The sequence below is a fragment of the Streptomyces sp. NPDC058796 genome, assembly GCF_042745235.1.
Taxonomy (GTDB): Bacteria; Actinomycetota; Actinomycetes; order Streptomycetales; family Streptomycetaceae; genus Streptomyces.
Map to the genome: position 1 here is coordinate 228,359 of NZ_JBHYOP010000012.1, position 54,125 is coordinate 282,483.

Consider the following 54,125-nt stretch of genomic DNA (forward strand, 5'->3'; position numbering starts at 1 on the left):
GCGCTGCGCGCCCTGCTCGCCCGCATCGCCGCCGAGGCGGGCGCCCGCCCCGCGCTCGACGGACTCCCGGCCGGCGTCGAGGCCGTACGCCGCGGCGACCTGCTCTTCCTCCTTCGCCACGGCCGCGACCCGGTCACCGTGGACGTCCCGGGCACCCACCGCGACCTGCTGACCGACACGACCGTCACCGACCGCGTCACCCTCGGCCGCTACGGCGTGGCGGTCCTCACGGAGCCGGCCTCATGACCGGTACGCCGGTGCACGGCACCTGGGAGCCCGAGCCCGCCGCCCGCTGGGAGGACGCCTTCCTGACCGGCAACGGCCACCACGGCGCCCTCGTGTTCGGCGACCCGAACGCCGACCGGATTGTCGTCACCCACCACACCCTCGTCCGCCCGAACGGCGACGACGAGCACCGCCGCCCGCCCCGGCTCGCCGCCGCACTCCCCGACCTCCAGGACCGCCTCCTGGCCGGGGACACGACCGCCGCCGAGGGCTTCACCGACGGCCGCCCGCTGCAATGGGTACGCCCCTTCCACCCGGCCTTCCAGCTCCGCCTGAACAGACCGCCCGGCGACGCCCACACCGCCTACCGCCGCTCCGTCGACTTCACCACCGGCGAGACGACCGCCACCTGCTCCACCTGGACCAGCCGCGTCTTCGTCTCCCGCGCCGACGACGTGATCGTCCAGCACATCACCGCCCCGCACCTCACCCTGGACCTCTCCCTGGACCCCCGCCTCCCCGGCGCCCCCGCCGGGCTGGGCGTCGGCCACGGCGCCGTCCTCACCCCCGAGGGCGCCCAGCTCAGCCTGCGCGCCCGCTACCCGGGCGCCGGCGGCCTGGCGTACACCGGCGTCACCCTGGTCGCCGTCACCGGCGGCACCACGAAGCTGGTCCCGCCCGGCGTACTCGTCGAGGGCGCCACGGAGGTACTGCTCCTGACCCGGGTGCGCCGCCACACCGGCGAGCTGGACGTGGTCACCGAGGGCCGCGCCCTGCGCGACCTGCGGGAGGGGACGTCGTACGACGGCCTCCTCGACCGCCACCTCGCCCTGCACCGCACCGCCTACGGCCGCGTCACCCTCGACCTCGCCGCCGACCCCGCCGAACGCGCCCTGCCGGGCTCCGCGCTGCTCGACCGCCCTCACGGCGGCGCCCTCCTGGAGCGGCTCTTCGCCGCCGGCCGCTACCACCTCCTGTCGGCCAGCGGCCTGCTCCCGCCCCGCCTGACCGGCCTGTGGACCGGCGACTGGAACACCGCTTGGTCCGGAGCGTTCACCACCAACGCCAACCTCAACCTCCAGACCGCCTCCGCCGCGTCCGCCGCCCTGCCCGAGGTCACCGAGGCCCACGCCGCGCTCGTCCACCGGCAGCTCCCGGACTGGCGGGACAACGCCCGCGCGATCTTCGGCACCCGCGGTGTCGTCGCCCCCTCCCACACGGACGGCGAGTCGGGCCACACCTGCCACTTCAGCCGCGAGTACCCGCTGCACCTGTGGACGGCGGGCGCGGACTGGCTGCTCAAACCCCTCGTCGACCACGACGAGATACGCGGCGTCCACGACCCCCGCACCACCGCGGCGCTCGCCGAAGCCGCGCTCTTCTACGAGGACTTCCTCACCCGGACCGACGACGGCGGCCACGTGCTCGTGGTCCCGTCCTACTCACCCGAGAACCGTCCCGCCAACGCCAGTTGGGGCACCGTCAACGCGGCCATGGACCTCTCCGCCGCCCGGCACGCCCTGCTCACCGCCGCCGACCGCCACCCCGAGCACGCCGGCCGCTGGCGCGCCCTCGCCGGCCGCCTCCCCCCGCACCGGACCAACGCCGACGGAGCCCTGGCGGAATGGGCGAGCCCGGGCCTGGAGGACACCTACGACCACCGCCACCTCAGCCACCTCTACGGCGTCTGGCCGCTCGACGAGATCAATCCGTACGACACCCCGGCCCTCGCCGAGGCCGCGCACCGGGCTCTCGAACTGCGCGGCGCCGAGAACGACTCCGCCCACGGCCACCTCCACCACGCCCTGATCGCGGCCCGCCTCCGGGACGCCGAACGGGTCGCCCACGCCCTCGGCCGGGTACTCGACGGCGACTTCTTCCACGTCTCCCTGATGAGCGCGCACTACCCCCACCGCGACGTCTACAACGCGGACGCCGCGCACGCCCTCCCGGCCGTGCTCATCGAGATGCTCCTGCAGTCCACCCCGGACCGGCTGGTCCTGCTCCCCGCCCTCCCGGGCTTCTGCCCGCAGGGCGAGATCAAGGGCATACGCACGCGGTTCGGGGCGGCCCTCGACCTCACCTGGACGCGCGACGGCGACGCGACGGCCGTGCTGCGCCCCGCCCGCACGCACCGCGTCGAACTCCGGACCCCCTCCGGCAGCGAGCCGCTCGACCTCGTCGCCGGAGAGGACCGCGTCATCAGCGTCAAGGCGCGGTAGCAGCACCGCAACTCCCCCCACCCATGGAAGGAACCCCATGGCACCACGCACCCGCACCCTGACCGCCCTGCTGGCACCCGCCCTGGCCCTCGGCGCCACCGTCGGCCTCGCCTCGGCCCCCGCCCAGGCCGCCGTCTGGAACTCCTGCGACCAGTGGGGCAACACGAACCTGAACGGCTACACCCTCTACAACAACATCTGGGGCTCCGGCGCCGGCAGCCAGTGCGTCTGGGCCAACTCCGGCACCAACTGGGGCGTCTGGGCCGACCACCCGGGCACCGGCGGCATCAAGTCCTACCCGAACGCCAAGAAGGTGATCAACAAGCCGATCACCTCCCTCACCTCGCTGAGCAGCAGCTACGACGTCACGGTCCCGTCGTCCGGCGCGTACAACACGTCGTACGACATCTGGGACACGGACTACGACTACGAGATCATGCTCTGGGTCAACTACAACGGAGCCGTCGGCCCGCTCGGCAGCCCGCAGGGGACCGTCGCCCTCGGCGGCCACACCTGGGACGTCTACAAGGGCGACAACGGTGCCAACGAGGTCTTCTCGTTCCTGCGCACCTCGGACTCGAACTCCGGCACCGTCGACATCCTGCCGGTCCTGAAGTGGATCAAGGACACCAAGGGCTGGATGGGCAACGAGACCATCGGGGACGTCCAGTTCGGCTACGAGATCACCTCGTCGCCCGGCGGCCTGGACTTCCGCACCAACAGCATGTCCGTCAGCGGCGGCTGACACGGTGCCGGGGCCGGCCGTGCCGTCAGGCGCGGTCGGCCCCGGCCCGGTGGCCCTAGTGAGCCACCGGCAGATCCGCCCCGTCCCGCAGGAACAGCGGGATGCGATCCAGCGGCGCGTCCACCGTCACGGCCGCTCCGCCCTCGTACGTCTCACCCGTCCACGCGTCCGTCCAGCGCGCGCCCGCCGGAAGATAGGCCGTGCGCACCGTGGCACCGGCCGTCAGCACCGGCGCGACCAGCAGGTCCCGGCCGAGGAGGTAGGCGTCGTCGACGTCCCAGGCCGCCTGGTCCCCGGGGAACTCCAGGAACAGCGGCCGCATCACCGGCAGCCCCTCCTCGTGCGCCTCGCGCATCACGTCGAGCACGTACGGCTTCAGCCGCTCGCGCAGCCGCAGGTACTTCTCCAGGACCGGGTACGCCTCATCGCCGTACGACCACACCTCGTTCGGGCCGCCGGTCATGTCCGGGCCCAGCGGCATGCCGGGGTCGCGGAAGCCGTGCAGGCGCATCAGCGGGGACAGCGCGCCGAACTGGAACCAGCGGACGAGCACTTCGCGGTAGGCCGGGTCGTCCGGGTCGCCGCCGTGGAAGCCGCCGATGTCCGTGTTCCACCAGGGGATGCCGGAGAGCGCGGTGTTGAGGCCGGCCGCGATCTGGCGGCGCAGGGTCGCGAAGTCGGTGCCGATGTCGCCGGACCACAGGGCGGCGCCGTGGCGCTGACTGCCCGCCCAGGCCGAGCGGTTGAGGGTGATCACCTCGTCCACGCCGGAGGACCGCAGACCCTCGTCGAAGGCGCGGGAGTTCTCGGCGGGGTACAGGTTGCCGACCTCGAGCCCCGGGCCCGCCCAGTACCGCAGGTTCTCCGGGAAGCCCGGCTTCAGCTCGGGCTCGCAGGCGTCCAGCCAGAAGGCGGTGATGCCGTAGGGGTCGAGGTAGTTCTCCTTGATCCTCGACCACACGAAATCACGGGCCTCGGGGTTGGTGGCGTCGTAGAAGGCGACCTGGACCGTCGACGCGACCTCCTTGTCCGGCCAGTCGGCGTGCGCCATCGGGCCGTACTGGGTGCCGATGAAGTACCCGCGCTGCTCCATGACCGGATGGTTCTCGGAGAGCGGTGACACCGACGGCCAGACGCTCACCACCAGCTTGATGCCCAGCTCGTCCAGCTCACGGACCATGGCCGCCGGGTCCGGCCACTCGGCCGGGTCGAACTTCCACTCGCCCAGGTGCGTCCAGTGGAAGAAGTCGCAGACGATCGCGTCGATCGGCAGCCCGCGCCGCTTGTACTCCCGGGCCACCGCGAGGAGTTCGTCCTGCGTGCGGTAGCGCAGCTTGCACTGCCAGAAGCCCGCCGCCCACGCCGGCAGCATCGGCGTACGGCCGGTCACCGCGCTGTAGCGGCGCTGGGTGTCGGCCGGGGTGCCGGCGGTGATCCAGTAGTCGATCTGGCGGGCGGAGTCGGCGACCCACCGGGTGCCGTTGCAGGCCAGCTCCACGCGGCCGATCGCCGGGTTGTTCCACAGCAGGGTGTAGCCGCGGCTCGAGGTGAGGACCGGTACGGACACCTCGGCGTTGCGCTGGACCAGGTCCACGACCAGGCCCTTCTGGTCGAGGCGGCCGTGCTGGTGCTGACCGAGGCCGTACAGCTTCTCGTCGTCGTAGGCGGCGAACCGCTGCTCCAGCCGGTGGTACCCGTTGCCGACGGCCGTGTAGAGGCGCGGGCCGGGCCACCAGAAGTGGGCGCGCTCCTCGGCCAGCAGCTCACCGCCGTCGGCGGTCCGCACGAAACGCACCAGTCCCTCGGCGTCGACCTCCACGGTCAGCGCGCCGACGACGAGCGTGCCGGACCCGTCCTCGATCTTGGCGGTGCTCCCGGCCGCCGGAGCGTCCGGCAGCAGGGCGCCCGGGAGGTCCTCCAGCACGGGGCCGCCGAGCCGGGCCCGCACCCGGACCGCGTCCGGCCCCCACGGCTCGATCCGCACGGTTTCCTGACGGCCGCTCCACTCCAGCGCCCCGTCCCGCTCGCGGAGCGTGCCGACGGTGGGGGAGGACTGGGCGAGGCTGACCTTGGGCGGTGTCTGGGCAGGCTGGGTCACGAGGCATGCTCCTGGGGAGTTCCTGCGGGTGGAAGAGGCCCTGCGTGAGAAGGAGGGAGGCGCTACGACCGGACGGGCGCCGGTCCGGAGCTGGCCCGCACCGTCAGCTCCGGCGCGAGCAGCACGACCTCGTCGCTGCCGTGCCCGTCGAGCTTGGCGATCAGCTGCTCCACGGCGTGCCGGCCCATCTCCTGCGCGGGCAGGGCGACGGACGTGAGCCGTACCGAGGCCTGGGTGGCGACCTGCTCCGGGCAGACCGCGACCACCGACACGTCCTCGGGCACCGCCCGGCCCTGCTGACGCAACAGGGCGAGCAGCGGCTCGACCGCCGACTCGTTCTGGACGACGAACCCGGTCGTGTCCGGCCGCTCGTCGAAGACGCGGGCCAGGGTGGCGGCCATCGCGTCGTACCCGCCCTCGCAGGGCCGGTGCAGCAGCCGCAGCTCCAGCTCGCGTGCCCGGGAGCGCAGCCCGTCCAGTGTGCGCTCGGCGAAGCCGGTGTGCCGCTCGTAGACGGCGGGGGCCTCGCCGATGACGGCGATGTCGCGGTGCCCCAGCTTCGCCAGGTGCTCCACGCACAGCGCGCCGGTCGCCCGGAAGTCGAGGTCCACACAGGTCAGCCCGGTGGTGTCGGCGGGCAGCCCGATCAGCACGGACGGCTGGTCGGTGCCCCGCAGCAGGGGCAGCCGCTCGTCGTCGAGTTCGACGTCCATCAGGATCATCGCGTCGGCGAGCCCGCTGCCGGTGACGCGGCGCACCGCGTCGGGGCCCTCCTCACCGGTGAGCAGCAGGATGTCGTACCCGTGGGTGCGCGCGGTGGTCGCGACCGCGATGGCGATCTCCATCATCACCGGCACGTACATGTCCGTGCGCAGGGGGATCATCAGCGCGATGATGTTCGACCTGCTGCTGGCCAGGGCGCGGGCGCCGGCGTTCGGGTGGTAGCCGAGCTTCCGGATGCTCTCCTCGACCCGCTGGCGGGTGGTGGTGGAGATGGACCGCTTGCCGCTGAGGACATAGCTCACCGTGCTCGCCGAGACTCCGGCGTGCTGGGCGACCTCGGCGAGGGTGACCATCCAGCTCTCCAAGTTTGTGAAGCGCTTCGACAGCGCGCGGGGTGGACAACTGCGGGTGAGGGTGGATCGACAGTAACCCTACTGAAGGTGGGTGTCCATAGGCCGTCGAAGCGCTTCGACACCTTCTTCTCTCCCCGTCCCCTCCTCGGACGTGTCGGCCGAACGGCCGCACGAAGGGTGGTGGGCCCGTCCGGGATCGGGTACATACGATCGGGTAGCACCGACTAGTAACGTACGTCCGCAAGTTCGCGTACCACGAACTGTGTCGATCTTCGCGGGCGTACCGTCCCCCGATGCCGATTCGCGGCGAGGTGAGCCTCATGTCCGCCCCCACCACCCCCTCCTCCCGACCCACCGTCACCGAACGTGAGGCCCGCCAGGTCGCGGAGGCGGCCCGCGAACAGGACTGGCGCAAGCCCAGCTTCGCCAAGGAGCTCTTCCTCGGCCGCTTCCGTCTCGACCTCATCCACCCCCACCCGCTCCCCGCCGGCGAGGACGTCCAGCGCGGCGAGGAGTTCCTCGCCAAGCTGCGCGACTTCTGCGAGACGAAGATCGACGGGGCCGTGATCGAGCGCGACGCCCGCATCCCGGACGACGTGATCACCGGCCTCAAGGAGCTGGGCGCCCTCGGCATGAAGATCGACACCAAGTACGGCGGTCTCGGTCTGACCCAGGTCTACTACAACAAGGCCCTCGCCCTGGTCGGATCCGCGAACCCGGCGATCGGCGCGCTGCTCTCCGCCCACCAGTCGATCGGTGTGCCGCAGCCGCTGAAGATGTTCGGCACGCAGGAGCAGAAGGACGCGTTCCTGCCGCGCTGCGCCCGCACCGACATCTCGGCCTTCCTGCTCACCGAACCGGACGTCGGCTCCGACCCGGCGCGGCTGGCGACCACGGCGGTCCGGGACGGCGACGACTACGTCCTGGACGGCGTGAAACTGTGGACCACCAACGGCGTCGTCGCCGACCTGCTCGTCGTCATGGCCCGCGTCCCCGAGCCCGAGGGCGCCGCAGGCGGTCAAGGCGGTGGCATCACCGCCTTCGTCGTGGAAGCCGCCTCCGAAGGCATCACGGTCGAGAACCGCAACGCCTTCATGGGTCTGCGCGGCCTGGAGAACGGCGTCACCCGCTTCCACCGGGTCCGGGTGCCCGCCGCCAACCGCATCGGTCCGGAGGGTGCCGGCCTCAAGATCGCCCTCACCACCCTCAACACCGGCCGCCTCTCCCTCCCCGCCATGTGCGTCGGCGCCGGCAAGTGGTGTCTCAAGATCGCCCGCGAGTGGTCTGCGGTGCGCGAGCAGTGGGGCAGGCCGGTCGCGCTGCACGAGGCCGTCGGCTCCAAGATCTCGTTCATCGCGGCGACGACCTTCGCCCTCGAAGCCGTCCTCGACCTCTCCTCCCAGATGGCGGACGAGGACCGCAACGACATCCGCATCGAGGCCGCCCTCGCCAAGCTCTACGGCTCGGAGATGGCCTGCCTGATGGCCGACGAGCTGGTCCAGATCCGCGGCGGCCGCGGCTTCGAGACCGCGGCCTCCCTCGAAGCCCGCGGCGAGCGCGCGGTCCCCGCCGAGCAGCTCCTGCGCGACCTGCGGATCAACCGCATCTTCGAGGGCTCCACCGAGATCATGCACCTGCTGATCGCGCGCGAGGCCGTCGACGCCCACCTCTCGGTCGCCGGGGACCTGATCGACCCCGACAAGACCCTCTCCGACAAGGCGAAGGCGGGCGCGCAGGCCGGCGTCTTCTACGCCAAGTGGCTGCCGAAGCTCGTCGCCGGACCGGGACAGCTCCCGCGCTCCTACGCCGACTTCCACCCGTCCGGCCACCGCGACCTCTCCGGACACCTGCGCTACGTCGAACGCACCGCCCGCAAGCTCGCCCGCTCCACCTTCTACGCCATGTCCCGCTGGCAGGGCCGGATGGAGACCAAGCAGGGCTTCCTGGGCCGTGTCGTCGACATCGGCGCGGAACTCTTCGCGATGAGCGCCGCCTGCGTCCGCGCCGAGCACCTGCGCGCCGAGGGCGAGCACGGCCGCGAGGCCTACCAGCTCGCCGACGCCTTCTGCCGCCAGGCCCGCATCCGCGTCGAGGAACTCTTCGGCCGGCTGTGGACCAACACCGACGACCTCGACCGCAAGGTCGTCAAGGGCGTGCTGGGCGGTGCCTACGAGTGGCTGGAACAGGGAGTCGTCGACCCGTCGGGCGACGGCCCGTGGATCGCGGACGCCGCGCCGGGCGCCAGCACCAAGGAGAACGTCCGCCGCGCCATCGGCTGAGCCCGCCCGGGGCGGACGGTATGGGGCGCGTCCCGTCGGCGGCGCCCTTCCGGCCGCCCCGCCGTGACCGGGCGCGCTGCTCGCCGGTGCCATCCCCGTGCCGGACCCCGGGACGCGCTCCGGCTCCGCCGTCCCGTCCGGATCCGGCCACGGCCCCACCGGCCCTGCCGGTACCCGGCCCCGGCGCCCCCGTCGACGCGGGCGGGCATGGTCCGCCCTGCCCCGGGGCCTCACGACACCCGACCGAGGGACGCGCTGTCCTCCCGGAGGGCCGTTGCGGCCACAATGGGGGGATGAGCGACAGTCCAGCCCCCCTCGCCGACCCCCACCTCGTCTACGACCCGGTGGCGGGCGACGGCCCGAAGGACGTGGTGATCCTCGGGTCCACCGGGTCGATCGGGACCCAGGCCATCGACCTCGTGCTGCGCAACCCGGACCGCTTCCGGGTCACCGCCCTGTCCGCCAACGGCGGCCGGGTCGCCCTCCTCGCCGAGCAGGCGTACCGGCTGAAGGCGCGGACCGTCGCCGTGGCCCGCGAGGACGTCGTGCCGGCGCTGCGGGAAGCCCTGCGGGCGCGGTACGGCGGTGGGGAGCCGCTCCCCGAGATCCTCGCGGGACCGGACGCGGCCACCCAGGTCGCCGCCTCCGACTGCCACACCGTCCTCAACGGCATCACCGGCTCCATCGGACTCGCTCCGACCCTGGCCGCCCTGGAGGCGGGCCGCACCCTCGCGCTCGCCAACAAGGAATCGCTCATCGTGGGCGGCCCGCTGGTCAAGGCCCTCGCCAAGCCGGGGCAGATCATCCCGGTCGACTCCGAGCACGCCGCCCTCTTCCAGGCGCTCGCCGCCGGTACTCGCGCCGACGTCCGCAAGCTGGTCGTCACCGCCTCCGGCGGGCCCTTCCGGGGGCGTACGAGGGAGCAGCTCGCGAGTGTCACCGTCGAGGACGCCCTCGCCCACCCCACCTGGGCCATGGGCCCGGTGATCACGATCAACTCCGCCACCCTCGTCAACAAGGGCCTGGAGGTGATCGAGGCGCACCTCCTCTACGACATTCCCTTCGACCGCATTGAGGTGGTCGTGCACCCGCAGTCGTATGTCCACTCGATGGTCGAGTACACGGACGGATCGACAATGGCCCACGCCACGCCCCCCGACATGGGCGGGCCCATCGCCGTGGGCCTCGGCTGGCCCGAGCGGGTCCCCGACGCCGCGCCCGCCTTCGACTGGAGCAAGGCCTCGACCTGGGAGTTCTTCCCGCTCGACAACGAGGCCTTCCCGTCGGTGAACCTGGCCCGGCACGTCGGGCAGCTCGCGGGCACGGCCCCGGCGGTGTTCAATGCGGCCAACGAGGAGTGCGTCGAGGCGTTCCGCTCCGGCGCGCTGCCGTACCTCGGGATCATGGAGACCGTCACGCGGGTGGTCGAGGAACACGGCACCCCCCGTGCGGGAACCTCGCTGACCGTCCCGGACGTCCTCGAAGCGGAGACCTGGGCACGCACCCGGGCCCGGCAACTGGCGGCACAGACGGCGGAGGCCCGTGCATGACGACCCTGATGTTCATCCTCGGCATAGTCGTCTTCGCGGTCGGCCTGCTGTTCTCCATCGCGTGGCACGAGCTGGGGCACCTCTCCACCGCCAAGATGTTCGGCATCCGCGTGCCGCAGTACATGGTCGGCTTCGGGCCGACGCTCTTCTCGCGGAAGAAGGGCGAGACCGAGTACGGCGTCAAAGCGATCCCGTTCGGCGGCTACATCCGCATGATCGGCATGTTCCCGCCCGGCGCCGACGGCCGCCTGGAGGCCCGCTCCACCTCGCCCTGGCGCGGCATGATCGAGGACGCCCGCTCGGCCGCCTTCGAGGAACTCCGGCCGGGTGACGAGAAGCGTCTGTTCTACACGCGCAAGCCGTGGAAGCGCGTCATCGTCATGTTCGCCGGGCCGTTCATGAACCTCATCCTCGCGGTCGTGCTCTTCCTCACCGTCCTGATGGGCTTCGGCATCTCCCAGCAGACCACCACCGTCGGATCGGTCTCCCAGTGCGTCATCTCGCAGAGCGAGAACCGCGACGACTGCACCAAGTCCGACCCGGCCTCCCCGGCCGCCGCGGCCGGCCTGCGCGCGGGCGACAAGATCGTCGCCTTCGACGGCGTACGGACCGACGACTGGGACCGTCTGTCCAACATGATCCGCGCCAACCCCGGCGAGAAGGTGCCGGTCGTGGTCGAGCGGGACGGCCGGGAGGTCACCCTCCAGGCGACCATCGCCACCAACCAGGTCGCCAAGAAGGACGCCAACGGCCAGATCGTCGAGGGCGAGTACGTCACCGCCGGCTTCCTCGGCTTCAGCGCCGCCACCGGCGTGGTGAAACAGGACTTCGGCCAGTCCGTGACCTGGATGGGCGACCGCGTCGGCGACGCCGTCGACTCCCTGGCCGCGCTGCCCTCGAAGATCCCCGCCCTGTGGGACGCGGCCTTCGGCGACGGGCCCCGCGAGGCCGACTCCCCGATGGGCGTCGTCGGCGCCGCCCGCGTCGGCGGCGAGATCGCCACCCTGGACATCCCGCCCACCCAGCAGCTGGCGATGTTCGTCATGCTGGTGGCCGGCTTCAACCTCTCCCTGTTCCTCTTCAACATGCTCCCGCTGCTGCCGCTCGACGGCGGCCACATCGCGGGCGCGCTGTGGGAGTCGCTGCGCCGGAACGCGGCCAAGGTGCTGCGCCGCCCGGACCCGGGACCGTTCGACGTGGCGAAGCTGATGCCGGTGGCCTACGTGGTCGCGGGCATCTTCGTCTGCTTCACGCTGCTCGTCCTGGTGGCGGACGTCGTCAATCCGGTCCGGATCAGCTGATGTCCGTACGAACCGGACTACACCTATGGTCCGACGAGAAGCCCGATCCGGAGAGCATGTCCCTCTGGACCGGGCTTCACTCCGGCCGTACGGCAGATGGACGCCAAAGGGTGCATCTCCCGTACGCCGTGTGCCGGACGTTCATGTCCGTGCCGTAATCTCGAATGCCGGAGCCCGCCGCTGACGGGACCGGACCTTGATCCACGACTTGGGGTTGCACAGCAGATGACTGCGATTTCTCTCGGCATGCCGGACGTTCCGACCAGGCTCGCGGAGCGCCGCAAGAGCCGGCAGATCCAGGTCGGGACCGTGGCGGTGGGCGGCGACGCCCCCGTGTCCGTGCAGTCCATGACCACCACCCGCACGTCCGACATCGGCGCCACCCTCCAGCAGATCGCCGAGCTGACGGCGTCCGGCTGCCAGATCGTGCGCGTGGCCTGCCCCACCCAGGACGACGCCGACGCCCTCCCGGTGATCGCGAAGAAGTCGCAGATCCCGGTGATCGCCGACATCCACTTCCAGCCCAAGTACGTGTTCGCCGCGATCGAGGCGGGCTGCGCGGCGGTCCGCGTGAACCCGGGCAACATCAAGAAGTTCGACGACCAGGTCAAGGAGATCGCCAAGGCGGCCAAGGACCACGGCACGCCGATCCGCATCGGTGTGAACGCCGGCTCCCTGGACCGCCGCCTGCTCCAGAAGTACGGCAAGGCCACCCCCGAGGCCCTCGCCGAGTCGGCCCTCTGGGAAGCCTCGCTCTTCGAGGAGCACGACTTCCGCGACATCAAGATCTCCGTCAAGCACAACGACCCGGTCGTCATGGTCGAGGCCTACCGCCAGCTCGCCGCCCAGTGCGACTACCCCCTCCACCTCGGCGTCACCGAGGCCGGACCCGCCTTCCAGGGCACCATCAAGTCGGCCGTCGCCTTCGGGGCGCTGCTCTCCCAGGGCATCGGCGACACCATCCGCGTCTCCCTCTCCGCCCCGCCGGTCGAGGAGATCAAGGTCGGCATCCAGATCCTGGAATCGCTGAACCTGCGCCAGCGCGGCCTGGAGATCGTCTCCTGCCCGTCCTGCGGCCGCGCCCAGGTCGACGTCTACAAGCTCGCCGAGGAGGTCACCGCAGGCCTGACCGGCATGGACGTCCCGCTGCGCGTCGCCGTCATGGGCTGCGTCGTCAACGGCCCCGGCGAGGCCCGCGAGGCCGACCTCGGCGTCGCCTCCGGCAACGGCAAGGGCCAGATCTTCGTCAAGGGCGAGGTCATCAAGACCGTCCCCGAGTCCAAGATCGTGGAGACCCTCATCGAGGAGGCCATGAAGATCGCCGAGCAGATGGAGGCCGACGGCGTGACCTCCGGCGAGCCCTCGGTCTCCGTCGCGGGCTGATCCACCTCCGCCTCTGCCGCGTCGCCCCGGGGGGCGGCGCGGCATATTCGCGGCAGGTACAGTGCGGAGACCAGCAGATCTCAGGGTGAGGCCCCCGCACGTGTTGACGCAGACCACCTCCCGCGTGCTCGAACCGAGCGACCTGGACGCCGCGCTCGCCGTCCTCGACCGCGAGCCGGTCGCCAACGCCTTCGTGACCGCCCGCGTGCAGATCGCCGGCCTCGACCCGTGGCGCCTCGGCGGCGAGATGTGGGGCTGGTACGAGCACGGCATGCTCACGTCCCTGTGCTACGCGGGCGCCAACCTCGTCCCCATCTGCGCCACCCCGCGCGCTGTGCGCGCCTTCGCCGACCGCGCCCGCCGGGCCGGCCGCCGCTGCTCCTCCATCGTCGGCCCCGCCGACACCACCGCCCAGCTCTGGCGACTCCTCGAACCGGGCTGGGGCCCCGCCCGCGAGGTCCGCACCCGCCAGCCCCTCATGGTCACCGACCACCTCCCCGCCGACATCGCCCCCGACCCCTACGTCCGCCGCGTCCGCAAGGACGAGATGGAGCGGATCATGCCGGCCTGCGTGGCGATGTTCACCGAAGAGGTCGGCATCTCCCCGCTGGCCGGAGACGGCGGCCTGCTCTACCAGGCCCGGGTCGCCGAACTGGTCGGCTCCGGCCGCTCCTTCGCCCGCTTCGACGCCGACGGCAAGGTCGTCTTCAAGGCCGAGATCGGCGCCGCCACCGACCGCGCCTGCCAGATCCAGGGCGTGTGGGTGGCCCCCGAGTACCGGGGCAGGGGCCTCGCGGCCCCCGGCATGGCGGCGGTCCTGCGCTACGCCCTCGCGGACGTCGCCCCGGTCGTGAGCCTCTACGTCAACGACTTCAACACGGCGGCCCGGCGCACGTACCAGCGGGTCGGCTTCCAGGAGGTGGGCGCCTTCATGAGCGTGCTCTTCTGACCCGCGCGAACGGCAACCCGCACCCCCTGCCCTGACCAGCGAAGCGCTAGGCTCCCGCACATGGACGTCGTGATCGGCCCACTGGACCTCTCCGCCCACGTCGACGAGGCCCTGGCCGTCCAGGCCGTCGCGTTCGGCCTCGGCCCCGACGAGGTCGCCGTCCGCCGCCAGATCGTCCTGCGCCACATGACCTACCCCGGTGCCCGGGCCCTCGGCGCCACCACCGGAGGCGACCTGGTGGGCTTCGTCTACGGCATGCCCAACGACCGCTCCCACTGGTGGTCCACCGTCGTCGAGCCCTACCTCCGCGCACAGGGCAACGACGCCTGGCTCGACGACTCCTTCGTCATCACCGAACTCCACGTCCACCCGGCCCACCAGAACCGCGGCCTGGGCCGCTCCCTGATCACCACGATCACCGACGCCGCCGCCCAGCCCCGGTCGATCCTCTCCGCGATCGACCGGGACAGCCCCGCCCGCGGCCTCTACCACTCCCTCGGCTACCAGGACCTCGCCCGTCAGGTCCAGTTCCCCAGCGCGCCCAAGCCGTACGCGGTGATGGGCGCGCCGCTGCCGCTCCGCAGGCGATAACCGATTTCCACCGCACCGGACCGCCCGGCTAACCTCCTAGCACCACCCTTACGCAGCAGGAGACACGAGAACCATGGCCAACGCACAGGTCCAGCGCATGTCGAAGTTGATGGCGAAGACGTTGCGCGACGACCCGGCGGACGCCGAGGTCCTCAGCCACAAGCTGCTGGTCCGCGCCGGCTACGTGCGCCGCACCGCCGCCGGCCTGTGGAGCTGGCTGCCGCTCGGCAAGAAGGTCCTCGGCAACATCGAGCGCATCGTCCGCGAGGAGATGGACGCCATCGGCGCCCAGGAGGTCCAGCTCCCCGCCCTGCTGCCGCGCGAACCCTACGAGGCCACCGGCCGCTGGGACGAGTACGGCCCCGAACTCTTCCGCCTCCAGGACCGCAAGGGCGGCGACTACCTCCTCGGGCCCACCCACGAGGAGATCTTCACCCTCCTGGTCAAGGACCAGGCGTCCTCCTACAAGGACCTGCCGGTCATCCTCTACCAGATCCAGAACAAGTACCGCGACGAGGCCCGCCCCCGGGCCGGCATCCTGCGCGGCCGCGAGTTCCTGATGAAGGACTCCTACTCCTTCGACGTCGCCGACGAGGGCCTCGCCGAGTCCTACGCCCTGCACCGCGCCGCCTACCAGCGCATCTTCGAGCGCCTGGGCCTCGACTACCGCATCTGCGCGGCGACGGCCGGCGCGATGGGCGGCTCCAAGTCCGAGGAGTTCCTGGCCCCCGCCGAGGCCGGCGAGGACACCTTCGCGGACTGCCCGAACTGCGACTTCGCCGCCAACACGGAGGCGATCACCTACGCGCTCAGCCCCGTCGACGCGACCGGGGCCCCCGCCGCCGAGGACATCCCCACCCCCGACACCCCCACCATCGAGACCCTGGCCGCCTCCCTCGGCGTCGAGGCCTCCGCCACGCTCAAGAACCTCCTCGTCAAGGTGGACGGCGAGATCGTCGCCGTGGGCGTCCCCGGCGACCGGGAGGTCGACATGGACAAGGTCGAGGCCCACTTCGCCCCGGCCGCCGTCGAACTGGTCACCGCCGAGGACTTCGTCGGCCGCCCCGACCTGGTCCGCGGCTACGTCGGCCCGCAGGGCCTGGGTGACAAGGTCAAGTACATCGCCGACCCCCGCGTCGCGCCCGGCACCGCGTGGATCACGGGCGCCAACAAGGAGCACACGCACGCCAAGAACGTGGTGGCGGGCCGCGACTTCGAGGTCGACGCGTACGTCGACGTCGTGGTCGTCCGTGAGGGCGACCCCTGCCCGAAGTGCGGCACCGGCCTCAAGCTGGACCGCGCCATCGAGATCGGCCACATCTTCCAGCTGGGCCGCAAGTACACCGACGCCCTCAAGCTCGACGTCCTCGGCCAGAACGGCAAGCCGGCCCGCGTCACCATGGGCTCCTACGGCATCGGCGTCTCCCGCGCGGTGGCCGCCCTCGCCGAGCAGCACGCCGACGAGAAGGGCCTCGTCTGGTCCAAGGAGGTCGCCCCGGCCGACGTCCACGTCGTCGCCGCCGGCAAGGCCCTGCAGACCGAGCTGGCCCTGGAGGTCTCCGACAAGCTGGCCGCCGCCGGCGTCCGCGTCCTGGTGGACGACCGCGCGGGCGTCTCCCCGGGCGTCAAGTTCACCGACGCCGAACTCATCGGCGTCCCGCAGATCCTGGTCGCCGGCCGCCGCTCGGCGGAAGGCGTGGTCGAACTGAAGGACCGCCGCACGGGCGAGCGCGAGGAAGTGACGGTCGAGGAGGCCATCGCCCGCCTCACCGCCTGACGGCGCTGGGTGGGCTCTGGGCCCGGCGTTCAGGGCTCACCCGGCGCGGGTGTGGCCGCAGGGGTGGGTGCGCAACCCGGCGCGACGGGGTGCCTCCCCCGGCTCGGGGCAGCTACGCGAGACGGGGCCCGCAGCCCGGCGGCGTGACGGCGCACCGCCCGCAGTCGCGCACGCTGGCGCGGCGCCCGCCCGGCGGCGGCGCAGCCCGCGTGGTCGGTTGGCCGCGTACGGCGGGAAGGGGACGTGTCGGGGGGTGTCCGCCCGCAGCGGTTGGCGCGTCCGCGTCGTTCAGCCCCGTAGCCGACCGATTCCGCGCCGTTCCGAGGACGGACCCCCCGGCGCGGCCCGGACCCACCACCGAACCAACCGCGCTACGCGCACCCCACCGAACCCGCACAGGCCGCCGCAGGCACCCCACCCACCCCGCCCCACCGCCGGAGGCGGCCGCAACCGTCACAACCAGCCGGCGAACTCCAACAGCAACTCCGCGTCCCGCTCCCGCCCCACGCGCCGGGCCCGTACCCCCGACTCCACCGCCCGGAAGAGCGTCCACCCCCGCAGCCGCTCCTGGTCCACCTCCAGCGACTCCGCGAGCCGCTTGATCCGGCGCCGGGTCGTCGAGGCCCCCGAGGGCTGCGCGACGAGGTCCTCCACCCGGTCCCGCACCAGCCGCGCCAGGTCGAACGCGCTCTCACCGACCACCGGGTCGGGCCCCACGGCCAGCCACGGCATCCGATCCCCGGCGAGCACCTTGCTCTGCCGGAACGTGCCGTGCAGCAACCGCTCATCAGGAGCGCCGTCCAGCAGCTCCCCGCGCACCGCGAGCGCCGCGTCGATGAGCGGCACCACCTCCGGGTCCGCCCCCGCCCGCATGGCCTCGGCCTGCCGCCCCGTCCGCTCCGCCACCGTCTCGAAGGGATGACCGACGGGCGGCTCCACCCACAGCCGACGCAGCGTCCCCGCCGCTTCCAGCAACGCCTTCGACTCCGGCAGCGACCGCACCGACACGTCCGGGTGCAACCGCTCCAGCAGCAGTACGCCCTCACCACCGCCGACGGACTCGTCGAGCAACTGCACGGCACCCAGCCCGCCCCAGTGGGCGAGCGCGGCCCGCTCACTCTCCGGGCGCGCCCGGAGCGGGGCCAGCTTCAGCACGGCGGGCGTCCCGTCGGCCCGCCGCACCAGGACGACCAGGCTGCTGCGCCCGCCGGGCACCTGCACCCGCTCCACGGCCAGGTCGCGCGACTCCACGGCCCGCTCAGCCGCCCCGGGCAGCTTCTCCAACCAGTCGTCACCGTCCGGTGCCGTCTCACCGAGCGCCCTGACCAGACGCCGCGGCGGTTCGAAAGCCATGCGCGAGCCGTTCCCTTCCCGTACGGGCAGCCGTACGTGTTACGCAGCCGTACGTGTTACGCAGTCGGTGTCGCCGAACCGGCCCGTTCGGCGAGCCCAGGGAAGGCTACGCTCCCGCCCCGCCACCGCACCGCACGGACGGCCGCCTCCCGCAGCGCCCCGGCCGCCGCCGCCCGCCGGTCACCGCCGACGGCCCGCACCAGGTCGGAGTAGACACCGGCCACCCGGTCCTCCAGCTCGGCCGCCAGCCGCACCGCCGACGCCGCGTCCGGCACCTCGAAGGGCAGCGCGTACCCGGCCGCCGCCGAGACCGGCTGCGCACCGAGATCCCGCACCTCGCGCGCCAGCGAGTCCCGCCGCGCCCGGTGCGCGTCGTACGCCGTCCGTGCCTCGGCGCGCCGTTCTTCGCCGACCCGCCCACCGACGACCCCGTAGCCGTACACGGCCGCGTGCTCCGCCGCCAGCGCCGCCTGGAGGGCGTCCAGCTCCCGGTCCTCAGCCTTGCTCACCCGTCACCCTCCGTCAGCAGATACACGTGCGCCGCCCCGGCCGCCGCCACCGAGGCCAGCAGCCGCGCCAGCTCGCCCGGCACTCCCGCCAGCGCTCCGGTCCGCCGGTCGGTCAGTTCGCGCTCGGCGGCCACGAGCAGGGCCAGGGCGTCCTTCTCGCCGGCGGGCACGGCAACGGAGCCGTCCTCCGGCCCGGCGGCCCGCGCGGAGACCGACGGCGACGCCTCGGGAGAGGCCGCCCGCACCGCACCGAACGCCTCCGCGTGCCGTACGACTTCCTCCCGCAGCGGCCGCAGCCGCTCCGCCAGACCAGGATGAGCGGTGATCACCGCCGCGTACCGCCCGGCCAGCGCCTCGCTGTCCCGAGCCGCACGCGCGCGGGCCCGCTCGGCAGCGGACGGGTCGTCGCCCGGCCCACCGGAGTCCGAGCCGCCGGAACAGCCGACGAGCAGGGCGGCCCCGGCGGCCGAGGCGAGCAGGCTCCTTCTGCGCGGCCCCGAGGGCAGGCGCGGCGATGCGGGAAGCGACACGGCAGACGTCCTCGACGGGCTCGTACGGAAGCGGAGACAGACGGCGGAGACAGACGGCGGAGACGACCAACAGCAGAGACGGCCAACAGCGGAGCGAAGCGCGGCGCGAACGGGACCCGCGCCGAACGGAACCCGGGACCGCGGCCGCCTGCCCGTGATCACGGTACCCGGGCCCAGGCTGGGCACCACCCATCGGCACCGCCGAGCCGGGGTGGACGGCAACACCCCTCGCGACCGGATACCCTTTGACCAGACACGCGCACCGTCCCACAACAGCACACGCGGCCGAGGAGTCACCCGGATGAGCACCACCCAGAGCGAGAGGCTGCGAGAGCTGCTAGAGCCGCTCGTCGCCTCCCAGGGACTGGACCTCGAGGAGATCGCGGTGGACTCGGTCGGCCGCAGGCGTGTGCTGCGCGTGGTCGTCGACTCCGACACCGGTGCCGACCTGGACCGGATCGCCGATGTGAGCCGCGCGCTCTCGGCGAAGCTCGACGAGACCGACGCGATGGGCGACGCGGAGTACACCCTCGAGGTCGGCACCCCGGGCGCCGAGCGCTCCCTCACCGAGCGCCGCCACTACGTGCGCGCCACCGACCGCCTGGTCCGTTTCCAGCTCCACGAGGGCGGCGAACTGGTCGCCCGCATCCTCGCCGTGGACGAGGCCGGACTCGACCTCGAAGTACCGGGCGTCAAGGGCCGCAAGGCCACCACCCGCAGACTTCCCTTCGGTGACATCGACAAGGCACGAGTCCAGGTCGAGTTCAACCGCAAGGACACCAAGAACACCGACGACGACACGAAAGAGGAGGAGGCGTAGCCGTGGACATCGACATGAGCGCCCTGCGGGGTTTGGTCCGGGAGAAGGAGATCTCCTTCGACCTGCTGGTCGAGGCGATCGAGTCGGCCCTCCTCATTGCCTACCACCGCACCGAGGGAAGCCGCCGGCACGCGCGCGTGGAGCTCAGCCGGGACACCGGACACGTGACCGTGTGGGCGAAGGAGGACGCCGACGACCTCGAGGAGGGCCAGGCGCCCCGCGAGTTCGACGACACCCCGTCCGACTTCGGCCGCATCGCCGCCACCACCGCGAAGCAGGTCATCCTGCAGAGGCTGCGCGACGCCGAGGACGACGCGACGCTCGGTGAGTACGCCGGCCGCGAGGGCGACATCGTCACCGGCGTGGTGCAGCAGGGCCGCGACCCGAAGAACGTGCTGGTCGACATCGGCAAGCTGGAGGCCATCCTTCCGGTGCAGGAGCAGGTGCCCGGCGAGACCTACCCGCACGGCACGCGCCTGCGCTCGTACGTCGTCCGGGTGGCCAAGGGCGTACGCGGCCCCTCCGTGACGCTCTCCCGCACACACCCCAACCTGGTGAAGAAGCTCTTCGCCCTGGAGGTCCCGGAGATCGCCGACGGGTCGGTCGAGATCTCCGCGATCGCCCGCGAGGCCGGCCACCGCACCAAGATCGCCGTGCGCTCCACCCGCTCGGGCCTGAACGCCAAGGGCGCCTGCATCGGCCCCATGGGCGGCCGGGTGCGCAACGTCATGGGCGAGCTGAACGGTGAGAAGATCGACATCGTCGACTGGTCGGACGACCCGGCCGAGATGGTGGCGAACGCGCTCTCCCCGGCCCGCGTCTCCAAGGTGGAGGTCGTTGACCTGGCGGCCCGCTCCGCCCGGGTGATCGTGCCGGACTACCAGCTGTCGCTGGCCATCGGCAAGGAGGGCCAGAACGCCCGCCTCGCGGCCCGGCTGACCGGCTGGCGGATCGACATCAGGCCCGACACCGAGCAGCCCTCCGACCAGTCGTCCGGCGGGCACGGGGAGTAGGCCCGGGACGTCCGGCGGGTACGGGGGAATAGATCCAAGCCGCACGGCGCTGAGATCACGACAGTCTTGAGTGCGGCACGCGTTCGATTCTTGCCCCAAAGGGGTGAGGTCGGTCCGGGGAGGTAGACTTAGGAGTGTCTGGCCGGACACGTACCCGAGCATGCCCCGAGCGCACCTGCGTGGGGTGCCGGGAGCGAGCGGTCAAGAGCGAGCTGCTGCGCACCGTGGCGGTCGAGGGTGAATGCGCCCCCGATCCACGCGGTACGCTGCCCGGCCGGGGTGCGTACGTGCACCCCGTACCGGTCTGTGTCGACCAGGCAGTGCGCCGCAAGGCGTTCCCGCGGGCGCTCCGCGTCCCGGGACCGCTCGACGTAAAGGCGTTGCGCCACTACGTCGAGCAGGCACAAGGTTGCAGCACGGCCGCTGAAAGCGGCACGTGAGCAACGTGGTAAGGAAGACATGCCGCGCGGAACCCCGTGCGGTCTGGTACCTCGCGAGTCGAAAGCAGGTCGAGATTGCGATGAGCACTCGATGAGTACGCGATGAGTACGCCCATGAACTAGCGACGGTCCGGACGCAACCCGGACCTCAGAGGAGCGAAGTGGCTAAGGTCCGGGTCTACGAACTCGCCAAGGAGTTCGGTGTCGAGAGCAAGGTCGTCATGGCCAAGCTCCAGGAACTCGGTGAATTCGTCCGTTCGGCGTCTTCGACGATCGAGGCGCCCGTAGTACGCAAGCTGACAGACGCCTTCCAGCAGGGTGGCGGAAACGGCCGGTCCGGCCGTCCCGCGGCCCCGAAGAAGGCTGCCCCCAGGCCGTCGGCGCCGTCCCCGGCGCAGGCGGCCCGCCCGGCTGCACCCCGTCCGGGCCCCGCGGCCCCGGCGGCTCCGGCGGCTCCCAAGCCCCCGGCCGCCCAGCAGCCCGCGGCCCCGTCGGCACCCGCGCCGGCGCCGTCCCAGGGTCCGCGCCCGACGCCGGGCCCCAAGCCCGCGCCGCGTCCGGCCCCGGCCGCACCGGAGTTCACCGCTCCGCCGGCGGCCCCGGCCGCTTCGTCCCAGGCTCCGGCCGGTCCGAAGCCCGGTGGCGCGCGTCCCGGCGCCCCGAAGCCCGGCGGCGCCCGACCGTCCGGTCCGGGTCAGGACCGCGGTCAGCAGGGCGGCCAGGGCCGTCCCGGTGGCCAGCGTCCCGGCGCCCCGGGCCAGCGCCCCGGCGGCCGTCCCGGCGGTCCGCGTCCGGGCAACAACCCCTTCACCTCCGGCGGCAACGCCGGCATGGCGCGCCCGCAGGCGCCCCGTCCGCAGGGCGGGCCGCGTCCGGGTGGACCCGGTGCTCCCGGCGGCGGCCCGCGTCCGCAGGCTCCCGGAGGCCAGGGCGGCGGCCCCCGTCCCCAGGCTCCGGGCGGCAACCGCCCGACCCCGGGCTCGATGCCGCGTCCGCAGGGCGGCGGCCAGGGCGGTCCCCGTCCCGGCGGCCCCCGTCCGAACCCCGGCATGATGCCGCAGCGTCCGGCTGCCGGACCGCGTCCCGGCCCCGGTGGCGGCGGTCGCGGTCCCGGCGGTGCCGGTCGTCCCGGCGGCGGTCGTCCCGGCGGCGGCGGCGGCTTCGCCGGCCGTCCCGGCGGTGGCGGCGGTCGTCCCGGTGGCGGCGGCGGCTTCGCCGGCCGTCCCGGTGGCGGCGGCTTCGGCGGCGGCGGTGGCCGTCCCGGCTTCGGCGGCCGTCCCGGCGGTCCCGGTGGCCGTGGTGGCACGCAGGGCGCCTTCGGCCGTCCCGGCGGTCCCGCGCGTCGCGGTCGCAAGTCGAAGCGGCAGAGGCGCCAGGAGTACGAGGCCATGCAGGCCCCGTCGGTCGGCGGCGTGATGCTGCCTCGCGGCAACGGCGAGACCATTCGCCTGTCGCGCGGTGCGTCGCTCACCGACTTCGCGGAGAAGATCAACGCCAACCCGGCGTCGCTCGTCGCGGTCATGATGAACCTCGGCGAGATGGTCACCGCGACCCAGTCCGTCTCCGACGAGACGCTCCAGCTCCTCGCCGACGAGATGAACTACACGGTTCAGATCGTCAGCCCGGAGGAGGAGGACCGCGAGCTGCTCGAGTCCTTCGATCTGGAGTTCGGCGAGGACGAGGGCTCCGAGGAGGACCTGGTCGTCCGTCCGCCGGCCGTGACCGTCATGGGTCACGTCGACCACGGAAAGACCCGGCTGCTCGACGCCATCCGCAAGACGAACGTCATCGCGGGCGAGGCCGGCGGCATCACCCAGCACATCGGTGCCTACCAGGTCGCGACCGAGGTCAACGGTGAAGAGCGCAAGATCACCTTCATCGACACCCCGGGTCACGAGGCGTTCACCGCCATGCGTGCCCGCGGTGCCAAGTCGACCGACATCGCGATCCTGGTCGTCGCGGCCAACGACGGCGTCATGCCGCAGACGGTCGAGGCGCTGAACCACGCCAAGGCGGCCGAGGTCCCGATCGTCGTCGCGGTCAACAAGATCGACGTCGAGGGCGCCGACCCGACCAAGGTGCGCGGTCAGCTGACCGAGTACGGCCTGGTGGCCGAGGAGTACGGCGGCGACACCATGTTCGTCGACATCTCCGCCAAGCAGGGTCTGAACATCGACTCCCTGCTGGAGGCCGTGGTCCTCACCGCGGACGCCTCGCTCGACCTGCGGGCCAACCCGAACCAGGACGCGCAGGGCATCTCGATCGAGTCCCGTCTCGACCGCGGCCGCGGTGCCGTGGCGACGGTCCTCGTGCAGCGAGGCACCCTGCGGGTCGGCGACACGATGGTGGTGGGCGACGCCTACGGCCGCGTCCGCGCCATGCTCGACGACAACGGCAACAACGTCGCCGAGGCCGGTCCGTCGACGCCGGTCCAGGTCCTGGGCCTGACCAACGTCCCGGGCGCCGGTGACAACTTCATCGTGGTCGAGGAGGACCGTACGGCCCGCCAGATCGCGGAGAAGCGCGCCGCCCGCGAGCGCAACGCCGCGTTCGCCAAGCGCACGCGCCGCGTGTCGCTGGAGGACCTGGACAAGGTGCTGAAGGCCGGCGAGGTCCAGCAGCTGAACCTGATCATCAAGGGTGACGCTTCCGGTTCGGTCGAGGCCCTCGAGTCCTCGCTGCTCCAGCTGGACGTCGGCGAAGAGGTCGACATCCGCGTCCTGCACCGCGGCGTCGGTGCGGTCACGGAGTCCGACATCGACCTGGCGATGGGTTCCGACGCCATCGTGATCGGCTTCAACGTGCGCGCCGCCGGGCGGGCACAGCAGATGGCCGAGCGCGAGGGTGTGGACGTCCGGTACTACTCGGTCATCTACCAGGCGATCGAGGAGATCGAGGCGGCCCTCAAGGGCATGCTCAAGCCGGAGTACGAAGAGGTCGAGCTCGGTACGGCGGAGATCCGCGAGGTCTTCCGCTCGTCCAAGCTGGGCAACATCGCGGGTGTCCTCATCCGCTCCGGCGAGGTCAAGCGCAACACCAAGGCGCGCCTCCTGCGCGATGGCAAGGTCATCGCGGAGAACCTCAACATCGAGGGTCTGCGTCGCTTCAAGGACGACGTCACCGAGATCCGCGAAGGCTTCGAGGGCGGTATCAACCTCGGAAACTTCAACGACATCAAGGTCGACGACGTCATCGCGACGTACGAGATGCGCGAGAAGCCGCGGGTGTAAGACCCCCGACTTCGAAGACGGTGCGGTCCGGGGCCGGTCGGCGGAGAGCAATATCCGTCGATCGGCCCCGGCCGTTCGTTGTACGGTTCTGATGTCCCCGCCCGTGGATGGCGGGGCCATCGATCCCGGACCGGCGGGTGAACCGGTTGCACATGTATGTGGGGACGCTGTCCTTCGACCTTCTCCTCGGCGACGTACATTCGCTGAAGGAGAAACGCTCCGTCGTCCGCCCGATCGTCGCCGAACTCCAGCGGAAGTACGCGGTGAGCGCGGCGGAGGTGGATCACATGAACCTCCATCGCCGGGCCGTCATCGGCCTGGCCATGGTGTCCGGTGACGCCGGGCACCTGGGAGACGTACTCGACCGGTGCGAACGGCTGGTGGCCGGCCGGCCCGAGGTGGAACTGCTGTCCGTCAGACGGCGCTTCCACGGCGAAGACGACTGACCCACGAAACACAGAGAAGAAAGAACGGGAGACGGACCAGTGGCCGACAACGCGCGGGCGAAAAGGCTGGCGGACCTCATCCGAGAGGTGGTGGCCCAGAAGCTGCAGCGCGGGATCAAGGACCCGCGGCTCGGCTCGCACGTCACCATCACGGACACCCGGGTCACGGGTGACCTGCGGGAGGCGACCGTCTTCTACACGGTGTACGGGGACGACGAGGAGCGGGCGGCCGCCGCCGCGGGCCTGGAGAGCGCCAAGGGCATCCTGCGCTCCGAGGTCGGCAAGGCGGCGGGCGTGAAGTTCACGCCGACCCTGGCCTTCGTCATGGACGCCCTCCCGGACACCGCCCGGAACATCGAGGACCTCCTCGACAAGGCACGTCAGTCCGACGCCAAGGTGCGCGAAGCCTCCGCGGGCGCCGCGTACGCCGGCGGAGCGGACCCGTACCGCAAGCCGGACGAGTCCGAGGACGAGGCCGCGGCCGACGAGACGGACGACACCGCTAAATGACCGAGAAGCACACCACGCCCGACGGCCTCGTCATCGTCGACAAGCCGTCGGGCTTCACTTCGCACGACGTCGTCGCCAAGATGCGGGGCATCGCCCGCACCCGGCGTGTCGGGCACGCCGGCACGCTCGACCCGATGGCGACGGGTGTCCTGGTCCTCGGTGTGGAGCGCGCGACGAAGCTCCTCGGGCACCTCGCCCTCACCGAGAAGGAGTACCTGGGCACCATCAGGCTCGGGCAGACGACGCTCACCGACGACGCCGAGGGCGAGATCACGGGGTCGCTGGACGCCTCGAAGGTCACCCGGGACGCCGTCGACGCCGCCGTAGCCAAGCTGACCGGTGACATCATGCAGGTGCCGTCCAAGGTCAGCGCCATCAAGATCAAGGGCGTGCGCTCCTACAAGAGGGCACGCGACGGCGAGGACTTCGAGATCCCCGCCCGCCCCGTCACCGTCTCCTCCTTCGCGGTGTACGACGTCCGGGACGCCGTCGCCGAGGACGGCACCCCGGTGCTGGACCTGGTGGTCTCGGTGGTCTGCTCCTCCGGCACCTACATCCGGGCCCTGGCCCGGGACCTCGGCGCCGACCTCGGCGTCGGCGGCCACCTCACCGCGCTGCGCCGCACCCGCGTCGGCCCCTACAAGCTGGACACGGCGAAGACGCTGGACCAGCTCCAGGAGGAGCTGACCGTCATGCCGGTCGCGGACGCGGCCCGCGCCGCCTTCCCGCAGTGGAAGGTGGACACCAGGCGTGCCCGGCTCCTCCTCAACGGCGTGCGGCTGGAGATGCCCGACGAGTACGCGGGCGCCGGTGCCGTCGCCGTCTTCGACCAGGAGGGCCGCTTCCTCGCGCTCGTGGAGGAACAGAAGGGCAAGGCCAAGAGCCTGGCCGTCTTCGGCTGAACGGGCCCGCCGACGGGCCCCGTCCGTGGAGCGGCGACCACGGGGACTTCCACCGCCGCCGCTCCACGGCCCCCCTCGGTTCCCCCACCCCCTAGGGTGTATCCAACCCGCCCCGTCTGTTCACCCGTCCGGGCAGGCGCTCGGAGTGAATCGGGGGAGTGGAAGGGGGCGCGTTGGTGACGCGCCCTGTCCCGCTGATCATCACGCGCCTACCGTCGAACACACAGCACGGGTGTACGGCGGGGAGGTGCGGCGATGGCGTCGCGTATCCGGTCCCGGGAGGCGGGGAGCGGCAGGGTGGTACGGCGGTCGGGGCACGACGTCCGGGACCCGCACGCCGGGTCGCAGGTCCAGGACCCAGGCCCTGCGGCACACGGACCGGACGAGGCCCTGGTCCGCGTCCACGATCTCGCCGGCCGTCCCCGCGGCACCGGGTTCGCCGCCGACCGCCACGGCACGGTGATCACCAGCCACGAGGCCGTCGACGGCCTGCCCCGGCTCGTGCTGAGCACCGCCGGAGGCCGCCGCCGCGTCGTGGCCGCCGCCGACGTGACCCCGCTGCCCGCGCTCGGCCTGGCCCTCGTACGCGCCGAGGGCCTCGGCGTGCCCCCGCTGCCCGTCGGCACGCGGGGCAGGACCGAGGCCGGGACGTACGTCCGGATCGCCGCCGGCGGCTGGCGCGAGGCCCGGGTGCTGGGCACCACCGACGTCCACTACGCGGCCACCGACCGCTTCCACGTCCTCGCCGACGCGCTGGAGCTCGCGGTCGGCACCTCGGGGCGGGACGCGCTGCGGCTGGGGGGCGGCGCGGCCGGGGGACCGGTCCTCGACCTCACCACCGGCGCGGTCCTCGGGGTCCTCGGCACCGCCCTGAGCTCCGGCCACAGCGACGTCGGCTTCGCCGTCCCGCTGCCGCACGCCCCCGGCCCCCTCGCCGACCTGCTCGCCGAGAACGCGGCGACGGTCCCGGCCTACGGTGCCGATCTCAACCTGGCCGGGGTACTCGCCCTCACGGCGACCCAGGTGGGGCAGGACGGCCCGCCGGGGAGGCCTGCGCAGGGAGAGGTGGCGGATGACCCGGACGCCGGGGGCGCCGGCCGGGTGGAGCCGGTCGAACGCGACGACGTGGCACGGGAGTTCGCCGCCTTCACCGAACCCCGCGCCCAGGCCCGTGTCCTCGGACTCGTCGGGGCCCCCGGCAGCGGCCGTACGACCGAATTGGCGGCCCTCGCCGCCCGTCGCTCCCGGGGCACGGAGCCGGCGCCCACCCTGTGGCTGCGCGGCGCCGACCTGCACGAGGACGACATGTCGGTGGCGGACGCGGCACGCAGGGCGCTGGGCCGAGCCGCCCGCATCGTGGCCGCCGCAGACCGCTCCCGCCCCGCCGGCCTGGGCGACATCACCCCGGAACGCCTGGCCCACCTCGCGCACACCGCCGGACGCCCCCTCCTTCTCCTCCTCGACGGCCCCGAGGAAATGCCGCCCGTCCTGGCCCACCGCCTTCCCGAGTGGACCGAGGGCACGGCGGCATGGCTGACGGAGACGCAGGCCCGGCTCGTGGTGGCCTGCCGGGCGGAGTACTGGGAGCGGGCGGGGGCGGAGTACCCGCGGGAACTGCTGCACGTGGAACGCGCGTGCACGTCGTCCGGGCCGGTGCTCGGCGACAGCTGTTCCTGGCCGACCGCGGCATCGAGTACACGCACCGAGCCGGACGGCGACCGCACGGCGTGGCGGGTGCCCACCGAGGGGCCGTTGCCCGGGACGGAACCTGCCGGGCCGTCGTACGGGCCGGGGCTCACCGGACTTCCGTACGGGGCGGAGCCCACCGAGCTTCCGTCCGGCACGGGACCAGGCGGGCTTTCGACCGGTTCGGGGCCCGCAGGGCCTCCGCCCGGTCCAGGGCCGACCGCGATGCCGTCCGGGGCGGGTCCCGCCGGGCTCCCGCCCGGCACCGCCTCCGAGGCGCCCCCAGCCGCGCCGGCCGGTGCGGCGGCGCCGCCCTGCGTCCCCCTCGGTGACCTCTCGGACGAGGAGGCCCGTGAAGCGCGCGCACGCTACCGCGTACCGGAAGGCGCCCTCGACGGCCCGGACGCCCGGCACCCCCTCACCCTGCGCCTGCTCGCGGAGGTCCACGCGGCCCTGCCCGGAGCGCCTCCCCCCGTCCGCGTCGACCGGGACGCGGTCTTCACGGCCTACCTGGACCTGGTCTGCCTGCGCGTCGCGACCCGGCTGGCCCGGGAGAACGCCCTGCACGGCACCGGCGTACGCCGCCGCCTCGCGGCGAAGGTCTCCGGACAGGTGCACGAGGCGGCCCGGCGCAGTCTCGGCCCCGGACAAGGTGAGCTCGACCGGGAGGCGTTCGAGGCGCTGTTCCCGTCGGGACCGGCCCCGGCGCGGCTCGGCGGCGGCACCGGCTGGGCGTCGGCCGTGCTCGCCGAAGGTCTCTTCGTCCCCGCCGGCAACGGCTACCGCTTCGCCCACGAGGAACTGGCCGACTGGCTCCAAGGCACCCACCTCGACCTGGACGAGGCCCTGCGCGCCCTCGTCCACCGCGGCGCCACCCCGCAGCACACGCAGGCCCTCCCCGTGCCGCACCACCGCATCGGCCCCGTCGTCGAAGCCGTTCTGCTCCTCGCCCGCCAGCACGGCATCCCCCAACTCGCCCTCACCCTCGAAGAGCTGGTGGGCGCCCTCGACGAGGACCCGCACTCCTGGTGGGCCGCCCGGCTGCTCACCGAGGTGCTGACCCGCGTACCCGACGCCACGCCGTACACGGACGTGCTGCGGCTGCTCGCCGACGGCATCGCGGAACGGAGCGGCGAAGGAGCCCCGGGGCATGGAGAGTTCGGACCGGCATTCTGGACCGCGCTGCGACTGCCGGAGGCCACCCGGCTGGACCTGCTCCGCCGCCTCGTCCTCGCCGACGGCCCCCCGCGCGAACCCGGTGCCCGCCACCTCGACACGGCCGCCAGGCTGCTCGCCGCCGACCCCACGACCGTACAACCGCTCCTGGTCCGCTGGTTCGACGACGAACGGCCGCTGCCCGCGACCCCGCACGCCACCGTCGCCACGGCCGCGCAGGCGCTGCTGCACACGCACCGTCACCGCGGCCTGGACACCCTCACCGAGGCGCTCGCGGACAGCTCGCACCGGCGGGCCGACGAACTGCTCGCCGTACTGTCCGAGGAGGAGCCCTCCGCCCTCTGCCGGGCCGTGGAACGCTGGGCGCGCGACGAGCGGCCCGAACGGCGGGCGCAGTCCGTCACGCACGGCCTGCGCACCGCACCGCACACCCGCACCGGCGCCGACCGCACCCTGCTCCGCCACGCGGCTCTGCTCCTGCTCGCCGGTCCCGCCGACGAACGGCTGCACGGCGGCGCCCTGGCCCTGCTCGTCATGGACCCGGGCAGCCGGGACCGCCACCTCCCGCGAGCCCTCGGCCGTTTCGCGGCGGGCGACCCGTACCTGCCGCCGAGCTCGGTGGCCGTCGCCCTGCCGACCCACCCCGAGCCCGTCCTCGACGCCTTCCGGGCCAGGCTGCGCGGACCCGACGCCGGGGAGGCGCTGCGCAGGCTCGCCGACGCCACCACACCCGCGCTGGCCCACCGGGTGGCCGTACTCGTCGGGGAGGCCGTCGCGGAGCGCCCCGAGACCGCCGGGCACGTGGCCGCCTACGTCGACCGGCGCCTGGACCACGACCCGTCGGCCCGCGCCGTGCTCCACCCCCTGGTCACCGGCCTGCTCGACGCCGGACCCGAGCCGGTGCGGGCCGCACTCGCCGGGGTCCTCGCCGCCGACGGCACCTCGGCTCGCGGCCTGCTCCGCCACGAGCTGCGCGAACACCTGCTGGCCCACGAGCAGGACCCCGCCGTGCTCGACGCGCTGCTGCGCGCGGCCGCCCGGTGCGGCGGCGACGGCCAGCGCGCCCTGGTCCACCGCACCGGCCGGCTCCTCGTGCGCACCCCGGACGGCGCCACCCGCTTCGACCAGGGCCTGGTCGACCTGGCCCGCCACCTGCCGGGCTTCGCCGGCCGCCTGACCGACTGGCTGGCCGACGCGCCCCAGGACTGGGCCGCCCTGGTGGGCCCCAGCGCCCGCCGCACCATCGAGGGCCTGGCGGGTGAGCGGGTCCCGGCATGACGCGGGAGCCCCGCGGGGCCGGCCGGCGTGCACCCGGTCACAGCGCCCATGCCGATGCGGGCGCGAGACGGGCGGCATGGCACTCTTAGAGCTGCGTAACAGGCATCGACTCCGACGAGTTTGCGACAAGGAGCAGACACAGTGCAGCGCTGGCGTGGCTTGGAGGACATCCCCGAGGACTGGGGACGCAGCGTCGTCACCATCGGCTCCTACGACGGTGTCCACCGAGGGCACCAGCTGATCATCAAGCACGCCGTCGACCGCGCCCGCGAGCTGGGCGTCCCCGCAGTCGTCGTCACCTTCGACCCCCACCCCAGCGAGGTCGTCCGCCCCGGCAGCCACCCGCCCCTGCTCGCCCCGCACCACCGCCGCGCCGAACTGGTGGCGGACCTGGGCGTGGACGCCGTGCTGATCCTCCCCTTCACCACCGAGTTCTCGAAGCTGTCCGCCGCCGACTTCGTGGTCAAGGTCCTGGTCGACAGGCTGCGCGCCAAGGCGGTCGTGGAGGGCCCCAACTTCCGCTTCGGCCACAAGGCCGCCGGGAACGTCGACTTCCTCACCGAGCAGGGCAAGGTCTACGACTTCGAGGTCGAGGTCGTCGACCTGTACGTGACGGGTGAGGCGGGCGGCGGCCAGCCGTTCTCCTCCACCCTGACCCGCCGCCTGGTCGCCGAGGGCGACGTCGGGGGTGCCGCGGAGATCCTGGGCCGGCCGCACCGCGTCGAGGGCGTCGTCGTCCGGGGCGCCCAGCGCGGCCGTGAGCTGGGCTTCCCCACGGCCAACGTCGAGACCCTCCCGCACACCGCCATCCCGGCCGACGGCGTCTACGCCGGCTGGCTGAACGCCCAGGGCGAGGTGATGCCGGCCGCGATCTCCGTCGGCACCAACCCGCAGTTCGAGGGCACCGAGCGCACGGTGGAGGCGTACGCGATCGACCGAGTGGGCCTCGACCTGTACGGGCTGCACGTCGCCGTCGACTTCCTGGCCTTCGTACGGGGGCAGGCGAAGTTCGACACGCTGGACGCGCTGCTGGACCAGATGGGCGAGGACGTCGAGAAGTGCCGCGAGATCATCGCGGCACACGCCGACCGCCACTGACGACCACGCCGGTGGCCCCCTCCGTCCGACGGGGCCACCGGCCTGCTTCCGCGCAGCCGTGCCCGGGACGGGCCGTAGCGCAGCGGCGCACACACCTCGCGGCGCCCGCTCCACGCCGCTCGGCGTGACCGACCGACCGGACGCCCTGACACGGCAGGCACCCGGCGTCCACCACGCAAACCAACCGGGACCGGCCCACCGCGACCGCGCGTTAATGCCCGTCACCGGCCGTGGGCCGGTCCGTAATGGGACAGGTGTGCGCCCGTCACGGGCCATCGGACCGCCCGTCATGCTGGTCCGCCCGCTACGCCCGGCCCGCGCCCGTCGCCGGTGGCGGGTCCGTCCGCCGTGGCCCCGCGCCCGCCCGCCACCGGCCCCGTCGTCAGTCCGCCCCCCGTCAGCCCGGCTCCACAGCCGCCCCGCTCCCGGCCTCGCCCCCGGTCTCACTCCCGGCCGTCGTCGCCTCGGCCGCCCGGGCCCGTGCCCAGTGGCAGGCGACCTGGGACCCGTCACCCCCGTGAAGGATCTCCAGGTTCCGGTTCCGGCAGGCGTCCGCGACACCGGCGCGTGCCGCCTCGCCCCCGGCCAGGACCTGGCAGCGGACGTGGAAACGGCAGCCGGTGGGGATGTGCGACGGGTCGGGCGGTTCGCCGGTCAGCACGACGGGACGGCCCGGCGCCTCCGGCAGGACGGACAGCAGGGCCTGGGTGTACGGATGCCGGGGCGCCGTCAGTACCTGTTCCACCGCACCCGTCTCGACGATGCGACCGAGGTACATCACCGCGACCCGGTCGGCGATGTTCCACGCCAGCCCCAGATCATGGGTCACCACCAGCGCGGACAGGCCCAACTCGCCACGCAGCCGCAGCAGCAGTGCCAGGATCTCCCCGCGCACCGACGCGTCGAGGGACGCCACCGGCTCGTCGGCGACCAGGAACTCCGGCTCCAGGACCAGCGCGCCCGCGATGACGACCCGCTGGCGCTGACCGCCGGACAGCTCGTGCGGGTAACGCAGGAAGAAGCGCTCCGGTGGACGCAGCCCGGCACGGGCCAGCGCCTCGGCCACCGCCGTCCGCTCGTCCCCGGCGTGACGGTGGACGCGCAGGCCCTCGGCGACGATGTCGTACACCGTGTGCCGGGGGTTCAGCGAGCCGCTCGGGTCCTGGAGGACCAGCTGCGCGCGCTTGCGGTACGCCTTCAGCGCGCGGGCGGAGTGCTCGAGCGGCGTGCCGTCGAAGGTGACGCGGCCCGCGGTCGGCCGGACGAGACCGAGCAGGCTCCGGGCCAGTGTCGTCTTGCCGCAGCCCGACTCGCCGACCAGCGCGACGATCTCGCCCCGCCGGACGTCGAGGTCGACCCCGTCCACGGCCCGGGCGGGCGGTCCGCCGCCCCGGCCGGGGAAGGCTACGTGCAGCCCCTGGACGCTCAGCAGTTCGGGCGTGGTGCCGGTCATGGGGTGCTGCTCCTCACTCCCTCGTCCCGCACCGGCGGTGTGCCGGCGTCGGGACCCACGTGGACGCAGGCCGCCCGCCGGTCCGTCCCCGCCTCCCGCAACGGCTGGTCGTCCGTGGCGCAGACGTCCAGTGCGACCGGGCACCTCGGATGGAACGCGCACCCCGACGGCACCGCCGCCGGGTCGGGCGGGTCGCCCGGCAGCCCGCGCGGCGCGAACCGCGAGCCCGGGTCCCCGATCCTGGGGAAGGCCTCCGACAGCGCCCGGCCGTAGGGGTGCAGGGCGTCCTCGTAGACCTGCCGGGCCGGGCCCTCCTCCACCACCCGGCCCGCGTACATCACCGCGAGCCGGTCGCAGGTGTCGGCCAGCACGGCGAGGTCGTGGCTGATCATGATCAGGCCGACGTCCTGCTCGCCGACCAGGCCCTCGATCAGCCGCAGGATCTGCGCCTGGATCATCACGTCGAGTGCCGTCGTGGGCTCGTCGGCGACGATCAGACGAGGGTCGCAGGCCAGGGCCATCGCGATCATCACGCGCTGCCGCTGCCCGCCGGACAGCTCGTGCGGGTAGGCACGCGCCCGCGCCGCCGGGAGGCCGACCTGCTCCAGCAGCTCCCCGGCCCGCCTCCGCGCACCGGCCGGTGTGGCCCTGCGGTGCAGCAGGACGGGCTCGGCGATCTGGTCCCCGATGCGGTGCACGGCGTTCAGCGAGTGCATGGCGCCCTGGAAGACGATCGAGGCCCCCGCCCAGCGCACCGCCCGGACCCGCCCCCACTTCATCGTCAGTACGTCCTCGCCGTCCAGCAGGATCTCCCCGCCGACCCGGGCCCCGGCCGGCAGCAGCCGCAGCAGCGCCAGCGCCAGGGTGGACTTGCCGCAGCCGGACTCGCCCGCGACGCCGAGCTTCTCGCCGGCCGCCAGGGTCAGGCCGGCCCCGCGCACGGCCGCCACACCTCCGGGATACGTCACCTTCAGGTCGCGTACCTCGAGCAGACTCAACGGGACACCCCCAGCCTGGGATTGAGCACGGCCTCCACCGCACGTCCGCACAGCGTGAACGCCAGCGCCACGGCCGCGATCCCGACGCCCGGCGGCACCAGGTACCACCAGTCGCCCGAACTCACCGAGCCCGCCTCCCGCGCGTCCTGCAGCAGCCCGCCCCAGGACACGACCGTCGGATCACCGAGCCCGAGGAAGGCCAGCGTCGCCTCGGCCAGGATGGCGGAGGAGATGATCAGCGTCGTCTGGGCCAGCACCAGCGGCATCACGTTGGGCAGCACGTGCCGGGACATGATGTGCCAGTGCCCGCCCCCGAGCGCCTTCGCGCGTTCGATGTACGGCCGGGACTCCACCGCCAGCGTCTGCGCCCGCACCAGCCGGGCCGTGGTGGGCCAGGTGGTCACGCCGATCGCCAGCACGATGGTGCCGAGCGAACGGGACAGGACCGTCGCCAGCACGATGGCGAGCACCAGCGTCGGCATCACCAGGAACCAGTCCGTGATCCGCATCATCACCGTGGCGTACCAGCCGCGGAAGTGCCCGGCCGTGATCCCGATGAGCGCGCCGATGGTCACGGACAGCGCGGCGGCCAGCAGCCCGACCAGCAGGGAGACGCGGGAGCCCCAGACCAGCAGGCCCAGCAGGCTGCGCCCGAACTGGTCGGTGCCCAGCGGGAACTGCCCGCTCGGGCTCTCCAGAGGCTGCCCGGGCGCGTTGGTCACACTCTCCACGTCCGAACCGACGGTCAGCGGCGCGGTCAGCGCGACGAGCACGAACAGCGACAGTGCCGCCAGCCCGAACACCCCCGCACGGTGCCTGCGGTACTCCCGCCAGAAACGCGCGAGGGAAGCCCGGCGTCGCCGCCACGCGAGCGCACGCGAACCGGGCGGCGCCGATGGAGCCCCAGATGTCCCGGGCTTCTCGGTCTTCTCAGCCGTCGCGGGCTTCTCGGCGGTCATCGGCCCACCCTCGGATCGAACAGCGGATACAGCAGGTCGGCCAGGGTGTTCATCAGGATCACCGCCGCGGCGAAGACGAAGAACAGCCCCTGCACGAGCGGCAGATCGGGCACGCTGAGCGCCTGGTAGAACAGCCCGCCCAGCCCCGGCCAGGAGAAGACGGTCTCGACGAGGATGACACCGGCCACCGTCCGGCCGAGATTGACGAAGACCAGCGTCACGGTCGGCAGCAGCGCGTTCGGCACGGCGTGCCGGCGCCGTACGAGATCGTCCCGCAGGCCCTTGGCCCGCGCCGTCGTCAGATAGTCGCCGCCCATCTCGTCCAGCAGCGCCGACCGTGTGACCAGCAGCGTCTGGCCGTACTCCACCGCGACCAGCGTCACCACCGGCAGCACCAGGTGGTGCGCGACATCGACGACGTGGGCGAAGCCCTCCTCACCGCCCCCCGACTCCATGCCTCCGGTCGGGAACAGTCCCGGGAGCGGGTCCACCCCCACCGACAGGACGATGATCAGCAGCAGGCCCAGCCAGAAGGACGGAACGGAGTACAGCGTCAGCGCCAGCCCCGTGTTCAGGCGGTCGCCGAGCCGGCCGTGCCGCCACGCCGAGCGGGTGCCGAGGAACGCGCCCAGCGCGGTGTACAGCACGAAGGCCGTACCGGTGAGCAGCAGCGTGTTCGGCAACGCCTCGGTGATCTTGTCCACGACGGGCGTGCGGAACTGGTACGACGTGCCCAGGTCCCCGGTCAGCGCCTTGCCGCAGTACTCCGTGAACTGCCGCCACAGCGGCAGGTCGAGCCCGAACTCCCGGCGGTAGGCGGCGATCTGCCCGGCCGAGACCGGACGGCCGCCGGTCATGAACTTCACCGGGTCGCCGGGGATCATCCGGAAGAGGAAGAAGCTGGTGACCAGGACGGCGAACAGGGAGACGACGGCACCGGCCAGCTTGCCCGCCACGTACCTGGGGTACGCGCGTCGCGCACGGGACGGGCGGCCGGTGGCGTCCGCGCCGGCCGGCCCCGGGCCGGCCGGCGCGGACACCGCGTCACTCACGTTCGTCCGCCGATGCCCGGCGGCGCAGGGCGAAGAACACAGCGAGCCCGACCAGGACGACGCCGCCCGCGACGGCCCCGATCACGACCCCGGCCGACGACGAGTCGCCGGAGGAGTCACCGGAGTCCGCGGGGACGGCCGACCACCAGCTCCAGTAGCCGTCCTGCCCGTAGATGTTGCCCGCCGAGGACGGCATGGTGGTGATCGACGCGATGTGGTCCGTGCGGTAGGCCTCGACCGCGTTCGGGTAGGCCATGACGTTCATGTACCCCAGGTCGTACAGCCGGGACTGCATCTGCTTGACGATCTCCGCCCGCTTGCCGGCGTCGTACTCGCCCAGTTGCCGCGCGTACAGCTCGTCGTACTTCTCGTCGCAGATGAAGTTGTCGGTGGCCCCGGTGTCCTTCGGCGTCGCCGGCAGCGCCGCGCACGTGTGGATGGACAGCACGAAGTCCGGGTCGGGATTGACGGACCAGCCGTCGAAGGCGAGGTCGTACTCGCCGGCCAGCCACGGGTCGGTCACGTTGTCCCGGCAGTCCAGGGTCATCGAGATGCCGAGCTCGCCCCACCACTCCTGGAGGTACTTGCCGACCGCCTTGTCGTTCGGGTCGGTGGCGTGGCACAGGACGCGGTAGGTCAGCGGCTCGCCGTCCTTGCCGACGCGCTTGCCGTCGGCGTTCTTCCGGTAGCCGGCCTCGTCGAGCAGCCGCGCCGCCCCGGCCGGGTCGTAGGCCAGCTCCTGCTCGGCCGACGGCTCGAAGAAGTACTGCGAGAAGCGCGGCGGGATGTAGCCCTCGCCCTTGACCGCGTGGCCCTGGAACACCTTGTCGACGATCGCCTCGCGGTCCACCGCCATGAACAGCGCGTGCCGCACCCGCTGGTCCAGCAGCGACGGGTGGCCGTCACCGATCTCCGTACCGTCCTTGGCACGGGCGCCCGGGTTGGTGGCGAGGGCGTAGAAGCGGCGGCCGGGGGCGTCGTTCACGCGGATGTTCTCGTCCTCCTCGAGGGAGGCGGCCTGCGCGGGCGTCAGCGACGGCGAGCCCGCGACGAAGGACACCTCGCCCTTGCGCAGGGCGGCGACGGCGGCGTCCTGGTCCTTGTAGTACCGGAACACCAGCTCGTCGAACTTCGGCGCGCCCCGCCAGAAGTCCTTGTTCGCCTCCAGCCGGACGTAGCTGTCCGGCTTGTAGTCGGTGAGGACGAAGGGCCCGTTCCCGACGACCGGGAAGTCCTTGTCGTTGTTGAACTCCGAGAAGTCCCCGACCTTCTCCCACACGTGCTTGGGCACGATCGGCACGTCCAGCGCCGTCATCGTGGCCTGCGGCTTCTTCAGCCGGATCACCAGCTGGGTCGGGCTGGGCGCGGTGACCTTCTCGAAGTTGGCGACGAAGCTGCCGTTGGCGGTGGCGGCACCGTCGTCCGTCATCATCTTGTTGAACGTCCACGCCGCGTCCTCGGCGGTGGCCTGCTCCCCGTCCGACCACGTGGAGTCGGAACGGATCGTGTACGTCCAGGTCAGCTTGTCCGGCGACGACTTCCACTCGGTGGCCAGGCCCGGGATGACGTGGTTGTCCTTCGGGTCGTAGTTCGTCAGGTACTCGTAGGTCAGCCGGTGGATGCTGGTGCTGAGCAGCCGCACCGCCAGGAAGGGACTGAGCGAGTCGACACTCTGGGCCACGGCGACGGTGAGCACCTTCTTCCCCTGGCCGCCGTCCGCCGCCCGCGCCGTCGAGGCCGCCGGGGTGGCGGTCCCCGCCGCGAGGAGGAGCGCCGCAGCGCCCGCGGCGGCGAGCAGCCGTGTCCTTCTCGGACGGGGTCCGGAACGTCCACTGCCATGCTGATCGTGTGTGCTCATGACTCCCTGACCTCACGTCATCACACGCGGGAGGCGCCGTGCGCCCCCGCGTGAGGCGGGCTTGAACAGGTGTGAACAGATGCGAAACAGATTGGAGCGAGCTGCGAACTGCGAATGGCTCGATCGTGCTTGATCGGGTGACGCCGACGGAATGAAGTGTGTGTCTATCAGCGGCAGTCTGCACGCGTCAACGGTCCGTCAAACCCCATGTGGCCTGCGGAAACAGGGAGTTGACCGAAGGATCACTCTCATTGGCTCAGACCTCTGGTGCCTCCCTGGTGAGAGCGTGACGGCCGAGTCCCACCGGTTCTGCCTGCGAACTCCGTGAACGCCGCGCATGCGCGAACGCCCGCGCCGTCGGAGGACGACGCGGGCGTTCGGGACCGGTGGGGCTACTGCTGCTGGGGAGGCGCCTGCCCCGGCTGCGGATACCCGTAACCGGGCTGCTGCGGGTACGGCTGCCCGGGGTACGGCTGCCCCGGGTGGTGCTGTGCGGGCTGCTGCGGGTGGTGTTGTGCGGGCTGCTGCGGGTAGGGCTGCCCGGGCTGGGCGTACTGGCCCGGCACCGGAGGCTGCCCCGGGTGGTGCTGGCCCGGCATGGGCGGGGCGGCGACCGGCGGCGGGTTGCCGTCGGACGTCCACAGCCCGTGCATCTGCTGGTGGCGGACGAAGTCCTCGGCGACCATCGCCGCCAGGTTGAAGTACGCCTCCCGCACCTTCGGCCGCATCATGTCGAGGTCCACCTCGGCACCGGCGGCCAGATGCTCGTCGAACGGGACCACGACCACGCCGCGGCACCGTGTCTGGAAGTGCCCGACGATGTCGTCCACCTTGATCATCTTGCCGGTCTCGCGGACACCCGAGATGACGGTGAGGGAACGGGACACGAGGTCGGCGTACCCGTGCGCGGAGAGCCAGTCCAGCGTCGTACTGGCGCTGCTCGCACCGTCCACGGACGGCGTGGAGATGATGATGAGCTGGTCGGCGAGGTCGAGCACGCCGCGCATGGCGCTGTAGAGGAGCCCGGTGCCCGAGTCGGTGAGGATGATCGGGTACTGCTTGCCGAGGACGTCGATCGCGCGCCGGTAGTCCTCGTCGTTGAAGGTCGTGGACACGGCCGGGTCCACGTCGTTGGCGATGATCTCCAGCCCCGACGCGGCCTGCGAGGTGAACCGCCGGATGTCCATGTACGAGTTGAGGTACGGGATCGCCTGGACGAGGTCGCGGATGGTCGCCCCCGTCTCGCGGCGCACGCGGCGGCCGAGCGTACCGGCGTCCGGGTTGGCGTCGATCGCGAGGATCTTGTCCTGCCGCTCGGTGGCGAGCGTGGAGCCGAGCGCGGTGGTGGTGGTCGTCTTGCCGACGCCGCCCTTGAGGCTGATGACCGCGATGCGGTAGCAGGAGAGCACCGGGGTGCGGATCAGCTCCAGCTTCCGCTGCCGCTCGGCCTCCTCCTTCTTCCCGCCGAGCTTGAAGCGCGAGCCGCCGGCCGCGGGGCGGCTGCTCTTCGCCTTCTGCTTCTTGTTGTTGAGCAGCCGGTCCGACGACAGCTCCACGGCCGCCGTGTAACCGAGCGGCGCGGCACCCGGGTTGGTGGGCTGCCGCTGGTCGTGCTGCATGGGCTGCGGCCAGGCGGCGCCGAGGCGGGGGTCCACGGGCTGCTGGGGGTGGGGCTGGTCCGGCTGCCCGGGCTGCGGCGCGGACTGGGCCGGCTGCGGCGCGGGCGGTGCCTGGTGCGGCTGCTGGGCGGCCGGTACCGGCGGGGTCTGTGCGGCCTGGTCCGGCTGGGCCATGGGCTGAGCCGCCGACTGGGCCGGGGGGACCTGCGGAGCGAAGCCCTGCTGAGCTGCCTGCGGGGGCTGTGCGGCAGGGCTCTGCGGCTGCCCCTGCTGCGGTACGCCGGGCTGGGGCTGGGGCTGGGGCACCCCCGGGGCCATGCCGGGGTGGGGTTGGGGCTGCGGCTCCTGCCCGTGCGACGCGGGCGTCTGCGGGAACCCGTAACCGGCCGCGGGGGTGGGAGCGCCGCCCGGTTGCTGGGCCGCCGGCTGCGGTGCCGCCGGTGCCGTGGCGCCCGGCTGCGGGAAGCCGTAGCCCTGCTGCGGCGCGGGCTGCGGGGGCGCCTGGTGCGGGAACGCGTGGTTCGGCGGCGTCGGCGCGGTGGCCGGCGGATTCCACGCGGCGGGCGCCGGCTGGGGCGCCTGCGGCTGGAACGGGGGCTGCTGCGCCGGAGCGGCGGGGGCGGGCTGCGGCTCCGCGGGCCACTGGTTCGCCGGGGCCGGGGCGGCGGGAGGGTACGACGGAGGCAGCGGCGGCACCGCAGCCTGCGCCGCGGGCGGGGCGTCGGCCGGGACGGCGTCCTCGGGCGCGGCGTCCGAGCGTGCGCTGTCGTTCGGAACGGCGTCCGTGGGCTCGGCAGCGGGTGTCACGACGTCCGTCGTGGGCCCCTGGGTGTCCCGGGGCTCGGGCACCGCGTCCTCGGGTTCGTCGCCCGGAGCCGGGGCGGGAGGCAGCGACTCGGCCCCGTCATCAGCCGTATCAGTGGTATCGGCCGTATCGGAGGTGTCTGAGGTGTCGGCAGCGTCGGGCGTACCGCCCTCATCAAGTACGTCGTCCCGCCGGTCGGCGTCGGCATCGGCGTCGTCCGCCACCGGGAGAACCTCGTCGGTGGCGTCCGGCACATCCTCATCCGCCTCGTCGGCAGGGACCGGTACGTCGTCACCGACGCCGGCTTCGGCTTCGTCGGCCTCCGGTTCCGGCCGCTCCTCGTCCTGCCCGGCGTCCTCGGCCGCGGCATGCTCGGTGATCTCCCGCTTGAGGGCGGCGGCGGAGAAGCGCATGGTGGCGCCGCTCTCCAGGTCACCGTTGCCGGGCTCCTCCTCGGGCTCCGGTTCCTCGACCGGCGGGGGAGGAGCGGGTGCCTGGAGCTGGAACCCGCCGGCGGGAAACGCCGGTACGGCCGTCGGGGAGGCCGGGTCCGCGGCGGGCGCCGGCTCGGACGGCACCCGCGGCTCCGCCTCGGGCTCGGACTCCTCACGTCCCTGCGACTGCTCGGGCTGCTGCGGCTCGAAGCCGCTCCCGACCGGCAGCTTGGGGACTCCGGCCGGCCCACCGGCCGACGGCGCGGGCGGAGTGAAGGGCGCCCCTGGACCCGGCGGCGGAGGCGGCGTGAACGCGGTGCCCGGAGCGGGCGGCGGCGGAGTGAAGGGCGCCCCCGGCGAGGGAGCCGGAAAGGACGAGGGACTCCCGGCCCCGGCAGCATGCGGCGGGGGAGTCAGCCCCGGCAGCGGCGGAACCGGCCCACGAGGAGCAGCCGGACCGGAAGGAGCGGCGGCACCGGACGCGGCACCGGCACCCGAACTCCCCGCTCCTTGCCCTCGCCCCTGACCCGAGTCGCTGGAGGCGTTCTGCGTGTACCAGGCGGGCGGGGCGTAGTCGATGGTGAACTCGCCCGTCGTCTCGACTGCGGACTCCGTGTCGGGTTGGTCATCGCCGGGCGTCGCCCAGCCCCCGCGGATCCCGTCCCGATCGCTGCTCACAGTTCCTCCTGGTGTGGTCGAGCCCCTCAAGCCGTGCTGGGGCGACCGCTTTTGTCGTCCGACGTTGTCCGAAGTGAAACGAGGTCGTCCGATCGTCGGCCCTCCCCGTACGACGCCGACGCCCCGTCCACGGGTTCTGGCGTCGCGCCGGACACCAGCCTAATCACCACACGCCCCACCCCGGCAGCCCCGTCCTCACCTCAGCATCTGCCCATTGCGTCACAGCCTGCCCCGAAGTGCCGTACCTCGTTTCCGAATCCGTGCATCCGCCACGCGACATCCGTGAACAAGTCGGACAGACCTCGGACAGAACTCGGTCGGAGAGGGCTCTCCCGTACCCGCGAGTGATCAAGGCACCGGCATAGTGGGGACGCTTGTCGCATCCCTTTGTCGTCATCCCTTCGCGGGAAACCCCATGACCAGGAACATGACCAGGAAGAGGACCCACGCGTGAGCTTCGGCCCGCCCCCCTCCATGCCCCAGCCCCCGCCGGCCGCGGGGACCCACGAACGGAACCCCGGACGGAAGGTGCGCAAGGCACTGACCGCGCTGCTCGCGGTCGTACTCGTCGCGGCGTCGGGCACCGGCGGCTGGCTCCTGTGGGGCGGCGGGGACGGCGGGAGCGCCTCCCACGACGAGAAGGGGGTCGCGGACGCGCAGGGCCCCCTCGATGTACGGGAGACGGTCGAGAGACAACCCGCGAGCACCGTGGGCGAGATGGCCTTCCGGTTCTCCGTGGACGACATGAACCCCGGTGAGCGCGTGGAGATGCCGGGCATGTGGGCCACGGACCGCATCCTCGCCAAGGGCATCAACAAGACCCTCGTCGGCATGCGCGTCGGCACCGACATCGAGCCCGGCGAGGAGGAGTGGAAGCTCGGTCTCGACGGTCCCATCTGCGGCTACACCCGCCATGTGACCGGCGACAACCGCACCGCCGTCCTCTTCCGGGCCAACGACTGGGCGGAGGACGCCTATTGCAACCAGGTCGCCTTCGTCGACCTCGACGACGGCCGCATGGTCTGGGAGGCCCGCTTCCCCACCTCCCCGTCCGGCCTCCAGCCGGCGCAGGACGCCGGCCAGGACCTGCCGAGCGTGACCCTGACGCACGACACCGTCGCCGTGACCTGGGGCGGCGGTACCACCGCGTACGGCATGGAGAAGGGTGAGCGCCGCTGGTCCACCACGGCCACCAGCCCCTGCCAGGACATGGGCGCCGCGGGCGGACGCGCGCTGATCGTCCGTCAGAAGTGCTGGACCGGCGACAAGAGCGTGCCGGACACCTCCTACCAGTACATCGGGTACAAGGTGCGCAAGGTGGACCCCGCCACGGGCCGGACCGTGTGGACCTACACCGCCGCCGAGGGCATCCGCGACCTCAAGGTGGCCTCCACCGAGCCGGCGGTCCTCGCCGTCTCGGGCGGCGACATCGAGATCACCGACCTGCTGTCCCTCGACGACAAGGGCCGCGACCGCGCCACGATCAGCCTGCGCAACGGCGCGTACGTCGCCGACTGCTCCTACACGGACTACCTGGTCATCGACGACTGCCCGACCATCGCCGTCGGCGCGGACCAGGTCTTCATCCGCAGCAAGGACCAGCTCGAGAAGCAGGTCTCCAACTGGATCATCGGCTTCGACCTGGAGACGGGGAACACGACGAAGAAGTTCGACTCCGGTCCGGGATCCCTGCTCCAGCCGGTGCGGATGAGCGGTGACCAGCTCCTCGCCCTGCGCCTGAGCGAGGACCACATCTCACCGAACGCGCTGGTCGCGCTCGACCCCGGGACGGGCGAGCAGGTCCCGTGCTTCTACTTCGGCCTCCCGGCCGAGGCCGAGACGATGACGGTGATGAACGAGAACGACATCGTCGTCCAGGACGGCCGGATCTTCTTCGGCCGCAAGTCCGCGAACGGTCCCTCGGGCGAACAGAAGAAGCAGTGGCTCTACCTGGTCCTGGGCATCGGGAGCGGCGCGGCGGAGAAGCCCTGAGCCTGCCCGGTCGCCTCCCCGCCCGCACGTCACCGCGGTCCGGCGTCCCCGTCCCGCGACGCCGGCTCCAGATCGAACTCCCCGTCCCGCGCACCCAGCACGAACGCCCGCCACTCCGCCTCCGTGTACCGCAGCACGGTGCCGGGGTCGAGCGACGACCGCATGGCGACGGCGCCGGCGGGGAGGTAGGCGATCTCCACCCGCTCCTCGTGCTCCTCGGTGCCGGGCGCGCTGTGCCATTCGACACCGGAGATGTCGAGGGAGTAGAGCTCGTCCCGCTCCCGTTCCTTGCGCGCCTTGAGTTCGAGGTCCTCGGCATCGGCCATCGCGGCTCGGTCCTTCCTGTCCTGCGGTCGGCTGTGCGGCTACCCTAGTGGCCGCGATTCTCCAGGTCAGCGGTTTGCCGATGTCCGTGCCCGCCGGAGTGACCGCCCGCTCCCCGGGCCCCGGGCCGGGGGTGTCCACCCGGACTGGTACGCTGTGTGACGGCCGTTTGTGTACGCGCCCCCGGAGCCCCGAGCCCTGGAGGCCGCGCCCAGCGGATCCCCGCCTTCCGAGTCACGGAAGATCCCCCGAGACGTAGACCGGGGGCACTCGGTGGCCACTCACAGACCAGAGGAGTACGCGTGTCGCTCGACGCCGCAGTGAAGAAGCAGATCATCACCGAGTTCGGTACCAAGGAGGGCGACACCGGCTCCCCCGAGGTCCAGGTCGCTCTGCTGTCCCGTCGCATCTCCGACCTGACGGAGCACCTCAAGACCCACAAGCACGACCACCACTCCCGTCGTGGTCTGCTGATCCTGGTCGGCCAGCGCCGCCGGCTGCTGCAGTACCTCGCCAAGAAGGACATCCAGCGCTTCCGTGCGCTGGTCGAGCGCCTCGGCATCCGCCGCGGTGCGGCGGGCGCCAAGTAAGACGCCGTGAAGGGAGCGGTTCCCATCGTTCGGGGGCCGCTCCCTTTGCTGTACGTGCGCAGTGTCGCCGCGGCTTTGTAGTGTGGTAGCAGAACACGAGACGCACGACGTACGAACGCACGACACCGAACGAAACGCACAGACACGCACGCGTACAAGACGTACGCGGTGCACGAGGAGGAGGAGCGCACCTCGCCGCCGCCGGTCCTCGGTAGTGGCCCCCGGGGACAGCACCCCGGGTGCTTCGATCGAAGACCGGCCCGCACCGGATGAGCGCTTCTCCGCCCCGTCCCCCCGCCACACGGGCGAGGAGGGACAAAAGACGACACGTAATGGAGAATTCGCTGGTGGAGAACGAGACCCACTACGCCGAGGCCGTCATCGACAACGGCGCCTTCGGCACCCGCACCATCCGCTTCGAGACCGGCCGCCTGGCCCGCCAGGCCGCCGGCAGCGCCGTGGCGTACCTGGACGACGACACCATGGTGCTGTCGGCCACCACCGCCTCGAAGAACCCCAAGGACCAGCTCGACTTCTTCCCCCTCACGGTGGACGTCGAGGAGCGGATGTACTCGGCCGGCAAGATCCCCGGCAGCTTCTTCCGCCGTGAGGGCCGGCCCTCCGAGGACGCGATCCTCACCTGCCGCCTCATCGACCGCCCGCTGCGCCCGTCCTTCAAGAAGGGCCTGCGCAACGAGATCCAGGTCGTCGCGACGATCATGGCGCTCAACCCCGACCACCTGTACGACGTCGTGGCGATCAACGCCGCCTCCGCGTCCACGCAGCTGGCCGGCCTGCCCTTCTCCGGCCCGATCGGCGGCGTCCGCGTCGCGCTGATCCGCGGCCAGTGGGTAGCGTTCCCGACGCACTCCGAGCTCGAGGACGCCGTCTTCGACATGGTCGTCGCGGGCCGCACCCTGGAGGACGGCGACGTCGCGATCATGATGGTCGAGGCCGAGGCCACCGAGAAGACCATCAAGCTCGTCGAGGGCGGCGCCGAGGCGCCCACCGAGGAGATCGTCGCCGCCGGCCTGGACGCCGCGAAGCCCTTCATCAAGGTGCTGTGCCGCGCCCAGGCCGACCTCGCCTCGAAGGCCGCGAAGCCGACCGGCGAGTTCCCGATCTTCCTGGACTACCAGGACGACGTTCTCGAGGCGCTCACCGGTGCCGTCAAGCCCGAGCTGGCCCAGGCGCTCACCATCGCCGGCAAGCAGGAGCGCGAGGCCGAGCTGGACCGCGTCAAGGCGCTCGCCGCCGAGAAGCTCCTGCCGGAGTTCGAGGGCCGCGAGAAGGAGATCTCCGCCGCGTACCGCTCGCTGACCAAGTCCCTGGTCCGCGAGCGCGTCATCAAGGAGAAGAAGCGCATCGACGGCCGCGGTGTCACCGACATCCGCACCCTGGCCGCCGAGGTCGAGGCCATCCCGCGCGTGCACGGCTCGGCGCTGTTCGAGCGTGGCGAGACCCAGATCCTGGGCGTCACCACCCTCAACATGCTCCGCATGGAGCAGCAGCTGGACACCCTCTCCCCGGTGACCCGCAAGCGTTACATGCACAACTACAACTTCCCGCCGTACTCCACCGGTGAGACCGGCCGCGTCGGCTCCCCGAAGCGCCGCGAGATCGGCCACGGCGCCCTCGCCGAGCGCGCGCTCGTGCCGGTGCTGCCGACGCGCGAGGAGTTCCCGTACGCGATCCGCCAGGTGTCCGAGGCCCTCGGCTCCAACGGCTCGACGTCCATGGGCTCGGTCTGCGCCTCCACCATGTCGCTGCTGAACGCCGGTGTGCCGCTGAAGGCCCCCGTCGCCGGTATCGCCATGGGCCTGATCTCCCAGGAGATCGAGGGCGAGACGCACTACGTCACCCTCACCGACATCCTCGGTGCGGAGGACGCCTTCGGCGACATGGACTTCAAGGTCGCCGGCACCAAGGAGTTCGTGACCGCCCTCCAGCTCGACACCAAGCTGGACGGCATCCCCGCCTCCGTCCTGGCCGCCGCCCTCAAGCAGGCCCGTGACGCCCGCCTCCACATCCTCGACGTGATGATGGAAGCGATCGACACGCCGGACGAGATGTCCCCGAACGCGCCGCGGATCATCACCGTGAAGATCCCCGTCGACAAGATCGGTGAGGTCATCGGCCCCAAGGGCAAGATGATCAACCAGATCCAGGAGGACACGGGCGCCGACATCACGATCGAGGACGACGGCACCATCTACATCGGTGCCGCCGACGGCCCGGCCGCCGAGGCCGCCCGCGCGACGATCAACGGCATCGCCAACCCGACCATGCCCGAGGTCGGCGAGCGCTACCTGGGCACGGTCGTCAAGACGACCACCTTCGGCGCGTTCGTCTCCCTGCTGCCCGGCAAGGACGGTCTGCTGCACATCTCGCAGATCCGCAAGCTCGCCGGCGGCAAGCGCGTGGAGAACGTCGAGGACGTCCTCGGCGTGGGCCAGAAGGTCCAGGTCGAGATCGCCGAGATCGACTCCCGCGGCAAGCTCTCCCTGATCCCCGTGATCGAGGGCGAAGAGGGCGCCGAGGACACGAAGGACGACGCCGACCAGTGACGTCCCGTGGCTCCAAGGCGACGGCCCGCACCTCCTCGGAGGCGCGGGCCGTCGCCCGTACCCAAACCCTGATCAAGGGCGAGCACGGCATCGGCACGGTCCGCAAGACCACCCTCCCGGGCGGCCTGCGCATCGTCACCGAGACCCTGCCCTCGGTCCGTTCCGCGACCTTCGGCATCTGGGCGCACGTCGGCTCCCGCGACGAGACCCCGGCCCTGAACGGCGCCACCCACTACCTGGAGCACCTGCTCTTCAAGGGCACCCGTGGGCGCAGCGCCCTGGACATCTCCTCCGCGATCGACGCGGTCGGCGGCGAGATGAACGCGTTCACGGCCAAGGAGTACACGTGCTACTACGCACGCGTCCTCGACACCGACCTGCCGCTCGCCATCGACGTGGTCTGCGACATGCTGACCGGCTCGCTCATCCGCGAGGAGGACGTGGACGTCGAGCGCGGCGCGATCCTCGAAGAGATCGCGATGACCGAGGACGACGCCGGTGACTGCGTGCACGACCTGTTCGCGCACACCATGTTCGGCGACAACGCCCTGGGCCGCCCCGTCCTCGGCACCGTCGACACGGTCAACGCCCTCACCGCCGACCGCATCCGCCGCTTCTACAAGAAGCACTACGACCCCACGCACCTGGTGGTCGCCGCGGCCGGCAACGTCGACCACAACAAGGTCGTACGCCAGGTCCGCGCCGCCTTCGAGAAGGCCGGCGCCTTCCGGGAGCCGGTGGCCGCGCCCATCGCCCCGCGCGACGGACGGCGCACCATCCGTGCCGCCGGCCGGGTGGAGCTGATCGGCCGCAAGACCGAGCAGGCCCACGTCATCCTCGGCATGCCGGGCCTGGCCCGCACCGACGAGCGCCGCTGGGCCATGGGCGTCCTCAACACCGCCCTCGGCGGCGGCATGTCCTCGCGCCTGTTCCAGGAGGTCCGCGAGAAGCGGGGCCTGGCCTACAGCGTGTACTCGTACACGTCGGGCTTCGCCGACTGCGGTCTGTTCGGCGTGTACGCGGGGTGCAGGCCCTCCCAGGTGCACGACGTGCTGCAGATCTGCCGCGACGAGCTCGACCACGTCGCCGAGCACGGCCTCACCGACGACGAGATCGGCCGCGCGATCGGCCAGCTGAGGGGCTCCACCGTCCTCGGCCTGGAGGACACCGGCGCGCTGATGAACCGTATCGGCAAGAGCGAACTGTGCTGGGGCGAGCAGATGTCCGTCGACGACATGCTGGCCCGGATAGCCTCGGTCACGCCGGACGACGTCCGCGCCGTCGCCCGCGACGTCCTGGGCCGGCGACCGTCCCTGTCGGTCATCGGCCCGCTGAAGGACAAGCAGGCGTCCCGGCTGCACGACGCCGTTGCCTGATCCACCCGGCCCCGACCCTCCCGGTAAGGAAGCGAACGAAATCATGAGCAAGCTGCGCGTGGCCGTCCTCGGTGCCAAGGGCCGGATCGGCTCCGAGGCGGTACGGGCGGTCGAGGCCGCCGAGGACATGGAGCTGGTCGCCGCCCTCGGCCGGGGCGACAGCCTGGACGTGCTGGCCGAGGCCGGCGCCCAGGTCGCCGTCGAGCTGACCACCCCCGACTCGGTGATGGACAACCTCGACTACTGCGTACGCCACGGCATCCACGCCGTCGTCGGCACCACCGGCTGGACCGACGAGCGCCTCGCGCGGCTGACCTCCTGGCTCGACGCCTCCCCCAGGACGGGCGTGCTCATCGCGCCCAACTTCTCCATCGGCGCCGTGCTCACCATGAAGTTCGCGCAGATCGCGGCCCCCTACTTCGAGTCCGTCGAGGTCGTCGAGCTGCACCACCCGAACAAGGTGGACGCCCCCAGCGGCACCGCCACCCGCACCGCGCAGCTCATCGCCCAGGCCCGGCAGAAGGCAGGCACCGCTCCGGCGCCCGACGCCACTGCCACGGCGCTGGACGGCGCCCGCGGCGCGGACGTCGACGGTGTCCCGGTCCACGCGGTCCGGCTGCGCGGCCTGCTGGCCCACCAGGAGGTCCTGCTCGGCGCCGAGGGGGAGACCCTCACCGTCCGGCACGACTCCCTGCACCACAGCAGCTTCATGCCGGGCATCCTGCTGGGCGCCCGCCGGGTGGTCACCACTCCGGGCCTCACCTTCGGCCTGGAACACTTCCTGGATTTGAACTGAGCCCCGGACCGAGCCCTGTACCGAGCCCCGAACCGAGCCCCTGACCCATGCGCGCGAAAATCTCCTACGCCGTCACGGCCGCCGTCCTGGTCTTCTACTTCGCCCTGGTCGGCAGCCGCGGTGTCATGCTCATCGGCACCGGCACACCCGTCGCCGTCACCTTCGGCATCGCGGTACTGATCCTGCCGGTGATCGGCGTGTGGTTCCTGTGGAAGAACACCCAGTTCGTCCGCAAGGCCAACGCCCTCGCCGCCGAACTCGACGCCGAGGGCGGACTGCCCGTCGACGAGCTGAAGCGCACCCCCAGCGGCCGCATCGACCGCGACTCGGCCGACGCGGTCTTCGCCCTGCGCAAAGCCGAGACGGAGGACGCCCCCGGTGACTGGCGCACCTGGTTCCGGCTGGCCGTCGCCTACCACGACGCGCGCGACACTCCGCGCGCCCGCAAGGCGATGCAGCGGGCGATCGCCCTGCGCTCCTCAGCCCTGCCGATACTCGGCGGCCCACGCCTCCACGGCGTCCGCCGCCCGGTCGAAGGACTCCTCCCGGGCGAGGAAGTCGGCGTTGTGCGTGGTCAGCAGCGGAGGAAAGGTCTCTCCGGACCGGCCCTGGCGCACCAGGAGCAGCGCCTGCCCCTGCACGGTGCGCGGCAGCCCGAGCCAGCGCACCGGCTGCTGCACCGTCCGCACGCTGGCGACCTGCTGCCAGGCCACCGTGCGCGTGCTGAAGAAGCTCACGTGCCGCACCCCGTGCGCGTTCACCCACGCGCCCATGCGCAGCAGCCGAAGGGCGCACACGATGACGACCAGCGCGACGCCGAACACCACACCGGCGGAGGACAGCGAGTCCGTCGCCGCGATGATGACCGCCGCGAACAGGACGAACGAGGCGAGCAGCAGCATCAGCGCCGCCACCCCCACCCGCCACGGCCCCGGCCGGTAGGGCCGACGCCAGAGGTCACGGTCGTCGTGCGGCAGCGCGACGTCGTCGGTGGCGTCGAAGGCGCGGTCGGCCGTCAGGAAGGGCAGGGGCACGGCTGGTCCTCACTCGTTCCATGGCTGGTGCTGTGCCCGGTGAGGCTACCGACCTGTGTCTGAGCTCACCACCCTCGGGTCCCCGGATGGAGTCAGGGCCGACCGGTCCGAGCCGCTGTTAACGCTTCTCGGAGGCCTGCGACGGCTGTTTGTGCCCGGACGGCTGGTCGGCCGACAGCGCGGGCATCCCGATGACGAGGGAACCCGCGATCCCGGCGACGACGGTGAGGCCGAGCAGCCAGCGCCCGGCCAGCTGGCCGAAGGACGCCCGCTCCCGGGGCGGGGGTGTGACATTGCTGCGGAACCTGTCGGCTTCGGCGACGAAGGCGAACGGCACGGGTTCACGCCGGCGGATCATGAAGGCTGTGTCTCCTTTCGGGGACCGAGTGCACCGCTGAGTCAGGTGCTGTTACTCATACAGACGAACGAACGCCCCCGCGGGTGCCCTGTTTCACCGAATTCATCGCGGCACAGCACCGAACGCCCCATTCGGCGGGCGCGGGGTCCGCGGCCGTAGAGTGGCGTCGCCAAGCGACCAGATGGGAAGGCCCTCCACCCGTGACCGACACACCCGCCGACGATTTCAAGATCGACCTCCGCAGCGACGTCACCGTCGAGCTGGTCAAGAACAGCGCGACCGACTCCGACGTGCTGTTCGCCGCCCGCGTCTCGACCGTCGGGGAGCAGTCCCTGGACGAGCTGCAGAAGGACCCGGAGCGTTCCAAGGGCCTGATCAACTACCTGATGCGGGACCGGCACGGCAGCCCGTTCGAGCACAACTCGATGACCTTCTTCATCAGCGCCCCGATCTTCGTCTTCCGCGAGTTCATGCGACACCGCGTCGGCTGGTCCTACAACGAGGAGTCGGGCCGCTACCGGGAGCTCCAGCCGGTCTTCTACGTGCCGGGGCAGGACCGCAAGCTGGTCCAGCAGGGCCGTCCGGGCAAGTACGTCTTCGTCGAGGGCACCCCCGAGCAGCACGAGCTGGTGAGCCGGTCGATGGAGGACTCCTACCGCCAGGCCTACCGGACGTACCAGGAGATGCTCGCCGCCGGTGTCGCCCGCGAGGTGGCCCGCTCGGTGCTCCCCGTCGGCCTCTACTCGTCGATGTACGCCACCTGCAACGCCCGCTCGCTGATGCACTTCCTCGGCCTGCGCACCCAGCACGAGCTGGCGAAGGTCCCCTCCTTCCCGCAGCGCGAGATCGAGATGGTCGGCGAGAGGATGGAGGAGGAGTGGGCCAGGCTGATGCCGCTCACCTACGCGGCCTTCAACGCCAACGGTCGCGTGGCGCCGTGAGCCGACGCAGGACCGCGGTGCGGGACCGCTGACGCGCCGCGGGTACACATGTACGCATCAGCCACCCGAAGTGTCCGTATTGCGGCATTCTGAGAAGTTCATCTAGCCTGATCAAAGGGACCCGGCACTGCTTGAACCCCCGAGCAGGCAGTGCCGGGCTCCACCTCTCTCCCGGCCTGCCGCCTCCCCCGAGGGCAGACCCCGCCCTGAGCAACGAGTAGCGTGTAACCCATGGCTCCGACCTCCACTCCGCAGACCCCCTTCGGGCGGGTCCTCACCGCCATGGTCACGCCCTTCACGGCGGACGGCGCACTCGACCTCGACGGCGCGCAGCGGCTCGCCGCCCACCTGGTGGACGCAGGCAACGACGGCCTGATCATCAACGGGACCACCGGCGAGTCCCCCACCACCAGCGACGCGGAGAAAGCGGACCTCGTACGGGCCGTCCTGGAAGCCGTCGGCGACCGCGCCCACGTGGTCGCCGGAGTCGGTACCAACAACACCCAGCACAGCATCGAGCTGGCCCGCGCCGCCGAGCGCACCGGCGCCCACGGCCTCCTGCTCGTCACGCCGTACTACAACAAGCCCCCTCAGGAGGGCCTGTACCAGCACTTCACGGCCATCGCCGACGCCTCGACGCTGCCGGTCATGCTCTACGACATCCCCGGCCGCAGCGGCGTCCCGATCAACACCGAGACGCTGGTCCGCCTCGCCGAGCACCCGCGCATCGTCGCCAACAAGGACGCCAAGGGCGACCTCGGCCGCGCCAGCTGGGCCATCGCCCGCTCCGGCCTCGCCTGGTACTCCGGTGACGACATGCTGAACCTGCCGCTGCTCTCCGTGGGCGCGGTCGGCTTCGTCTCGGTCGTCGGCCACGTCGTCACCCCCGAACTGCGCGCCATGGTGGACGCACACGTCGCGGGCGATGTGCAGAAGGCCCTCGAGATCCACCAGAAGCTGCTCCCCGTCTTCACCGGGATGTTCCGCACCCAGGGCGTCATGACCACCAAGGCCGCGCTCGCGCTCCAGGGACTGCCGGCGGGTCCGCTGCGCGCCCCCATGGTCGGCCTCACGCCCGAGGAGACCGAGCAGCTCAAGATCGATCTTGCCGCCGGCGGGGTACAGCTCTGACAACAGACTTCGCACCACCGCACGACCGGACGGACTTCACAACTGAACAGGCGGGCCACCGGTGCCCGCACCCCATTCCGACAACTGCTTCTGCACGAACGTCACGCGCGCCACGTGCCCACCGGTACGTGGCGTGTGTGGTGAGGAGAGTCTTTTGAGTCATCCGCACCCTGAACTGGGCCGTCCCCCCGCGCTCCCCAAGGGTGGCCTCCGGGTCACGCCCCTGGGCGGCCTCGGCGAGATCGGCCGCAACATGACGGTCTTCGAGTACGGCGGCCGTCTGCTGATCGTCGACTGCGGAGTGCTCTTCCCCGAGGAGGAGCAGCCCGGAATCGACCTGATCCTGCCGGACTTCTCGTCCATCCGGGACCGCCTCGACGACATCGAGGGCATCGTCCTCACCCACGGCCACGAGGACCACATCGGCGGCGTCCCCTTCCTCCTCCGGGAGAAGCCGGACATCCCGCTGATCGGCTCCAAGCTGACCCTGGCCCTGATCGAGGCCAAGCTCCAGGAACACCGCATCCGCCCGTACACCCTTGAGGTGGCGGAGGGACACCGCGAGCGCATCGGCCCCTTCGACTGCGAGTTCGTCGCGGTCAACCACTCCATCCCGGACGCGCTGGCCGTCGCCATCCGCACCCCCGCGGGCATGGCCGTCCACACCGGCGACTTCAAGATGGACCAGCTCCCGCTGGACGGCCGTCTCACGGACCTGCACGCCTTCGCGCGCCTCAGCGAGGAGGGCATCGACCTCCTCCTCTCGGACTCGACGAACGCCGAGGTCCCGGGCTTCGTCCCGCCCGAGCGCGACATCTCGAACGTGCTGCGCCAGGTCTTCGCCGGCGCGCGCAAGCGGATCATCGTGGCGAGCTTCGCCAGCCACGTCCACCGCATCCAGCAGATCCTGGACGCGGCCCACGAGTACGGTCGCCGGGTCGCTTTCGTCGGCCGTTCCATGGTCCGCAACATGGGCATCGCCCGGGACCTCGGCTACCTGAGGGTCCCGCCGGGCCTGGTCGTGGACGTCAAGACGCTGGACGACCTTCCCGACAGCGAAGTCGTCCTGGTCTGCACGGGCTCGCAGGGCGAGCCGATGGCCGCCCTCTCCCGCATGGCCAACCGGGACCACCAGATCCGCATCGTCCAGGGCGACACGGTGATCCTCGCGTCGTCCCTCATCCCGGGCAACGAGAACGCGGTCTACCGCGTGATCAACGGCCTGACCCGCTGGGGCGCCAATGTCGTGCACAAGGGGAACGCCAAGGTCCACGTCTCGGGCCACGCCTCGGCCGGCGAGCTGCTGTACTTCTACAACATCTGCCGCCCCAGGAACCTGATGCCGGTCCACGGCGAATGGCGCCACCTGCGTGCCAACGCCGAACTGGGCGCTCTGACCGGCGTCCCGCACGACCGCATCGTCATCGCCGAGGACGGCGTTGTCGTGGACCTCGTCGAGGGCAAGGCGAAGATCTCCGGCAAGGTCCAGGCGGGATACGTCTACGTCGACGGCCTGTCGGTCGGTGACGTGGGCGAGCCGGCCCTGAAGGACCGCAAGATCCTCGGCGACGAGGGCATCATCTCGGTCTTCGTGGTCATGGATTCGTCCACCGGCAAGATCACCGGGGGCCCGCACGTCCAGGCCCGCGGCTCCGGCATCGAGGACTCGGCCTTCGCCGCGGTGCTCCCCAAGGTCGTCGAGGCACTGGAACGCTCGGCCCAGGACGGGGTCGTCGAACCCCACCAGCTGCAGCAGCTGGTGCGCAGGACCATCGGCAAGTGGGTCTCGGACACGTACCGACGCCGTCCGATGATCCTGCCTGTCGTGGTGGAGGTCTGACGGCCCGTCGGCTCGCCGGCAGCGTCAACCCGGAGCGGGGGGGGGGGGGGGGGGGGGGGGGCGGCCCCCCCCCCAAGCGAATAAAAAAAAACCCCGACGGCGGCCCCCCCCACAAAGAGGGGGGCCACCCCCG

Annotated in this window: 41 protein-coding genes and 1 pseudogene (1 of these 42 cut by a window edge); 28 read left to right on the forward strand and 14 right to left on the reverse strand. The window is 72.1% G+C overall.

Annotation, left to right across the window (positions count from 1 at the left end; translation table 11 throughout):
- The 3 genes in view from ACFW47_RS28615 to ACFW47_RS28625 are tightly spaced (at most 37 nt apart) and all read left to right on the forward strand, a layout consistent with a single transcriptional unit that may run on beyond the window.
- Positions 1–246, forward strand: the 3' end of a protein-coding gene (locus ACFW47_RS28615; protein ID WP_386307518.1) for a beta-galactosidase. 1,731 nt of this gene lie to the left of the window's left edge; 246 of the gene's 1,977 nt are visible here — the last part of the coding sequence; its start codon lies off the left edge, out of view; it ends in the stop codon at positions 244–246.
- Positions 243–2,447 (forward strand): glycoside hydrolase N-terminal domain-containing protein, encoded by a 2,205-nt coding sequence (locus ACFW47_RS28620; protein WP_386307520.1) that lies wholly within the window; start codon positions 243–245, stop codon positions 2,445–2,447. The genes ACFW47_RS28615 and ACFW47_RS28620 overlap by 4 nt, the downstream gene beginning before the upstream one ends.
- 37 nt (positions 2,448–2,484) lie before the next feature.
- Positions 2,485–3,192 carry a hypothetical protein gene (locus tag ACFW47_RS28625; protein ID WP_386307522.1) on the forward strand — a complete coding sequence of 236 codons (708 nt, stop codon included), beginning with the start codon at positions 2,485–2,487 and terminating at the stop codon, positions 3,190–3,192.
- A gap of 55 nt (positions 3,193–3,247) precedes the next feature.
- On the opposite strand, the gene ACFW47_RS28630 is transcribed toward ACFW47_RS28625, so the two are convergent.
- The gene (locus tag ACFW47_RS28630) at positions 3,248–5,290 is read right to left on the reverse strand and encodes a TIM-barrel domain-containing protein (RefSeq protein WP_386307524.1); all 2,043 of its coding nucleotides are present in this window, start codon (positions 5,288–5,290) and stop codon (positions 3,248–3,250) included.
- 62 nt (positions 5,291–5,352) lie between these two features.
- A complete protein-coding gene (locus tag ACFW47_RS28635) occupies positions 5,353–6,366 on the reverse strand; it encodes a LacI family DNA-binding transcriptional regulator (protein ID WP_386285009.1) in 1,014 nt (337 codons plus the stop codon).
- A gap of 320 nt (positions 6,367–6,686) precedes the next feature.
- On the opposite strand from ACFW47_RS28635, the gene ACFW47_RS28640 reads away from it, so the two are divergent.
- The 7 genes from ACFW47_RS28640 (at position 6,687) to ACFW47_RS28670 (ending at position 16,196) form a co-directional block, all read left to right on the forward strand.
- A complete protein-coding gene (locus tag ACFW47_RS28640; protein ID WP_386285011.1) occupies positions 6,687–8,645 on the forward strand; it encodes an acyl-CoA dehydrogenase family protein in 1,959 nt (652 codons plus the stop codon).
- Between the two features lie 293 nt (positions 8,646–8,938).
- The gene (dxr, locus tag ACFW47_RS28645) at positions 8,939–10,195 is read left to right on the forward strand and encodes a 1-deoxy-D-xylulose-5-phosphate reductoisomerase (RefSeq protein ID WP_386285013.1); all 1,257 of its coding nucleotides are present in this window, start codon (positions 8,939–8,941) and stop codon (positions 10,193–10,195) included.
- 8 nt (positions 10,196–10,203) lie between these two features.
- Complete coding sequence (locus tag ACFW47_RS28650) at positions 10,204–11,496, forward strand: M50 family metallopeptidase (protein ID WP_386285085.1); 1,293 nt, start codon at positions 10,204–10,206, stop codon at positions 11,494–11,496.
- Positions 11,497–11,721: 225 nt separating this feature from the next.
- Entirely contained in the window at positions 11,722–12,879 is a 1,158-nt protein-coding gene (ispG, locus tag ACFW47_RS28655; protein WP_272587903.1) for a flavodoxin-dependent (E)-4-hydroxy-3-methylbut-2-enyl-diphosphate synthase, read from the forward strand.
- 100 nt (positions 12,880–12,979) lie between these two features.
- Positions 12,980–13,828 (forward strand): GNAT family N-acetyltransferase, encoded by an 849-nt coding sequence (locus ACFW47_RS28660; protein ID WP_361205738.1) that lies wholly within the window; start codon positions 12,980–12,982, stop codon positions 13,826–13,828.
- A gap of 60 nt (positions 13,829–13,888) precedes the next feature.
- Positions 13,889–14,419 (forward strand): GNAT family N-acetyltransferase, encoded by a 531-nt coding sequence (locus tag ACFW47_RS28665; RefSeq protein ID WP_386285016.1) that lies wholly within the window; start codon positions 13,889–13,891, stop codon positions 14,417–14,419.
- 73 nt (positions 14,420–14,492) lie between these two features.
- On the forward strand, positions 14,493–16,196 hold the full coding sequence (locus ACFW47_RS28670) for a proline--tRNA ligase (protein ID WP_386307525.1): 1,704 nt from the start codon (positions 14,493–14,495) through the stop codon (positions 16,194–16,196).
- Positions 16,197–16,649: 453 nt separating this feature from the next.
- Here the strand turns inward: ACFW47_RS28670 and ACFW47_RS28675 are convergent, their stop codons facing one another.
- Genes ACFW47_RS28675 through ACFW47_RS28685 form a run of 3 tightly spaced genes read right to left on the reverse strand, consistent with a single transcriptional unit; the run spans position 16,650 to position 18,588 of the window.
- Complete coding sequence (locus ACFW47_RS28675; protein WP_386307527.1) at positions 16,650–17,549, reverse strand: aminoglycoside phosphotransferase family protein; 900 nt, start codon at positions 17,547–17,549, stop codon at positions 16,650–16,652.
- 56 nt (positions 17,550–17,605) lie between these two features.
- The gene (locus ACFW47_RS28680) at positions 17,606–18,058 is read right to left on the reverse strand and encodes a DUF4439 domain-containing protein (RefSeq protein WP_386307529.1); all 453 of its coding nucleotides are present in this window, start codon (positions 18,056–18,058) and stop codon (positions 17,606–17,608) included.
- Complete coding sequence (locus ACFW47_RS28685) at positions 18,055–18,588, reverse strand: hypothetical protein (protein WP_386285024.1); 534 nt, start codon at positions 18,586–18,588, stop codon at positions 18,055–18,057. Before ACFW47_RS28685 ends, ACFW47_RS28680 begins: the two co-directional genes overlap by 4 nt.
- A 301-nt stretch (positions 18,589–18,889) precedes the next feature.
- Between ACFW47_RS28685 and rimP the strand changes: the two genes are divergently transcribed.
- From rimP to ACFW47_RS28730, 9 genes are all read left to right on the forward strand, one after another.
- Positions 18,890–19,408, forward strand: coding sequence for a ribosome maturation factor RimP (rimP, locus tag ACFW47_RS28690; protein ID WP_386285026.1), 519 nt, complete (start codon positions 18,890–18,892; stop codon positions 19,406–19,408).
- Positions 19,409–19,410: 2 nt separating this feature from the next.
- The gene (nusA, locus tag ACFW47_RS28695; RefSeq protein ID WP_217250897.1) at positions 19,411–20,421 is read left to right on the forward strand and encodes a transcription termination factor NusA; all 1,011 of its coding nucleotides are present in this window, start codon (positions 19,411–19,413) and stop codon (positions 20,419–20,421) included.
- A gap of 134 nt (positions 20,422–20,555) precedes the next feature.
- Positions 20,556–20,861, forward strand: coding sequence for a YlxR family protein (locus ACFW47_RS28700; protein ID WP_073731512.1), 306 nt, complete (start codon positions 20,556–20,558; stop codon positions 20,859–20,861).
- A gap of 161 nt (positions 20,862–21,022) precedes the next feature.
- Positions 21,023–24,091: a translation initiation factor IF-2 gene (gene infB / locus ACFW47_RS28705; protein WP_386307530.1), complete on the forward strand. Its 3,069-nt coding sequence runs from the start codon at positions 21,023–21,025 to the stop codon at positions 24,089–24,091.
- A 152-nt stretch (positions 24,092–24,243) separates the two neighbouring features.
- The gene (locus ACFW47_RS28710) at positions 24,244–24,537 is read left to right on the forward strand and encodes a DUF503 domain-containing protein (protein WP_217250894.1); all 294 of its coding nucleotides are present in this window, start codon (positions 24,244–24,246) and stop codon (positions 24,535–24,537) included.
- Positions 24,538–24,576: 39 nt separating this feature from the next.
- Positions 24,577–25,047, forward strand: a complete 471-nt coding sequence (rbfA, locus tag ACFW47_RS28715; RefSeq protein ID WP_386285032.1) for a 30S ribosome-binding factor RbfA — start codon at positions 24,577–24,579, stop codon at positions 25,045–25,047.
- Positions 25,044–25,949, forward strand: a complete 906-nt coding sequence (truB, locus tag ACFW47_RS28720) for a tRNA pseudouridine(55) synthase TruB (RefSeq protein ID WP_386285034.1) — start codon at positions 25,044–25,046, stop codon at positions 25,947–25,949. The genes rbfA and truB overlap by 4 nt, the downstream gene beginning before the upstream one ends.
- Positions 25,950–26,204: 255 nt before the next feature.
- Complete coding sequence (locus ACFW47_RS28725) at positions 26,205–30,089, forward strand: trypsin-like peptidase domain-containing protein (RefSeq protein ID WP_386307532.1); 3,885 nt, start codon at positions 26,205–26,207, stop codon at positions 30,087–30,089.
- A 141-nt stretch (positions 30,090–30,230) separates the two neighbouring features.
- Positions 30,231–31,187 carry a bifunctional riboflavin kinase/FAD synthetase gene (locus ACFW47_RS28730; RefSeq protein WP_386307533.1) on the forward strand — a complete coding sequence of 319 codons (957 nt, stop codon included), beginning with the start codon at positions 30,231–30,233 and terminating at the stop codon, positions 31,185–31,187.
- Between the two features lie 397 nt (positions 31,188–31,584).
- Here ACFW47_RS28730 and ACFW47_RS28735 read toward each other — a convergent pair whose 3' ends face one another.
- The 6 genes from ACFW47_RS28735 to ACFW47_RS28760 all read right to left on the reverse strand — a co-directional run bounded on the left by ACFW47_RS28735 (position 31,585) and on the right by ACFW47_RS28760 (position 41,043).
- The gene (locus ACFW47_RS28735) at positions 31,585–32,640 is read right to left on the reverse strand and encodes an ABC transporter ATP-binding protein (protein ID WP_386307534.1); all 1,056 of its coding nucleotides are present in this window, start codon (positions 32,638–32,640) and stop codon (positions 31,585–31,587) included.
- Positions 32,637–33,638 (reverse strand): ABC transporter ATP-binding protein, encoded by a 1,002-nt coding sequence (locus ACFW47_RS28740; protein WP_386307535.1) that lies wholly within the window; start codon positions 33,636–33,638, stop codon positions 32,637–32,639. The genes ACFW47_RS28735 and ACFW47_RS28740 overlap by 4 nt, the downstream gene beginning before the upstream one ends.
- On the reverse strand, positions 33,635–34,597 hold the full coding sequence (locus ACFW47_RS28745) for an ABC transporter permease (RefSeq protein ID WP_386307536.1): 963 nt from the start codon (positions 34,595–34,597) through the stop codon (positions 33,635–33,637). The genes ACFW47_RS28740 and ACFW47_RS28745 overlap by 4 nt, the downstream gene beginning before the upstream one ends.
- On the reverse strand, positions 34,594–35,637 hold the full coding sequence (locus ACFW47_RS28750; protein ID WP_386307546.1) for an ABC transporter permease: 1,044 nt from the start codon (positions 35,635–35,637) through the stop codon (positions 34,594–34,596). The genes ACFW47_RS28745 and ACFW47_RS28750 overlap by 4 nt, the downstream gene beginning before the upstream one ends.
- A gap of 4 nt (positions 35,638–35,641) precedes the next feature.
- Positions 35,642–37,507 carry an ABC transporter substrate-binding protein gene (locus ACFW47_RS28755; protein WP_386307538.1) on the reverse strand — a complete coding sequence of 622 codons (1,866 nt, stop codon included), beginning with the start codon at positions 37,505–37,507 and terminating at the stop codon, positions 35,642–35,644.
- Between the two features lie 392 nt (positions 37,508–37,899).
- On the reverse strand, positions 37,900–41,043 hold the full coding sequence (locus ACFW47_RS28760; protein ID WP_386307540.1) for an SCO5717 family growth-regulating ATPase: 3,144 nt from the start codon (positions 41,041–41,043) through the stop codon (positions 37,900–37,902).
- Positions 41,044–41,571: 528 nt separating this feature from the next.
- Here ACFW47_RS28760 and ACFW47_RS28765 point away from each other — a divergent pair.
- Entirely contained in the window at positions 41,572–43,035 is a 1,464-nt protein-coding gene (locus ACFW47_RS28765; protein ID WP_386307542.1) for a PQQ-binding-like beta-propeller repeat protein, read from the forward strand.
- A gap of 29 nt (positions 43,036–43,064) precedes the next feature.
- Here the strand turns inward: ACFW47_RS28765 and ACFW47_RS28770 are convergent, their stop codons facing one another.
- Complete coding sequence (locus ACFW47_RS28770; protein ID WP_386285054.1) at positions 43,065–43,361, reverse strand: DUF397 domain-containing protein; 297 nt, start codon at positions 43,359–43,361, stop codon at positions 43,065–43,067.
- A gap of 300 nt (positions 43,362–43,661) precedes the next feature.
- Between ACFW47_RS28770 and rpsO the strand changes: the two genes are divergently transcribed.
- The 5 genes and pseudogenes from rpsO to ACFW47_RS28795 all read left to right on the forward strand — a co-directional run.
- A complete protein-coding gene (gene rpsO / locus ACFW47_RS28775; RefSeq protein WP_019330982.1) occupies positions 43,662–43,949 on the forward strand; it encodes a 30S ribosomal protein S15 in 288 nt (95 codons plus the stop codon).
- Between the two features lie 347 nt (positions 43,950–44,296).
- On the forward strand, positions 44,297–46,516 hold the full coding sequence (locus tag ACFW47_RS28780; RefSeq protein WP_386285058.1) for a polyribonucleotide nucleotidyltransferase: 2,220 nt from the start codon (positions 44,297–44,299) through the stop codon (positions 46,514–46,516).
- Entirely contained in the window at positions 46,513–47,892 is a 1,380-nt protein-coding gene (locus ACFW47_RS28785; protein ID WP_386285061.1) for a M16 family metallopeptidase, read from the forward strand. The genes ACFW47_RS28780 and ACFW47_RS28785 overlap by 4 nt, the downstream gene beginning before the upstream one ends.
- Positions 47,893–47,935: 43 nt before the next feature.
- Positions 47,936–48,688, forward strand: coding sequence for a 4-hydroxy-tetrahydrodipicolinate reductase (gene dapB / locus ACFW47_RS28790; protein WP_386285063.1), 753 nt, complete (start codon positions 47,936–47,938; stop codon positions 48,686–48,688).
- A gap of 47 nt (positions 48,689–48,735) precedes the next feature.
- Positions 48,736–49,161, forward strand: a pseudogene (locus ACFW47_RS28795) (hypothetical protein); the annotation flags it as partial.
- A 6-nt stretch (positions 49,162–49,167) separates the two neighbouring features.
- On the opposite strand, the gene ACFW47_RS28800 reads toward ACFW47_RS28795, so the two are convergent.
- On the reverse strand, positions 49,168–49,722 hold the full coding sequence (locus tag ACFW47_RS28800; RefSeq protein WP_386307544.1) for a hypothetical protein: 555 nt from the start codon (positions 49,720–49,722) through the stop codon (positions 49,168–49,170).
- Positions 49,723–49,840: 118 nt separating this feature from the next.
- Positions 49,841–50,080 carry a hypothetical protein gene (locus ACFW47_RS28805; RefSeq protein ID WP_386289113.1) on the reverse strand — a complete coding sequence of 80 codons (240 nt, stop codon included), beginning with the start codon at positions 50,078–50,080 and terminating at the stop codon, positions 49,841–49,843.
- Between the two features lie 200 nt (positions 50,081–50,280).
- Here ACFW47_RS28805 and thyX point away from each other — a divergent pair, with 200 nt between their 5' ends.
- The 3 genes from thyX to ACFW47_RS28820 all read left to right on the forward strand — a co-directional run bounded on the left by thyX (position 50,281) and on the right by ACFW47_RS28820 (position 53,992).
- On the forward strand, positions 50,281–51,021 hold the full coding sequence (gene thyX / locus ACFW47_RS28810) for an FAD-dependent thymidylate synthase (protein WP_386289111.1): 741 nt from the start codon (positions 50,281–50,283) through the stop codon (positions 51,019–51,021).
- 231 nt (positions 51,022–51,252) lie between these two features.
- Positions 51,253–52,152, forward strand: coding sequence for a 4-hydroxy-tetrahydrodipicolinate synthase (dapA, locus tag ACFW47_RS28815; protein WP_386289109.1), 900 nt, complete (start codon positions 51,253–51,255; stop codon positions 52,150–52,152).
- 154 nt (positions 52,153–52,306) lie between these two features.
- On the forward strand, positions 52,307–53,992 hold the full coding sequence (locus ACFW47_RS28820) for a ribonuclease J (protein WP_386289107.1): 1,686 nt from the start codon (positions 52,307–52,309) through the stop codon (positions 53,990–53,992).
- Positions 53,993–54,125 lie beyond the last annotated feature (133 nt).

Bases quoted from the DNA above. Each gene is read 5' to 3' on its own strand.
- ACFW47_RS28620 (WP_386307520.1), top strand. From the start codon at position 243: ATGACCGGTACGCCGGTGCACGGCACCTGGGAGCCCGAGCCCGCCGCC.
- ACFW47_RS28625 (WP_386307522.1), top strand. From the start codon at position 2,485: ATGGCACCACGCACCCGCACCCTGACCGCCCTGCTGGCACCCGCCCTG.
- ACFW47_RS28635 (WP_386285009.1), bottom strand. From the start codon at position 6,366: ATGGTCACCCTCGCCGAGGTCGCCCAGCACGCCGGAGTCTCGGCGAGC.
- ACFW47_RS28640 (WP_386285011.1), top strand. From the start codon at position 6,687: ATGTCCGCCCCCACCACCCCCTCCTCCCGACCCACCGTCACCGAACGT.
- dxr (WP_386285013.1), top strand. From the start codon at position 8,939: ATGAGCGACAGTCCAGCCCCCCTCGCCGACCCCCACCTCGTCTACGAC.
- ACFW47_RS28650 (WP_386285085.1), top strand. From the start codon at position 10,204: ATGTTCATCCTCGGCATAGTCGTCTTCGCGGTCGGCCTGCTGTTCTCC.
- ispG (WP_272587903.1), top strand. From the start codon at position 11,722: ATGACTGCGATTTCTCTCGGCATGCCGGACGTTCCGACCAGGCTCGCG.
- ACFW47_RS28665 (WP_386285016.1), top strand. From the start codon at position 13,889: ATGGACGTCGTGATCGGCCCACTGGACCTCTCCGCCCACGTCGACGAG.
- ACFW47_RS28670 (WP_386307525.1), top strand. From the start codon at position 14,493: ATGGCCAACGCACAGGTCCAGCGCATGTCGAAGTTGATGGCGAAGACG.
- ACFW47_RS28675 (WP_386307527.1), bottom strand. From the start codon at position 17,549: ATGGCTTTCGAACCGCCGCGGCGTCTGGTCAGGGCGCTCGGTGAGACG.
- rimP (WP_386285026.1), top strand. From the start codon at position 18,890: ATGAGCACCACCCAGAGCGAGAGGCTGCGAGAGCTGCTAGAGCCGCTC.
- ACFW47_RS28710 (WP_217250894.1), top strand. From the start codon at position 24,244: ATGTATGTGGGGACGCTGTCCTTCGACCTTCTCCTCGGCGACGTACAT.
- truB (WP_386285034.1), top strand. From the start codon at position 25,044: ATGACCGAGAAGCACACCACGCCCGACGGCCTCGTCATCGTCGACAAG.
- ACFW47_RS28725 (WP_386307532.1), top strand. From the start codon at position 26,205: ATGGCGTCGCGTATCCGGTCCCGGGAGGCGGGGAGCGGCAGGGTGGTA.
- ACFW47_RS28735 (WP_386307534.1), bottom strand. From the start codon at position 32,640: ATGACCGGCACCACGCCCGAACTGCTGAGCGTCCAGGGGCTGCACGTA.
- ACFW47_RS28745 (WP_386307536.1), bottom strand. From the start codon at position 34,597: ATGACCGCCGAGAAGCCCGCGACGGCTGAGAAGACCGAGAAGCCCGGG.
- ACFW47_RS28755 (WP_386307538.1), bottom strand. From the start codon at position 37,507: ATGAGCACACACGATCAGCATGGCAGTGGACGTTCCGGACCCCGTCCG.
- ACFW47_RS28770 (WP_386285054.1), bottom strand. From the start codon at position 43,361: ATGGCCGATGCCGAGGACCTCGAACTCAAGGCGCGCAAGGAACGGGAG.
- dapB (WP_386285063.1), top strand. From the start codon at position 47,936: ATGAGCAAGCTGCGCGTGGCCGTCCTCGGTGCCAAGGGCCGGATCGGC.
- ACFW47_RS28805 (WP_386289113.1), bottom strand. From the start codon at position 50,080: ATGATCCGCCGGCGTGAACCCGTGCCGTTCGCCTTCGTCGCCGAAGCC.
- dapA (WP_386289109.1), top strand. From the start codon at position 51,253: ATGGCTCCGACCTCCACTCCGCAGACCCCCTTCGGGCGGGTCCTCACC.